This is a genomic window from Rhodococcus sp. NPDC019647 (genome assembly GCF_044389235.1).
GTDB classification, from domain to species: domain Bacteria; phylum Actinomycetota; class Actinomycetes; order Mycobacteriales; family Mycobacteriaceae; genus Rhodococcus_F; species Rhodococcus_F oxybenzonivorans.
Genome location: NZ_JBIRXS010000007.1, coordinates 173,014 through 230,193, shown reverse-complemented (window position 1 = coordinate 230,193; position 57,180 = coordinate 173,014). Strand labels below are relative to the sequence as shown.

At 66.0% G+C, this 57,180-nt stretch carries 56 protein-coding genes, 2 tRNA genes and 2 pseudogenes (2 of these 60 cut by a window edge); 19 read left to right on the top strand and 41 right to left on the bottom strand.

Annotation, left to right across the window (positions count from 1 at the left end; genetic code table 11):
* Positions 1–2,321 carry the beginning of an SDR family NAD(P)-dependent oxidoreductase gene (locus ACH49N_RS16865; RefSeq protein ID WP_358278215.1) on the bottom strand. The gene continues 8,296 nt to the left of window position 1, outside the view, so 2,321 of the gene's 10,617 nt are visible here — the first part of the coding sequence; it begins with the start codon at positions 2,319–2,321; its stop codon lies beyond the left edge, outside the window.
* Between the two features lie 150 nt (positions 2,322–2,471).
* A tRNA-Ile gene (locus tag ACH49N_RS16860) sits at positions 2,472–2,545 on the bottom strand.
* A gap of 215 nt (positions 2,546–2,760) precedes the next feature.
* On the opposite strand from ACH49N_RS16860, the gene ACH49N_RS16855 reads away from it, so the two are divergent.
* Entirely contained in the window at positions 2,761–3,018 is a 258-nt protein-coding gene (locus tag ACH49N_RS16855) for a DUF6480 family protein (RefSeq protein ID WP_284708058.1), read from the top strand.
* Here the strand turns inward: ACH49N_RS16855 and ACH49N_RS16850 are convergent.
* Positions 2,959–4,176, bottom strand: a complete 1,218-nt coding sequence (locus ACH49N_RS16850) for an AI-2E family transporter (RefSeq protein ID WP_358278213.1) — start codon at positions 4,174–4,176, stop codon at positions 2,959–2,961. The genes ACH49N_RS16855 and ACH49N_RS16850 overlap by 60 nt on opposite strands.
* A gap of 126 nt (positions 4,177–4,302) precedes the next feature.
* Positions 4,303–4,375: transfer RNA gene (locus tag ACH49N_RS16845), tRNA-Asn, on the bottom strand.
* 137 nt (positions 4,376–4,512) lie between these two features.
* Here ACH49N_RS16845 and ACH49N_RS16840 point away from each other — a divergent pair.
* Positions 4,513–4,761, top strand: a complete 249-nt coding sequence (locus ACH49N_RS16840; RefSeq protein ID WP_109335012.1) for a hypothetical protein — start codon at positions 4,513–4,515, stop codon at positions 4,759–4,761.
* A 13-nt stretch (positions 4,762–4,774) separates the two neighbouring features.
* Here the strand turns inward: ACH49N_RS16840 and dnaG are convergent, their stop codons facing one another.
* The 4 genes from dnaG to ACH49N_RS16820 form a co-directional block, all read right to left on the bottom strand.
* Complete coding sequence (dnaG, locus tag ACH49N_RS16835) at positions 4,775–6,706, bottom strand: DNA primase (protein WP_358278211.1); 1,932 nt, start codon at positions 6,704–6,706, stop codon at positions 4,775–4,777.
* Between the two features lie 48 nt (positions 6,707–6,754).
* Entirely contained in the window at positions 6,755–7,960 is a 1,206-nt protein-coding gene (locus ACH49N_RS16830; protein ID WP_201453558.1) for a lipase family protein, read from the bottom strand.
* A gap of 78 nt (positions 7,961–8,038) precedes the next feature.
* Positions 8,039–9,313, bottom strand: coding sequence for a deoxyguanosinetriphosphate triphosphohydrolase (locus tag ACH49N_RS16825; RefSeq protein WP_358278228.1), 1,275 nt, complete (start codon positions 9,311–9,313; stop codon positions 8,039–8,041).
* Positions 9,313–10,005 carry a YdcF family protein gene (locus ACH49N_RS16820; RefSeq protein WP_159921493.1) on the bottom strand — a complete coding sequence of 231 codons (693 nt, stop codon included), beginning with the start codon at positions 10,003–10,005 and terminating at the stop codon, positions 9,313–9,315. The genes ACH49N_RS16825 and ACH49N_RS16820 overlap by 1 nt, the downstream gene beginning before the upstream one ends.
* Before the next feature lie 69 nt (positions 10,006–10,074).
* On the opposite strand from ACH49N_RS16820, the gene ACH49N_RS16815 reads away from it, so the two are divergent.
* Positions 10,075–12,165, top strand: a complete 2,091-nt coding sequence (locus ACH49N_RS16815) for a TPM domain-containing protein (RefSeq protein ID WP_358278208.1) — start codon at positions 10,075–10,077, stop codon at positions 12,163–12,165.
* A 225-nt stretch (positions 12,166–12,390) separates the two neighbouring features.
* Here the strand turns inward: ACH49N_RS16815 and ACH49N_RS16810 are convergent, their stop codons facing one another.
* Positions 12,391–13,782, bottom strand: a complete 1,392-nt coding sequence (locus ACH49N_RS16810) for a glycine--tRNA ligase (protein WP_109329028.1) — start codon at positions 13,780–13,782, stop codon at positions 12,391–12,393.
* Positions 13,783–14,001: 219 nt separating this feature from the next.
* On the opposite strand from ACH49N_RS16810, the gene ACH49N_RS16805 reads away from it, so the two are divergent.
* Entirely contained in the window at positions 14,002–14,346 is a 345-nt protein-coding gene (locus ACH49N_RS16805) for a helix-turn-helix transcriptional regulator (protein ID WP_159921489.1), read from the top strand.
* Positions 14,347–14,348: 2 nt separating this feature from the next.
* Complete coding sequence (locus ACH49N_RS16800) at positions 14,349–14,777, top strand: Fur family transcriptional regulator (protein WP_159921487.1); 429 nt, start codon at positions 14,349–14,351, stop codon at positions 14,775–14,777.
* A 3-nt stretch (positions 14,778–14,780) separates the two neighbouring features.
* On the opposite strand, the gene ACH49N_RS16795 is transcribed toward ACH49N_RS16800, so the two are convergent.
* The 12 genes from ACH49N_RS16795 to hrcA form a co-directional block, all read right to left on the bottom strand.
* Positions 14,781–15,182 carry a hypothetical protein gene (locus ACH49N_RS16795; protein WP_109329022.1) on the bottom strand — a complete coding sequence of 134 codons (402 nt, stop codon included), beginning with the start codon at positions 15,180–15,182 and terminating at the stop codon, positions 14,781–14,783.
* Positions 15,179–15,988 (bottom strand): isoprenyl transferase, encoded by an 810-nt coding sequence (locus ACH49N_RS16790; protein ID WP_109329020.1) that lies wholly within the window; start codon positions 15,986–15,988, stop codon positions 15,179–15,181. Before ACH49N_RS16790 ends, ACH49N_RS16795 begins: the two co-directional genes overlap by 4 nt.
* Positions 15,954–16,769, bottom strand: a complete 816-nt coding sequence (gene recO / locus ACH49N_RS16785; protein ID WP_358278204.1) for a DNA repair protein RecO — start codon at positions 16,767–16,769, stop codon at positions 15,954–15,956. The genes ACH49N_RS16790 and recO overlap by 35 nt, the downstream gene beginning before the upstream one ends.
* A gap of 90 nt (positions 16,770–16,859) precedes the next feature.
* On the bottom strand, positions 16,860–17,777 hold the full coding sequence (gene era / locus ACH49N_RS16780) for a GTPase Era (RefSeq protein ID WP_109329016.1): 918 nt from the start codon (positions 17,775–17,777) through the stop codon (positions 16,860–16,862).
* Positions 17,770–18,102, bottom strand: coding sequence for a cytidine deaminase (locus tag ACH49N_RS16775; protein WP_109329015.1), 333 nt, complete (start codon positions 18,100–18,102; stop codon positions 17,770–17,772). The genes era and ACH49N_RS16775 overlap by 8 nt, the downstream gene beginning before the upstream one ends.
* On the bottom strand, positions 18,095–19,414 hold the full coding sequence (locus ACH49N_RS16770; protein WP_159921483.1) for a hemolysin family protein: 1,320 nt from the start codon (positions 19,412–19,414) through the stop codon (positions 18,095–18,097). The genes ACH49N_RS16775 and ACH49N_RS16770 overlap by 8 nt, the downstream gene beginning before the upstream one ends.
* 21 nt (positions 19,415–19,435) lie before the next feature.
* Complete coding sequence (gene ybeY, locus ACH49N_RS16765) at positions 19,436–19,978, bottom strand: rRNA maturation RNase YbeY (protein ID WP_109329011.1); 543 nt, start codon at positions 19,976–19,978, stop codon at positions 19,436–19,438.
* 36 nt (positions 19,979–20,014) lie between these two features.
* A complete protein-coding gene (locus tag ACH49N_RS16760; RefSeq protein WP_358274429.1) occupies positions 20,015–21,088 on the bottom strand; it encodes a PhoH family protein in 1,074 nt (357 codons plus the stop codon).
* Positions 21,089–21,225: 137 nt separating this feature from the next.
* Positions 21,226–21,987, bottom strand: a complete 762-nt coding sequence (locus tag ACH49N_RS16755; protein ID WP_358274431.1) for a prolyl oligopeptidase family serine peptidase — start codon at positions 21,985–21,987, stop codon at positions 21,226–21,228.
* Between the two features lie 35 nt (positions 21,988–22,022).
* On the bottom strand, positions 22,023–22,784 hold the full coding sequence (locus ACH49N_RS16750) for a 16S rRNA (uracil(1498)-N(3))-methyltransferase (protein ID WP_159921477.1): 762 nt from the start codon (positions 22,782–22,784) through the stop codon (positions 22,023–22,025).
* A 2-nt stretch (positions 22,785–22,786) separates the two neighbouring features.
* The gene (dnaJ, locus tag ACH49N_RS16745; RefSeq protein WP_358274432.1) at positions 22,787–23,935 is read right to left on the bottom strand and encodes a molecular chaperone DnaJ; all 1,149 of its coding nucleotides are present in this window, start codon (positions 23,933–23,935) and stop codon (positions 22,787–22,789) included.
* Positions 23,936–24,024: 89 nt separating this feature from the next.
* Entirely contained in the window at positions 24,025–25,068 is a 1,044-nt protein-coding gene (gene hrcA, locus ACH49N_RS16740) for a heat-inducible transcriptional repressor HrcA (protein WP_109335011.1), read from the bottom strand.
* A gap of 246 nt (positions 25,069–25,314) precedes the next feature.
* On the opposite strand from hrcA, the gene ACH49N_RS16735 reads away from it, so the two are divergent.
* Entirely contained in the window at positions 25,315–25,632 is a 318-nt protein-coding gene (locus ACH49N_RS16735) for a type II toxin-antitoxin system VapB family antitoxin (RefSeq protein WP_005261240.1), read from the top strand.
* Positions 25,633–25,643: 11 nt separating this feature from the next.
* Here ACH49N_RS16735 and hemW read toward each other — a convergent pair whose 3' ends face one another.
* Positions 25,644–26,852 carry a radical SAM family heme chaperone HemW gene (hemW, locus tag ACH49N_RS16730; RefSeq protein WP_397504731.1) on the bottom strand — a complete coding sequence of 403 codons (1,209 nt, stop codon included), beginning with the start codon at positions 26,850–26,852 and terminating at the stop codon, positions 25,644–25,646.
* A 150-nt stretch (positions 26,853–27,002) separates the two neighbouring features.
* Here hemW and ACH49N_RS16725 point away from each other — a divergent pair, with 150 nt between their 5' ends.
* From ACH49N_RS16725 to ACH49N_RS16695, 7 genes are all read left to right on the top strand, one after another.
* On the top strand, positions 27,003–27,104 hold the full coding sequence (locus tag ACH49N_RS16725) for an Ms4527A family Cys-rich leader peptide (protein ID WP_374433888.1): 102 nt from the start codon (positions 27,003–27,005) through the stop codon (positions 27,102–27,104).
* A gap of 120 nt (positions 27,105–27,224) precedes the next feature.
* Positions 27,225–28,952, top strand: coding sequence for a nitrite/sulfite reductase (locus ACH49N_RS16720; protein WP_358274435.1), 1,728 nt, complete (start codon positions 27,225–27,227; stop codon positions 28,950–28,952).
* Entirely contained in the window at positions 28,949–29,686 is a 738-nt protein-coding gene (locus ACH49N_RS16715) for a phosphoadenylyl-sulfate reductase (protein ID WP_358274437.1), read from the top strand. Before ACH49N_RS16720 ends, ACH49N_RS16715 begins: the two co-directional genes overlap by 4 nt.
* Complete coding sequence (gene cysD / locus ACH49N_RS16710) at positions 29,683–30,636, top strand: sulfate adenylyltransferase subunit CysD (protein WP_358274439.1); 954 nt, start codon at positions 29,683–29,685, stop codon at positions 30,634–30,636. Before ACH49N_RS16715 ends, cysD begins: the two co-directional genes overlap by 4 nt.
* Positions 30,637–30,638: 2 nt before the next feature.
* The gene (locus ACH49N_RS16705; protein WP_358274441.1) at positions 30,639–31,955 is read left to right on the top strand and encodes a GTP-binding protein; all 1,317 of its coding nucleotides are present in this window, start codon (positions 30,639–30,641) and stop codon (positions 31,953–31,955) included.
* Between the two features lie 5 nt (positions 31,956–31,960).
* Positions 31,961–32,716, top strand: a complete 756-nt coding sequence (locus ACH49N_RS16700) for a sirohydrochlorin chelatase (protein ID WP_358274442.1) — start codon at positions 31,961–31,963, stop codon at positions 32,714–32,716.
* A 113-nt stretch (positions 32,717–32,829) separates the two neighbouring features.
* On the top strand, positions 32,830–33,720 hold the full coding sequence (locus ACH49N_RS16695) for a universal stress protein (RefSeq protein ID WP_358274443.1): 891 nt from the start codon (positions 32,830–32,832) through the stop codon (positions 33,718–33,720).
* Positions 33,721–33,781: 61 nt separating this feature from the next.
* On the opposite strand, the gene ACH49N_RS16690 is transcribed toward ACH49N_RS16695, so the two are convergent.
* From ACH49N_RS16690 to ACH49N_RS16680, 3 genes are all read right to left on the bottom strand, one after another.
* Positions 33,782–34,384, bottom strand: coding sequence for a TetR/AcrR family transcriptional regulator (locus tag ACH49N_RS16690; protein ID WP_358274444.1), 603 nt, complete (start codon positions 34,382–34,384; stop codon positions 33,782–33,784).
* 96 nt (positions 34,385–34,480) lie between these two features.
* Positions 34,481–35,338, bottom strand: a complete 858-nt coding sequence (locus ACH49N_RS16685) for an alpha/beta hydrolase (RefSeq protein ID WP_358274445.1) — start codon at positions 35,336–35,338, stop codon at positions 34,481–34,483.
* Between the two features lie 87 nt (positions 35,339–35,425).
* On the bottom strand, positions 35,426–36,421 hold the full coding sequence (locus ACH49N_RS16680) for an NADP-dependent oxidoreductase (RefSeq protein WP_358274447.1): 996 nt from the start codon (positions 36,419–36,421) through the stop codon (positions 35,426–35,428).
* 308 nt (positions 36,422–36,729) lie between these two features.
* Here ACH49N_RS16680 and ACH49N_RS16675 point away from each other — a divergent pair.
* Positions 36,730–37,194: pseudogene (locus ACH49N_RS16675) on the top strand (NADH:flavin oxidoreductase); the annotation flags it as partial.
* Positions 37,195–37,281: 87 nt separating this feature from the next.
* Here the strand turns inward: ACH49N_RS16675 and ACH49N_RS16670 are convergent.
* On the bottom strand, positions 37,282–37,953 hold the full coding sequence (locus tag ACH49N_RS16670) for a helix-turn-helix domain-containing protein (RefSeq protein ID WP_358274448.1): 672 nt from the start codon (positions 37,951–37,953) through the stop codon (positions 37,282–37,284).
* A 179-nt stretch (positions 37,954–38,132) separates the two neighbouring features.
* Entirely contained in the window at positions 38,133–39,221 is a 1,089-nt protein-coding gene (locus ACH49N_RS16665; protein ID WP_358274449.1) for an alkene reductase, read from the bottom strand.
* A gap of 293 nt (positions 39,222–39,514) precedes the next feature.
* Here ACH49N_RS16665 and ACH49N_RS16660 point away from each other — a divergent pair, with 293 nt between their 5' ends.
* From ACH49N_RS16660 to ACH49N_RS16650, 3 genes and pseudogenes are all read left to right on the top strand, one after another.
* Complete coding sequence (locus tag ACH49N_RS16660) at positions 39,515–40,402, top strand: SDR family NAD(P)-dependent oxidoreductase (RefSeq protein WP_358274450.1); 888 nt, start codon at positions 39,515–39,517, stop codon at positions 40,400–40,402.
* Positions 40,403–40,586: 184 nt separating this feature from the next.
* On the top strand, positions 40,587–40,997 hold the full coding sequence (locus tag ACH49N_RS16655) for a DUF4345 domain-containing protein (RefSeq protein WP_358274451.1): 411 nt from the start codon (positions 40,587–40,589) through the stop codon (positions 40,995–40,997).
* Positions 40,994–41,111 (top strand): annotated as a pseudogene (locus tag ACH49N_RS16650) (adenylyl-sulfate kinase); the annotation flags it as partial. The gene ACH49N_RS16655 and the pseudogene ACH49N_RS16650, both read left to right, overlap by 4 nt.
* Before the next feature lie 27 nt (positions 41,112–41,138).
* On the opposite strand, the gene ACH49N_RS16645 reads toward ACH49N_RS16650, so the two are convergent.
* From ACH49N_RS16645 to ACH49N_RS16610, 8 genes are all read right to left on the bottom strand, one after another.
* Complete coding sequence (locus ACH49N_RS16645) at positions 41,139–42,629, bottom strand: UDP-N-acetylmuramoyl-L-alanyl-D-glutamate--2,6-diaminopimelate ligase (RefSeq protein ID WP_358274452.1); 1,491 nt, start codon at positions 42,627–42,629, stop codon at positions 41,139–41,141.
* Positions 42,630–42,692: 63 nt separating this feature from the next.
* The gene (locus ACH49N_RS16640; RefSeq protein WP_397504730.1) at positions 42,693–44,075 is read right to left on the bottom strand and encodes a sulfatase; all 1,383 of its coding nucleotides are present in this window, start codon (positions 44,073–44,075) and stop codon (positions 42,693–42,695) included.
* 56 nt (positions 44,076–44,131) lie between these two features.
* Positions 44,132–45,145, bottom strand: coding sequence for a sulfate ABC transporter ATP-binding protein (locus ACH49N_RS16635; RefSeq protein WP_358274453.1), 1,014 nt, complete (start codon positions 45,143–45,145; stop codon positions 44,132–44,134).
* Positions 45,142–45,948 (bottom strand): sulfate ABC transporter permease subunit CysW, encoded by an 807-nt coding sequence (gene cysW / locus ACH49N_RS16630; protein ID WP_109328983.1) that lies wholly within the window; start codon positions 45,946–45,948, stop codon positions 45,142–45,144. Before cysW ends, ACH49N_RS16635 begins: the two co-directional genes overlap by 4 nt.
* Positions 45,945–46,829, bottom strand: coding sequence for a sulfate ABC transporter permease subunit CysT (gene cysT, locus ACH49N_RS16625; RefSeq protein ID WP_358274455.1), 885 nt, complete (start codon positions 46,827–46,829; stop codon positions 45,945–45,947). The genes cysW and cysT overlap by 4 nt, the downstream gene beginning before the upstream one ends.
* A gap of 7 nt (positions 46,830–46,836) precedes the next feature.
* Positions 46,837–47,868 (bottom strand): sulfate ABC transporter substrate-binding protein, encoded by a 1,032-nt coding sequence (locus tag ACH49N_RS16620; RefSeq protein ID WP_358274456.1) that lies wholly within the window; start codon positions 47,866–47,868, stop codon positions 46,837–46,839.
* Positions 47,869–48,028: 160 nt separating this feature from the next.
* A complete protein-coding gene (locus tag ACH49N_RS16615; protein WP_317746273.1) occupies positions 48,029–48,118 on the bottom strand; it encodes an Ms4533A family Cys-rich leader peptide in 90 nt (29 codons plus the stop codon).
* Positions 48,119–48,243: 125 nt separating this feature from the next.
* Positions 48,244–48,426 (bottom strand): hypothetical protein, encoded by a 183-nt coding sequence (locus tag ACH49N_RS16610; protein ID WP_284708046.1) that lies wholly within the window; start codon positions 48,424–48,426, stop codon positions 48,244–48,246.
* Between the two features lie 86 nt (positions 48,427–48,512).
* On the opposite strand from ACH49N_RS16610, the gene ACH49N_RS16605 reads away from it, so the two are divergent.
* Positions 48,513–50,489, top strand: coding sequence for a glycoside hydrolase family 15 protein (locus ACH49N_RS16605; RefSeq protein WP_358274618.1), 1,977 nt, complete (start codon positions 48,513–48,515; stop codon positions 50,487–50,489).
* Here ACH49N_RS16605 and ACH49N_RS16600 read toward each other — a convergent pair whose 3' ends face one another.
* The 3 genes from ACH49N_RS16600 to lepA all read right to left on the bottom strand — a co-directional run bounded on the left by ACH49N_RS16600 (position 50,490) and on the right by lepA (position 54,435).
* Positions 50,490–51,473 (bottom strand): ABC transporter substrate-binding protein, encoded by a 984-nt coding sequence (locus ACH49N_RS16600; protein WP_358274458.1) that lies wholly within the window; start codon positions 51,471–51,473, stop codon positions 50,490–50,492.
* Between the two features lie 72 nt (positions 51,474–51,545).
* Positions 51,546–52,484 carry a nitronate monooxygenase family protein gene (locus ACH49N_RS16595; RefSeq protein ID WP_159921445.1) on the bottom strand — a complete coding sequence of 313 codons (939 nt, stop codon included), beginning with the start codon at positions 52,482–52,484 and terminating at the stop codon, positions 51,546–51,548.
* A 58-nt stretch (positions 52,485–52,542) separates the two neighbouring features.
* Positions 52,543–54,435, bottom strand: a complete 1,893-nt coding sequence (gene lepA, locus ACH49N_RS16590) for a translation elongation factor 4 (protein WP_109328974.1) — start codon at positions 54,433–54,435, stop codon at positions 52,543–52,545.
* 65 nt (positions 54,436–54,500) lie between these two features.
* Here lepA and ACH49N_RS16585 point away from each other — a divergent pair, with 65 nt between their 5' ends.
* On the top strand, positions 54,501–55,064 hold the full coding sequence (locus ACH49N_RS16585) for a type II toxin-antitoxin system PemK/MazF family toxin (protein WP_159921443.1): 564 nt from the start codon (positions 54,501–54,503) through the stop codon (positions 55,062–55,064).
* A gap of 76 nt (positions 55,065–55,140) precedes the next feature.
* On the opposite strand, the gene ACH49N_RS16580 is transcribed toward ACH49N_RS16585, so the two are convergent.
* The 3 genes from ACH49N_RS16580 to ACH49N_RS16570 form a co-directional block, all read right to left on the bottom strand.
* The gene (locus ACH49N_RS16580; RefSeq protein WP_109328969.1) at positions 55,141–55,914 is read right to left on the bottom strand and encodes an aquaporin; all 774 of its coding nucleotides are present in this window, start codon (positions 55,912–55,914) and stop codon (positions 55,141–55,143) included.
* A gap of 61 nt (positions 55,915–55,975) precedes the next feature.
* Positions 55,976–56,806: a transglutaminase family protein gene (locus ACH49N_RS16575; protein WP_358274619.1), complete on the bottom strand. Its 831-nt coding sequence runs from the start codon at positions 56,804–56,806 to the stop codon at positions 55,976–55,978.
* Positions 56,807–56,814: 8 nt separating this feature from the next.
* On the bottom strand, positions 56,815–57,180 hold the 3' portion of the coding sequence (locus tag ACH49N_RS16570) for an alpha-E domain-containing protein (protein WP_159921439.1). It continues 606 nt past the right edge of the window; the window shows 366 of its 972 coding nt (coding positions 607–972); the start codon falls outside the window, past its right edge; it ends in the stop codon at positions 56,815–56,817.

Below are 57,180 nucleotides of genomic sequence, written 5' to 3'. Positions count from 1 at the left end.
TCGAGAATCGGTTGGCGCAGCACCGAAACGTCGGCGCAATGGGAGGCGTATTCCACCGCGATCCGCCTTGCTTGGACGCCGTCGCCCTGCACCTGCCCGACGAGGATGTCGAGGGCATCGACGGGACCTGAGACCACCGTCGCGGTCGGGCCGTTGATCGCCGCCACCTCGATGGCACCGGACCAGGATTGGATCTTCTCCCGCACGCTGTCGTGCGGCAATGCCAGCGAGGCCATCCCACCGCCACGCCGGGCCGATGCGGCGATCACCTTGCTGCGCGCCGCGACGACCAACGCCGCGTCGGACAGGCTCAGTGCGCCGGCGACGTAGGCGGCCGCGATCTCGCCCTGCGAGTGACCGACCACCGCCGCCGGGTCGACGCCGTGTGCACGCCACAACTGCGCGAGACCGACCATCATCGCGAACAGCGCCGGCTGCACGATATCGACCCGGTCCAGTGAGGCCGGATCTCGATCCCGCAGTACCTCGAGCAGTGAGAAGTCCGTGAAGGGGGCAAGTGCGTCGGCACACTCCTGCACACTGTCGGCGAAGACCGGCGAAGAATCCAGTAGCTCTGTGGCCATCCCCACCCATTGCGAGCCCTGCCCGGGAAAGACGAACACCGGCCGGTCGCCGGCTTCCAAGGCCACGCCACTGACCACGTGAGGGCTGGGCACACCTCGGCTCAGCGCGTCGAGGCCGGCCAGCAGCACCTGCGGCTCCGCCCCGATCACCGCGGCCCGGTAGTCGAAGGTGGCACGTGAGCCGAGCAGTGCGCCGGCTACCGCGGCAGGCGTCAGTTCGGGATGGTCTGCGGCGTATTCGCGCAACTTCGCGGCCTGGGTGCGCAGCACGGGTTCGGTGTGCCCGGACACACACCACGCCACGACTTCCTCTGCGGGAGAAGGTGATCCGCTGTTCACCGGCTCAATCGTCGGGGGCTGCTCGAGAATGACATGGGCGTTGGTGCCGCTGATGCCGAACGACGACACCGCTGCCCGGCGGGGCCGATCGACCTCGGGCCACTTCCGTTGCTCGGTGAGCAGCGACACTGCACCGGCCGACCAGTCGACGTGCGGGGTCGGCCGGTCGACGTGCAGCGTCTGCGGGAGAACCCCGTGCTGCATCGCCATGATCATTTTGATCACGCCGGCAACGCCGGCGGCGGCCTGGGTGTGTCCGAGATTGGACTTCACCGAGCCCAGCCACAGCGGCTGGTCGACGGGACGATTCCGGCCGTAGCCGGCCAGCAGGGCCGATGCCTCGATCGGATCGCCCAGCTTGGTGCCGGTTCCGTGCGCTTCGACCGCGTCGACGTCCGCCGGTCCCAGCCCCGCGTTGGACAGTGCCTGCCCTATCACCCGCTCCTGGGCCTGCCGGTTCGGAGCGGTCAGGCCGTTGCTCGCGCCATCCTGGTTCACTGCACTGCCGCGGATGACGGCCAGGATCCGGCGACCATTGCGCTCTGCGTCGGAAAGACGTTCCAACGCCACTATCCCCGCGCCTTCACCCCACGCCGTGCCGTCTGCCGCGGCGGAGAACGCCTTGCACCGCCCGTCGCGGGCCAGTCCGCGCTGGCGACTGAACTCGACGAACACCGCGGGGGTCGACATCACGGTCGCGCCGCCCGCCAGAGCCAGTTCGCACTCACCGCTGCGCAGCGCTTGCATGGCGAGGTGGATGGAGACCAGCGACGAAGAGCAGGCGGTGTCGACCGTGATCGCCGGTCCGCTGAGGCCGAAGCTGTACGCCACCCGGCCGGAGGCAACGCTCATGGCGTTGCCGGTGATGAAGTACCCCTCGAGGTCCTCGGGCGGCATGCCGCCCGCCCGCGCCGCATAGTCGATTCCCGACAACCCGGTGAAGACGCCGACCTGGCGACCATGCATGGACCGCGGATCGATGCCGGCATGTTCGAACGTTTCCCAGCTCGTTTCGAGAAGAAGTCGCTGCTGCGGGTCCATGGCCAGCGCTTCGCGGGGCGAGATGCCGAAGACCTCCGGGTCGAAGCCCGCGGGATCGTCGAGGAAGCTGCCCTGCACCGTGTACGTCTTGCCGGCCTGCTCGGCTTTCGGATCGTAGAGATCCGCCAGCTCCCAGCCGCGGTCCTCGGGGAACTCGGTGACGGTATCGGAACCCGATTCCACCAGGCGCCACAAATCCTGCGGTGACCGCACCCCGCCAGGGAACCGGCAGCCCATTCCGATGACGGCGATCGGTTCGCGACTGACCCCCTCGGCCTCGCGCAACTTCGCCCGCGCCTGATAAAGCTCTGCGGTGACCCGCTTCAAATAGTCGAGGAGTTTCGCCTGATCGGCCATCCGAGATCAGCTCCAATCCGAGAGCCCCCCCGGTCCAGCGCAGAAACCCGATTCTATCCGCGACCACGGCTCGGACGCAGGCGATCGGCTCATCGCTGTGGCAGGGAATTCCGGGCGCCGGTCACGAATTCCGCGCCACAGTGAAAGGGGTGGGGCGGGCGGGGCTCGAACCCGCGACCAATGGATTATGAGTCCACGGCTCTAACCGACTGAGCTACCGCCCCATCGCCGCGGCATGTCCGGACTGCGGCGAGCCGATGTTACCGTGCCGCCGCCGTGAGGTGGCAGGCGGGATGCGGCGCGAATTTCGGGTGTCCCGCGGCGTCGCGTCCTTGTCGCCTTGGGCTTTCGAGTCGCCCCGCTTCGGCTGCCGGTCGTGGCGCTCGGTGTGTGGGATGACTCGGTCGCGGGTACCTCTGCTGTCAGCCGTCGTCGCTACATGATCGCGGTTCGTGAAGGGAGCAAGGTGAGCACTCAGAATCCAGGACCGGACCCGGATGATGCACCCGCACTCGACGAGGGCGGTGGCGTTCCCGCTGGGGATACACCACCCGACGCGGGGCAGACCTCTGGCTTGTCTCATCCTCAACCGATGCCGGGACGCAGTTTGCCGGTGCTCACTTTCGTGCTGGTCGGCCTACTCGTCCTGGGGATCGCGGCCTTTTTCGTCGCGCGCGTGTTCGCGCTGTTCGACTGAGGTGACTGTCGACTGTCCTTGGTCGGTCTGCCCTTCGTCGGACTGCCCTGGGTCGATCGGTCTCTCGTCGGCGACGAGTTCGTAACGTCGCCCGTAGGTTTCGACCAGCGCTTGGATCGCCGCCACCACGGGAACGGAGATCAGTGCCCCGACCGCGCCGAACAGCGACGCGCCGACGATGACCGATCCGAATGCGACCGCAGGGTGGATCGACACCGTCCGCGAGGTGATCCGCGGGTGAAGGATGTAGTTCTCGACTTGCTGATAGACCGTTCCGAACACCACTACCCACACGCCGTCGATCGGCTGGGCCGCCGCCGCGATGATCGCCGGCAGGGCAATGGCGAGATATGTGCCCAGGGTGGGGACGAACTGCGAGACGACCCCGGTCCACAGCGCGAGCGGCAGCCAATAGGGGACGCCGATGATCACGAGGAAGATTCCGGTGGCGACTGCACTCACCGCGGCGAGGATCAGTCGCGACACCATGTATCCGCCGGTCTTCTCGACGGAGATCTCCCAGACCGTGGAGATGACGCGCTGTTGCCGTGCCGGGAACCAGCTCGACATCGTCCGGCGGAGGGTGGGGCCCTGCGCCGACATGTAGAACACGAACAACAGCAGCGTCAGCATCTGGAACACGACGCCGAGTAGCGAGGACAAGACGCCCAGAACCCCTGGGGTGAAACGCTGCGCAAGGTCGCGGATGGTGTCGGGGGTGAGATGAATCAAGTCGTCGCCAGTCGCGAAATCGGTGTCGAGAACACGATTGGACCATTCGGTGACCGAGGAGAGCGCGCCGGGCAGTGCCTTCAGCAGCTGGGCCAATTGCTGAGCGAGCAGCGTTCCGAACAGGGCCAGGAAGGCGATGGCCGCGACGAACAGTGCGAACAGAACCAGTCCGGTGGCGGCGCCCCGGCGGACACCCCGAGAGGCCATCCAATCGACGACCGGCTCGATGGTGATGCTGAACAACCACGCGAGGAACAGCAGTCCCAGGAAGCCTCGCAGGTTGTGGAACAGCCAGCCCGACATCTGGTAGGCGGCGACGGCGAGGAGCACGTAGAAGACGGCCGGTCGCAGCCAGCGTGGGGCGTCGCGCGGACCGATGCCTCCGGCTGACCGGGTCCGCTCCGATTGGCCGCCGTCCTCGCTCATCGCACACCCCGCGGTCGTTTGCTGCCGATACAGCGGGAATGTACTCGCCTGGCACGCACACCGATCGGGATTGGCCCGGGACAGCAGAAACCCCCGCCCGGGAAGATCCGGGCGGGGGTTTCGTTGCTCCCCCGGCTGGACTCGAACCAGCAACCGTCCGATTAACAGTCGGAAGCTCTGCCAATTGAGCTACAGGGGATTATTCTGCTGTGCTTCGCCGTTCCCGGCGACGCCTGAGAAACTGTAGCGCATAGCCCTACCCCAGTACCAAATCGGCTGCCTGTCGACGTATCAGGCAGGATGGGGACGGTCGATGTGCACCGGGAGGAAGCGGGAATGATGCGGTTGTTGATCGGTATCGCGGCGGGGTACGTGCTGGGTACGCGGGCGGGACGTGCACGCTACGAACAGATCAGCCGGGCGACGAGGGCTGTGGCCACCAGTCCGGCCACCAAGAAGGTGTTGCAGGTGTCGCGTCAGAAGCTGTCCGATTCGCTGAACACGCAGCCCAAACTCGAGCCGATGAAGCCGATCGACGAGGACACCACGGTGTTCGTCCCCCACGAGCAGTTGAAGAACCGGTGAGCGCCGCAGGCGGTCAGCCGACCATCCCGTCTCTGGTGGTGTCGCCGATCGCCTGATCGAGGAGGCTGCGGCGGTACTGCTCCAACGCGACGAGGTCGCCGAGGAGCGAGTGGAATTCGTCCGATTCGGTGGCCGGGGAGATGCGCTGGAGCTTGGACTTGAGCTCGGCCACCTGTTCACCGACCCACACCTCTTGCAGGCGTGCGAGCACGCCCGAAATGTATCGGGGCACTCGATCTTCTTCGACGGGGAGCGGCTCGACGGCGAGCTCGGAGACGAGCGACGCCGCTGTGATGTCTCCCACTCCCCGGCTGACGGCGTCGACCCATTCGCCGCCGCCGAGGCCGGCACTGGTTCCACCGGCTGAGATCATCGACTCGCGGATCATCACGTACGCCGGATGGGTGAAGGTCTCGACGGGCAGTGAGTCGAACACCGTGCCGGCGATCGACGGGTGCTGCAGCGCGCTCTTCAGCGCCTCCCGCTGCGCCCACAGCGTGGGGTCGTTGGGCCGGGGACGGGACAGGCCCACCGGAAGCTGCGGCGCATCGCTGTCGTCCCTGCCCGCTTTGCGGCGCGGCGGAGCAGGCACCGAACCCCGCGTCGACGCCCGCTTGCGCGCCTCGTCGCGCACCCGCTGACGAACGGCGGCGATATCGTCCCAGCCCACCCAGCCGGACAGCTGGACGGCGTAACTGTCACGCAGCGTCGCTTCTTTGATCTGAGCCACCACCGGCACCGTGCGGCGCAGCGCCTCCACACGCCCCTCAGCGGTCTCGAGGTCGTGCTCGGTGAGGATCGACTTGACCACGAATTCGAACATCGGTGTCCGGCGCGCCACCAGATCGCGGACAGCCGCGTCACCGGACTTCTGCCGCAGTTCGCACGGGTCCATACCATCGGGGGCGACGGCCACGAAGGTTTGCCCGGCCATCTTCTGATCGCCTTCGAAAGCCTTCATCGCCGCGGCCTGCCCGGCTGCGTCGCCGTCGAACGTGTAGATGATCTCGCCGCGAAAATAGCTGTCGTCCATCAAAAGACGACGCAGCATGGCGAGGTGGTCCTCACCGAACGCGGTTCCGCAGGCGGCAACGGCCGTCTTCACCCCGGCGAGGTGCATCGCCATCACATCGGTGTAGCCCTCGACCACGACCGCCTGATGCCCTTTGGCGATGTCGCGCTTGGCGAGATCCAGACCGAAGAGCACCTGAGACTTCTTGTACAGCATGGTTTCCGGGGTGTTCACATACTTCCCCGGCATCGTGTCGTCATCGAAGAGTTTGCGCGCACCGAAGCCGATGACGTCGCCCGACAGGTTGCGGATCGGCCAGAGCAGGCGGCGATGGAAGCGATCGATGTGACCGCGGCGGCCGGCCTTCGACAGCCCCGCCGCCTCGAGCTCCTTGACGTCGAAACCCTTGCCCAGCAGATGCTTCGTGAGTACGTCCCAGCCGTCGGGCGCGTAGCCGCAACCGAACTGCTGCGCGGCGTGCGCGTCGAAGTTGCGCTCCGTCAGGTAGTCGCGGGCCGCCTGCGCGTCCGGTTCCTGCAGACGCGCTGCATAAAATTCCTGGGCGGCCGCATTGGCCGCCACCAGCCGCGCACGAGTGCCGCGGTCGCGTTGGACGGACGTGCCGCCACCCTCGTACGAGATCGAGTAGTTCAGGCGATCAGCCAGCTGCTCGACAGCCTCGACGAAACTGATGTGGTCGATCTTCTGCAGGAACGAGTAGACGTCGCCGCCCTCACCACAGCCGAAGCAATGATAGTGCCCGTGATTGGGCCGAACATGGAACGACGGCGACTTCTCGTCGTGGAACGGGCACAGGCCCTTCATCGAGTCACCGCCGGCACGCTTGAGGGACACGTACTCCCCCACGATGTCCTCGATGCGGGTGCGCTCGCGAATGGCCGCAACGTCTCGATCAGGGATTCTGCCAGCCACGGCTCACAGTCTAGGCGCTCCGCCGGGGCCGCAATTTCCGACTCGGAATCAGCAGTTCGACGGCGCCGGAATCCCCGCGAACCGGTCACCGAGGTAGCTGAACGCCGGCCCCACGCCGAGCACGGTGGCGGTGCCGTGGTCGGCGCCCGGGATCACGTCGAACTGAACCCTCGCGCCCTGCGCGCAGTACTTGTCGACGGTCTCGCGTACCGGCCCGATGTTCACCAGCGGATCCGCACTGCCGTGCCAGACGTACATCGGCGTTCTCGGCACGCCCGGGTACAGCTGCACACTGTTCTCATCCATGACCGACCGTCCCGAGGGATCGGTGAGGATGCTCGGACCGTCGGTGAGTTCGGCCAGCGACCTGCCGGCACCGGCAGCCAGGATCGAATCGGTACACAGGTTGCTCATCCGGTCGCGGAGCTCGAGACCCTCGTCGTTGAGGCCGTTTCCCAGGGGCGAGCGCGTCGGGTACTCGCGTTCGAGTCCGATGGCGGCCGCAAAACCCAGACCGAAGGCGTCCGAGGGGGCGCCGCCCAACCGGTCGGCCAATTCGCCGATGTTCACCGGCGTACCGCCCTGGGCTGCGCCCACGATGTTCAGCTCGGGCGAGTAGGTCGGCGCGAGTGCCGCCGCCCAGTTCGTTGCCATGGCACCACCGGAGTAGCCCGCCAATCCGACCGGGCCGGCGCCCAGACCGGTCTGCGGCAGCCGCTGCGCTGCCCGGATCCCGTCGAGGACCAGCCGTCCGCCCAGCTTCGCCGCACCGTATGCGCTGGACGGCCCGAGATGATCGGGCACCGCGACAGCCCATCCGCGCGCGAGGAGAGCGTTGAGGGCCGGTGTCTCCTGCAGTCCGCCGACGAACAGTTGATGCGACGGCGCGCACTGCAATCCGAGCGAATTGACGAACGGCTGGTATGAGACGAGGGGCCGGTTCGCGGGAGCGCCGCGGGGCACGAGCACCGTGGTGACGGCGGCGATCGGGACGCCGGCCGAGTTGGTGGATTTGTACTGGATCTGCCAGGCCTCGGCCGTCGGGAAACCGGTCGCGGCGACGGACCTGCCGGCCAGTACGTCACCGTCGGCACGTGTACCGACATCGGCGGGCGCGTTGTAGAACGGGTCGGGGTCGGCGAACGGATACGCCGGGGCGGCGTGCCCGTTCGGAGCGGCAAGCACAGCGGCGCCGACCGCAACCGCCAGGGCAGCGGACGTCGAGCCGATGATCTTGCGCAGTACAGACTTCATCCGGGCTCCCTGCAGGTGGTGTGAGCGCTCTCGCACCGTATTCGTAGCACCGGAGCAAGCGGATTGGTCCGTTTCTCGTCAGCCCCAGCTCGCTTGCGCTCCCAGGCTGGCCTTGTCGACGCGTTCGAGCCTGCTCTCGGTGTACGAGGCGATCTGGTCGACGATCACCCGGACCCGCGCGGAATCGTCGCCGGCCTTGTCCCATGCCGGCAACAGCAGGGGGTCGAGTCCCGCCGGAGCGGTGGCCAGGAGCCATTCGGCCACTCGGTGAATGCGGTCGCGCTGCCGCTCCTGACGCGCCTTGTGACCGGAGTCGGACATCACGTAATACAGCGCAACGGTTTTCAGAAGGGCCACTTCGGAGGCCACCACCGGGGGGATCACCAGGTCCGCGTCGTACCGGGCCAGCGGCTCGTCCCCGTTGACCTTCCGCGTGCCGCTGATTGCGGCGGTGGCGAAACGGCCGACCAACTCGCTGGTCAGATTCTTCAACGCGACGGCGCTGGTCAGCGTTCCGTCGTAGCTGCCCACCTCCACCACCACAGGCAACAGGCTGAGCCGATGCGCCGCCTCGACGAGATCGTCGACGATCAGCCCAGGGAACTCGGAAACACCCAATTCCGCCAGCGCCCGCTGTTCCACCGGGTCGGCGAGGGCACGCAGATCGATGCGCCCGGCGATCACCCCGTCCTCGACGTCGTGAACCGAATACGCCACGTCGTCGGCCCAGTCCATCACCTGCGCCTCGAGGCACCGACGATTCTCCGGTGCGCCCTCGCGCACCCAGATCAGCACTTCGGCGTCGTCGTCGTAGGCCCCGAATTTGGCACCCGGCCGAGGCCTCGTCCACGGATACTTGATTGCCGCATCCAGTGCCGCGCGCGTGAGGTTGAGTCCGGCGCTGGCGCCCGAGGGATCGAGGACCTTGGGTTCGAGGCTGGTCAGGATTCGCAGATTCTGGGCGTTACCTTCGAAACCACCGCAGCTCGCCGCCACCTCGTCGAGCGCCTTCTCACCATTGTGTCCGTAGGGCGGGTGGCCGATGTCGTGCGCGAGCCCCGCGAGATCCACCAGATCGGGGTCACATCCAAGTCCGTCCGCAATTCCCCGCCCGATCTGCGCGACCTCGATCGAATGAGTCAACCGGGTACGGGGTGTGTCACCGTCCCTCGGTCCCACCACCTGTGTCTTGTCCGCGAGCCGGCGTAACGCCGCGGAGTGCTGCACGCGGGCGCGGTCCCGGGAGAAATCGGAGCGGTGCTGGGCCGCGGCGATTTGGCTCCCCGGCAGACCGGCCCGTTTGGGCGGCTCGGAGACGCGCCGTGCGACGTCGGGAGTCGAGTATCCGGCCATCATTGTCCTGCCGTGTAGGGGAAGTCCGCGGAGAAGTGAGTGAGCTGGTACCAGATCAGGGCCCCGGTTTCACGCGCAATCCCGTGTAGCTGCGATTCGCGCGTGAAGACGGCGGGGCCCTGCCGGGTGGGCGCAGTCCAGGCATCGAGTCCGGCGTCGCGCGCCATCGTGCGGGTGCGCAGTGAATGCCAGGGGTCGCTGACCAGGACCGCCGAGTTGATGCCCTGCTCCCCCATGGTTTCGCTGACGGCCTCGATGCTCAGCAACGTGTCGGACCCCTCCTCCACCGCGGTGATGCTGTCGGCCGGGACCCCGCGCGAGATCAGGTAGTTCTTACCCGATGCCGCCTCCGTGTACTCGTCACCCTCCTGCTTCCCGCCGACGGTGATGACCTCGGGAGCCACGCCTTGTTCGTACAGCTTGTAGGCCTGTTCGAGTCGGGCCTCGAATACCGATGACGGGGTCCCCGAGTACTGCGCGGCTCCCAGGACGACGATGGCGTCGGCGCTCGAGCTGTCGTCGATTCGCGCCACCTGCCACACGCGCACTGCCGTGCCGAACACGAGGGCGACGGCGATCAGGACCACTCCGACGATCACCCGGCGGGTCCACCGCGCGAACGTGCCGACGAAACCCAGACGCGCCTCGGCGCGCGGCAGGTCGTGGCGTTCACGGCTCGGTGCAGTATTCACTCCCCGATTCTGCCAGCTGCCGTCGAAGTGTCCCGCTGACGACTCGCCACACCGGATAGATTTGCTGCCATGCCAGTCGCATCGCCACTCGAGCAGTTGCCGTCGTCCCGCCGACGATTCCTCGCTCCACCCGCTCGACGGTTTTCGGTCCTGGGTGCGGTCGCGGCCGTCCTCGGTGTGGTGACGATCCTGTGGGGACCGGCGGTCGCGTCCGCCGATGCACCCTTCCGGTTACCCACTCAGGTGACGGACAACGTGGGCGCGCTGGACGAGGATCAGCGAACCGAGGTCGAGGCCGCGATCGATCAGCTCTACGACGAGCACAAGGTGCGGTTGTGGGTGGTCTATGTCGCCGACTTCGACGGTCTCGGCGCAGGACCGTGGGCCGATCGCACCGCGCAGGCCTCCTCGCTCGCCGACCGGGACGCACTGTTGGCTGTCGCCACCGTCGACCGCGAATACGCTCTCATCGCCTCGGACAGCCTCGAGGACATCACCTCCGATGAAGCGGAGAGCATCCGGGTCGACGCCGTCGAACCCGCTCTACGCGAGGATGACTGGGCGGGTGGCGCCATCGCCGCGGCAGGCGGTCTCGGCGATGCGATGAGCGCGAGCGGCGGAATGTCGGTGCGCACACTGCTCATCGGCGGCGGCGTGGTGGCGGCGGGCGTCGGCGGAATTGTCCTGTACTCCCGCAAGAAGAAGAACGACCGGGCCGCGGACGCCGTCGCGGCCGCGAGGAACATCGACCCCGAGGACACCGACGCACTTGCCGCCCTGCCGCTGCCCACGCTGGACGAGCGGGCCAGAGAAATTCTGGTCGACACGGACAACGCGTTGCGCACCAGCCGCGAAGAACTCGACCTCGCCCGGGGCGAGTTCGGGGAGCAGTCGACCGCGTCGTTCACCACGGCGTTCGAGAAGGCGCAGGCGGCGCTGGCCGCCGCGTTCACCGTCCGTCAACGACTCGACGACGCGATTCCCGAGACTCCCCAGCAGCAGCGAGAGATGCTGATCGACATCAGCTCCTCCTGCGGCCGGGCAGACCGGGAACTCGACGAACGGGTTCAGGAATTCGACGGTCTGCGAAATCTCCTGATCAACGCACCAGAGCGACTCGACGCGCTGACCCGCGACATCGTCGCGGCAAGCGTCCGCATTCCGGAGTCCACCCGCACGCTCGAGGCACTGCAGACCCAGTTCCCGGCCGAGACGCTGGCGTCCATTGCGGCCAATGTGACGATGGCGCAGGAACGGCTGGCGTTCGCGGAGCAGGCAGTGAGCGAGGCGCGGGACACCATCGCCCTGCCGCCGGGAAAGCAGGGGCCGGCCGTGTCGGCGATCCGCCGTGCCGAGGGCGCACTCGAGCAGGCCCGGACGTTGCTCGACGCCGTCGATCACGCAGCCGACAACATTCGCCACGCGATCGCCGCCCTGCCCGCGGCGATCACCGACCTCGAGAACGGGGTGGCCACTGCCGCCCAGTTCACCGAGCAGGGTGGACCCCCGCTCGAATCGGCGCGGGGCGCAGCCCAGGCAGCGCTCGCATCGGCACGCACCTCGAAAGATGCCGACCCGCTCGGCACCTTCACCGCGATCGTCAAGGCAGACGCCGAACTCGACGCCGTCCTGGCAGCAGCCCAGGAATCCCGCCGACAGACCGAACGCGCGCAGCAGCATCTCGACCAGAATCTGGTGGCAGCGCAGTCACAGGTGACCGCGGCCTCGGATTTCATCGGCACCCGGCGCGGTGCAATCGGTGCGGAGGCCAGGACCCGGCTCACCGAGGCACAGCGTCATCTCGCCGCCGCGCGTCAGCTCCGCGAGACCGATGTCTCCGGCGCCCTGCAGCATGCGCAGGCCGCGTCGACTCTCGCCGTCGACGCCCTGAGTTCTGCCCGAAACGACGTGCAGGACTGGGAACTTCATCAAGGCGCCGGACCCGGTGCCGGCGGGAACCTCGCCGGCGCGGTCCTCGGCGGAATCCTGATCGACAGCGTCATGCGGGGCGGATTCAGCGGCCGCGGCAGCTGGGGAGGCCGAGGCTCCCGTGGCGGTTTCGGTAGTGGCGGATTCGGCGGTGGCGGATTCGGGGGTGGACCGGGCTCCTTCGGTGGTCCGCGCAGTTCGGGCCGAATCAGCGGAGGCGGCCGCTTCTGACCTTCCGAGGGCCTACTCGACGTCGCTGCACGAGCGGGTACCAGCCGACCCGAACAGGGCGACCGCCAGTCCCAGAAAACCTGCGCTCCCGATCAGCAGCGCACCGCATACCAGCACATCACTCATCAATGCCCCCGTTTCGTCTGAGGCAATTACAACAGATCCCCGGTTGCGGTCGGGAATCGGCCGCAACCGGGGAACTGCTCACCCTGCTCGTCTTCCGGATCAGCAGCCCAGAAGGCGCTGGGCCAGGTAGCCCTCCACCTGATCGAGCGCGACACGCTCCTGAGCCATCGAGTCACGCTCACGGACGGTGACCGCATGATCCTCGAGGGTGTCGAAGTCGACGGTGATGCAGAACGGCGTACCGATCTCGTCCTGACGACGGTAACGGCGTCCGATGGCGCCGGCGTCGTCGAACTCGACGTTCCAGTTCTGACGAAGCGTCGCGGCCAGATCCTTGGCCTTGGGCGTCAGATCGGCGTTGCGGGACAGCGGCAGCACCGCGGCCTTCACCGGCGCGAGGCGACGGTCCAGTCGCAGCACCGTGCGCTTGTCGACGCCACCCTTCGCGTTGGGTGCCTCGTCCTCGGTGTAGGAGTCGACGAGGAAGGCCATCAGCGACCGGGTGAGGCCGGCAGCGGGCTCGATGACGTATGGGGTGTACCGGTCACCACTGGCCTGGTCGTAGTAGCTGAGGTCGGTGCCCGAGTGCGTCGAGTGCGTCGACAGATCGAAGTCGGTGCGGTTGGCCACACCCTCGAGCTCGCCCCACTCGCTGCCCTGGAAGTGGAACCGGTACTCGATGTCCACGGTCCGCTTGGAGTAGTGCGACAGCTTGTCCGCGGCGTGCTCGTACAGGCGCAGGTTGTCCTTGTTGATACCCAGGCCCGTGTACCAGTCCATGCGGTAGTCGATCCAGTACTGGTGCCACTCCTCGTCCTCACCGGGCTTGACGAAGAACTCCATCTCCATCTGCTCGAACTCGCGGGTGCGGAAGATGAAGTTGCCGGGGGTGATCTCGTTACGGAAGCTCTTACCGATCTGGCCGATGCCGAAGGGCGGCTTCTTACGCGACGTGGTGAGCACGTTCGCGAAGTTGACGAAAATGCCCTGCGCAGTCTCGGGGCGCAGGTAGTGCATTCCCTCTTCGCTCTCGACCGGGCCGAGATACGTCTTGAGCATCATGTTGAAGTCGCGGGGCTCGGTCCAACGCCCCACCGTGCCGCAGTCGGGGCAGGCAATGACGTCCATGGTGACGTCGTCGGGGTTATCGAGACCCTTCTTCTCCGCGTACGCCTCCTGCAGGTGGTCCTGACGGTGGCGTTTGTGGCAGTTGAGACACTCGACCAACGGGTCGTTGAACACGCCGACGTGGCCGGACGCCACCCATACCTCACGCGGCAGAATCACCGACGAGTCGAGACCGACGACGTCTTCGCGGCTGGTGACCATGTTGCGCCACCACTGCTTCTTGATGTTGTCCTTGAGTTCGACACCCAAGGGGCCGTAATCCCAGGCCGACTTCGTGCCTCCGTAGATCTCACCGCACGGATAGACGAGGCCACGACGCTTGGCCAGGTTGACGACGGTTTCGACTTTGGATTTCGGTGCCACTCGAGTGCTCTCCATCTGGGTAATAGATGCATGGTTTACGTGCAGTTTTCGGCTCCTAGCCTATCTGCCCGTTTCCGCCCGGTTCACCCGCCTGGTTGACATGCGAATTCATGCATATCAAAATGGAATCGATTTGCAATAAGATGGGCGACGAGCTGACCGAAGGTGCTCCCCGACCATTCTGTCGCTTCGTGTCCGGCATACCGAAGGAGATCCGCTGTGAGCGTGACCGATACCGGCGATCTTCATCCGTTCGACACCGCGCCGCCCGCGCCTGTGCCGTCGAAGGAGACGTTGGCTGCGGCAGGTGACATTCTGCGCGCGCTCGCTGCACCGGTCCGAATCGCCATCGTGCTGCAACTCCGCGAATCGGAGCGCTGCGTGCACGAACTCGTCGGGGCGCTGGGAGTCACCCAGCCGCTGATCAGCCAGCACCTTCGCGTCTTGAAAGCTGCCGGGGTGGTGCGCGGCGAACGCACCGGGCGCGAGGTGCTCTACCGGCTCGTCGACGACCATCTCGCACACATCGTCGTGGACGCCGTCGCGCACGCCGAGGAAGGATGAGAATGCCGACCCAGAACGCCGAGCATCGCAAACCTGTGGTCGTCGGAGTGCGCGCCACCAAACAGCGCAGTGCGATCTCCGCCCTCCTCGACGACATCGAGGAATTCCGCTCAGCACAAGAACTCCACGACGAACTCCGCAAGCGTGGAGAAGGCATCGGTCTCACCACCGTCTACCGCACGCTGCAGACGCTGGCCGATGCCGGGACGGTCGACGTCCTGCGAACGGACACGGGTGAATCGGTGTACCGCAGGTGCTCGTCGGGGCACCACCATCACCTCGTGTGCCGCAGTTGCGGCTACACCGTCGAGGTCGAAGGACCCACCGTGGAACAGTGGTCGCAGTCGATCGCCGACGATCACGGATTCTCCGACGTCAGCCACACCATCGAGATCTTCGGCGTCTGCAAGGACTGCAACGCGCCGCGGTGAGCGTCAGGGAATCAGTCCCTGACGAGCCGTGTCCGCCCCGGACAGGGCCAGCAGCAGCATCGTGGTCAGGGCCTCGTCCTCGAGGCCGGCGGCGGGGAACGTGTAGCGCAGGATGACGTCGGCGAGTCTGCCGTGTCCGAACACGGCGATCGAGCCGAACTGGAGGGCGCTGTTTCGTTCGGCCACCTTCTTGTGCAGTGACGCACTGACGGGGCGATCCCAGGCGAGGACACAGGTCATCGACAACACGTCCAGTCCCTCGGTCAGGGTCATCGCACTGATCGAGCACAGCGCTCCGGCGTACTCGAAACTGAGCGAGCCGTCGTCCGCCCTGTCGACCGTGGCGAAATGAGCGAGTGCATTCTCGGCGCGCGCCAGAAGTGCCGGCGCTCCGTCGGCCGTCACTTGACGCCACCGAATCTGCGGTCCCGAGAGGCGTATTCGACGCAGGCCGCCCACAAATCGCGCCGGTCGAAGTCGGGAAACAGCTTCTCCTGATAGACCATTTCCGCGTACGCGGACTGCCAGATCAAGAAATTGGACGTTCGTTGCTCACCGGACGGCCGCAGGAACAGATCGACATCCGGCATGTCCGGCTCGTCGAGGTACCGGGCCACCGTCGCCTCGGTGATCTTCTCCGGATCGAGTTGTCCCGCCGCAACCCTGCGTGCGATTTCCTTCGTCGCATCGGCGATCTCGGCGCGACCACCGTAGTTGACGCACATCGTCAGGTTCATCACCGTGTTGTGCTTCGTCAACTCCTCGGCGATCTCGAGTTCCTTGATCACGCTGCGCCACAACCGTGGTCGGCGTCCCGCCCAGCGCACGCGCACACCCATCTCGTGCATTTCGTCGCGGCGCCTGCGGATCACGTCCCGGTTGAAGCCCATCAAGAAGCGGACTTCTTCGGGACTGCGTTTCCAGTTCTCCGTCGAGAAGGCATACGCCGACAGCCATTCGACACCCATCTCGATACAGCCGCAGACCGCGTCCATCAGCACGGCTTCGCCGCGTTCATGGCCGGCAGTCCGCGGCAGTCCCCGTTCCTGCGCCCAACGGCCGTTCCCGTCCATGACCAGTGCGATGTGCCGAGGTATCAGTTCGGTCTGCAGGCCCGGCGGCCGAGCCCCCGACGGATGCGGGTCGGGCGGCCGAATGTGCCGTTCGGCCGCACCGTCAAGCGGAGTTCGAGGTTCGCGTCGTCGAATCACGGTCCCCATCCTGCCTGACCGAATTCTCCGGCCCGACGGCCGGATGCGGACGGGACCGTTCGATCAGGGGAAGGGTGCGCAGCTGTCGTTCGAGATGCCACTGCAGGTGCGCGGCGACGAGTCCGCTGGCCTGACTGCGCAGCGGCGCCGCCACATTCTCCGTTTCCGCCCAGTTCCCACGGAACAGCGCGTCCATCAGCGCGAGCACCCCGGGAGACGGGGTGGCCGCACCGGGTGGGCGGCAGTGGGTACACACCGCGCCCCCAGCGGACACGTGGAATGCCCGGTGGGGTCCGGGCGCGCTGCACCGCGCACACTCGTCGAGTGCAGGTGCCCATCCTGCGTAACCCATGGCCCTCAGAAGGAAAGCATCGAGAATCAGCTCACACGGCCGATGGTGTTCGGCGACCGCGCGCAGCGCACCCACCGTCAGGCGGTGCAGCTGCGGCGCGGGAGCGCGCTCTTCACCGGCCAGTCGCTCGGCGGTTTCGAGGATCGCACACGCCGTGGTGTACCGGGAGTAGTCGTCGACGATGTCGGTGGCGAACGCATCGACAGTTTGCACCTGGGTGACGATGTCGAGGTTGCGGCCCGGATACAACTGCACGTCGATGTGCGCGAACGGCTCGAGCCTAGCGCCGAACTTGGACTTCGTGCGGCGCACCCCCTTGGCCACCGCGCGTACCAGACCGTGCTGCCGGGTGAGGAGTGTGACGATACGGTCGGCCTCGCCCAGCTTGTGCTGGCGCAACACCACCGCATTGTCTCGATACAGCCTCACCGGTCCAGTGTCCCATGTCGGAAGGCGCTCCGCGCCCGTGCGCCTTTTTGGTAGCTCCCGCTACCAAAAAGGCGCACGAGGCCGAAGGCCCTAGAAGCCCAGGCGGCCCAATTGCTTCGGATCGCGCTGCCAGTCCTTGGCGACTTTGACGTGCAGCTCGAGGAAGATCCGGGTGCCCAGCAACTTCTCGATCTGCAGGCGCGCCTTGGTCCCGACCTCCCGGAGCCGGGCGCCGCCCTTCCCGATGACGATGCCCTTCTGGCTCGGGCGTTCGACGTAGAGCAGGGCGTGCACGTCGAGCATTTCGCCCTGCTTTTCGGTGCGCCCCTCACGGGGGATCACTTCCTCGATGACCACCGCAAGGGAGTGCGGCAGTTCGTCGCCGAGGCCCTCGAGAGCCGCCTCACGGATGAGTTCCGCCATCAACGTTTCTTCGGGTTCGTCGGTGAGCTCGCCGTCCGGGTAGAACGCGGGCCCTTCCTCCATCTTGGAGGCGAGGACATCCACCAGGACCTCCACCTGCTCACCCGACGCGGCGGAGACCGGCACGACGTCGGATTCCGGTCCGAGCATCTGGGACACGGCCAGCAGCTGCTGCCCGACCTTGTCCTTGGTGACCTTGTCGATCTTCGTCACAATGCCGATGAGCGTCGTCTTAGGCGCGATCTGGCGAACCTGCTGCACGATCCACCGGTCGCCGGGGCCGATCTTCTCGTCCGCGGGAATGCACAGGCAGATCACGTCGACCTCGGAGTAGGTGTCGCGAACGAGGTCGTTGAGGCGCTGACCGAGGAGCGTCCGGGGCCGGTGCAGCCCCGGGGTGTCGACGAGGATCAACTGCGCGTGCTCGCGGTGCACGATGCCGCGAATCGTATGCCGGGTCGTCTGCGGACGCGAGGACGTGATCGCAATCTTGCTGCCCACCAACGCGTTGGTGAGCGTGGACTTGCCCGTGTTGGGCCGCCCGACGAAACAGACGAATCCGGAACGGAATTCGGGTTTACTCATGCTTCTCCTCGATCACGGATCCATCGGTTCGCGCGAAGACGATCGCCGCCTGCGCACTGACTTCGTGTAATGCGGCGATGCCGGGGTCGTCCGGGGCTGCGCCGATCAGGACAGCCGCTTCGAACCCTTCGGCGCCGCTCGACACCGCCGCGGCGACGGCCGCCTGCAGAGCCGTCAGCGACAACGCGGCCAAGGTGACGGCGCCTGCGGCGTAGGTGCGGCCGTCGAGGTCGCGGACGGCAGCGCCCTGCCCGCTTCCGCTGCGGCCCAGGGCTCCCCGCGCAAGCACGATCAGCTTGGCGTCCTCGGTATCGAGTTCAGGCATCGTCGCTCTCCCGTTCGCGGTCGTCGTCGTGCTCGTCTTCCGAGATGGGGGCGCGTTGCACGAAGACCGTGCTGATCCGCACCCGGCCCCGCACATCGGGTGAGCCCTCGCCGCGCAGGATCAGCCCCTCCGACACGACCTCGGAACCGGGAAGGGGCACCCTGCCGAGTTCGTATCCGATCAACCCGCCGACGGTCTCCACCTCATCGTTTTCGAGTTCGAGTCCGAACAGTTCGCCGAGATCCTCGATGGGCAGCCGCGCCGACACCCGGTACATACCGTCACCGAGGTCCTCGATCGGCGGTGTCTCGTCCTGGTCGTACTCGTCGGCGATTTCCCCGACGATTTCCTCGATGACGTCTTCAATGGTGACGAGCCCGGCGACTCCGCCGTATTCGTCCACCAGCACCGCCATGTGGTTGCGGTCGCGCTGCATTTCGGCGAGCAGGCTGTCCAGTGGTTTGGAATCCGGCACGAACACGGCCGGGCGCATCACGTCGCGGACGCGGACACTGCGCCCACCGTCACGCGAGTGGTACGTCTGCTGGACCAGGTCCTTGAGGTAGACCACCCCGAGGACGTCATCGACGTTGTCGCCGATCACCGGGATCCGCGAGTGACCGCTGCGGACCGCGAGAGATGTCGCCTGTCCGGCGCTCTTGTCGCTCTCGATCCACACCATCTCGGTGCGCGGGACCATCACTTCACGGGCCGAGGTGTCGCCGAGTTCGAACACCGACTGAATCATGCGCCGCTCCTCGTCGGCCACCACGCCACGCTCCTGCGCCATGTCGACGAGTTCCCGAAGCTCGATCTCGGAGGCGAAGGGGCCGTTGCGGAAACCACGGCCCGGCGTGATCGCGTTACCGATGAGGATCAACAGGCGACTGATCGGGCCGAGGAGGGTACCGATGACCTGCAGGGGGAACGACGCGATGAGCGCTATCGAGTAGGCGTGCTGACGGCCGAGTGTGCGCGGGCCGACGCCGATCACCACATAGTCGACGAGCACCATGACGATGGCGGTGACCGTGAGGGCCCACACCGGTTCGAGGAGGTCGGTCAGCCCGCCGACGAGCACCACCGTGGCGGTGATTTCGCACAGGATGCGAAGCAGCACCATGAGATTCACGTAGCGTGGGCGATCCGACAGGATGCGGAGGACCCGGTGAGCGCCGGCCCGATCCTCCTTGGCCATCTCCTCGACGCGCGCCGACGAGATGGTGTTGAGCGCGGAGTCGACGGCGGCGAACACACCGCCGAGGGGGACGAGAACGATCGCGAGGACGATCAGCGCGATGGCGCTAGTCACAAAGAACCCTTCACGTCGCGGTTACTGATCCGGCGAGTCGAAGAACCCGGCCTTGCCGAGCAACTTCTGATCGCGGGCAGCGAGTGCCGCGTCCCGTTCGGCGCGGCGAAGGTCCTCGTACCACTCTTCGAGGAGCTGGTTCTGCAGGCCGAACATTTCTTTCTCTTCCTCGGGCTCCGCGTGGTCGTAGCCGAGAAGGTGCAGCACTCCGTGGACGGTGAGCAGCGCGAGTTCGTGGGCCAGCGGGTGACCGGCCTTGTCGGCCTGATCCGCTGCGAAGGACGGGCACAGCACGATGTCGCCGAGCATCGACGGTCCGGGGTCCGGCGCATCCGGCCGCCCACCCGGCTCGAGCTCGTCCATCGGGAAGGACATCACGTCGGTGGGGCCCGGCAGGTCCATCCACCGCATGTGCAGGTCCGCCATGGTGGCCGAGTCCACGAGGACCATCGACAACTCGGCCGCGGGATGGACATCCATCCGCGCGATCACGAAGCGGGCAACGCTGATCAGCTCCTCTTCGGAGACGTCCATGCCCGATTCGTTCGAGACTTCGATGCTCATGTGTGTCGCTTCCTCCTGGTTCCGGCGACACTCACCCTACCGTCGCGGAGAACGCGAGTGCGCCGCTCTCCGCTGTGCGCGGTTTCCGAGCTCCACCTTGCCGTCGCGATCCGCCTCGAAACGCTCGTAGGCGTCGACGATGTCGGATACCAGCCGGTGCCGGACCACGTCGCTGCTGTTCAGCTCGGCAAAGTGGATGTCGTCGATGTCGCCGAGGATCTCGCTGGCGGCCCGCAGGCCCGATCGCGCGCCTCCCGGCAGGTCCACCTGGGTGACGTCACCGGTGACGACCACCTTGGAACCGAAGCCCAGCCGGGTGAGGAACATCTTCATCTGCTCGGCGGTGGTGTTCTGTGCCTCGTCGAGAATGATGAAGGCGTCGTTCAGCGTGCGACCTCGCATGTACGCCAGCGGCGCGACCTCGATGATGCCCGACTGCATCAGTTTCGGGATTGCCTCGGGGTCCATCATGTCGTGCAGCGCGTCGTGCAGTGGCCGCAGGTAGGGGTCGATTTTCTCGTGCAGCGTGCCGGGCAGGAATCCGAGCCGCTCGCCCGCCTCGACCGCGGGTCTGGTGAGGATGATCCGCGACACCTGTTTGGTCTGCAGCGATTGCACGGCCTTCGCCATCGCCAGGTACGTCTTGCCCGTGCCGGCGGGGCCGACGCCGAAGACGATCGTGTTGGCGTCGATCGCGTCCACGTACCGCTTCTGATTGAGCGTCTTGGGTCTGATGGTCTTGCCGCGCCGCGACAGGATGTCGAGAGTGAGTACCTCGGCGGGGGACTCGCTCAACCCCTGGGTCAACATCCCGACGGTGCGCCGCACCGCATCGGGTGCGAGCGGCTGTCCCCGGCCCACGATGGCGGCGAGCTCGGTGATTACGCGCTCGGCCAGGGCAACGTCCCCGGGCTTCCCGGTGAATGTGACCGCATTGCCGCGTACGTGGATGTCTGCATCCAGGACCCGCTCGAGAGCTCGCAGATTCTCGTCGGCAGAACCGAGGAGGGGCGGGACCGTTTCGGGTGGGAGATCGATACTCGAACGCACGGTGCGTTCCGCCGGGCGCGTGGCGCCGAACGTCTCGCCATTCTGGTCTTGTTCGCTCACGTGAGGTATATGGCCTACTTCCGGTTCCCGGCGATTCACGGCGGTCGCCGTGCTCTCCGCAGTCTATCGCTCGCAGGTCAGCGCGCCCACCCGATTACGTGACAACACCGGCATGATCGGCGACGGCTGCGGAAGCGTCACCCGTCGGCCGGACCGGTCAAGAGCGCATGCCGCGAGATCTTCCAACAGTCGGTCTCGGGATTCAGGAAGGCGTAGTGGTCTTCACCCTCGACGACATGCAGCGCGATCGGGTCCCCGGACGCCCGCGCGGCCTCGCTGTACCGCACACTCACCTTCGCAGGCACTTGCACGTCCTCCGTGCCGTGCACGCAGACGACCGGTACGCCGATCGGAATCCGGTGGTAAGGAGACGCCGAGCGGTAGCGCTCGGGATCGTCGCCGAAGGGAACGCCGAGCAGGTCCTCGATGTACCCGATACGCCGCCCGCGCTCCCCCGCCGACGCCAGGTCGAGCGCCCCGGCCTGTGCCACGACCATGTCGGGCCGCACCGCGGTGTGCGATTGGCCGGCGAGCCACACGGCCAGCTGTCCCCCGGCCGAGTGCCCGACCACCCGAACGCGAGACAGGTCGAAGGCAACCGGCGACTGCTCGGCGACCGGACCGGCGATTGCCTCCAGCGCGGCGACGACGTCGGCGGACATCTCGTCCCACGCCCCACCCGCACCCAACCTGCGGTACTCGATGTTCCACACCGCGACTCCGTGTCGCGCCAGATCGACCGAGAAGCTCGTTCCCAGGTTGAGGTGGTACTTGCCGCTCCAGAATCCGCCGTGCACGACCATCACCACGGGGACGGGACCCTCGACCGGCTCCTCGGGGGCGTAGAAGTGCCCGAACTGCTGCGGTTCGGTGCCGTAGGCGATACGAATGCGGTCCACGGGCAGTCAGATTAATCGCCGACGAAGACGCAGCGTCAGGCGATGGGGGCGGTTCCCCAGCGGTCCGTGAGCACGCCGAGGGCTCCGAGGGCGACCGCGGCCGCCGTGGAGGTCCGCAAGACGTGCGGTCCCAGCAGTACGGGGACGGCGCCCGCCTCCGTCAACGAGGCGACCTCGTCGTCGGCGAGGCCGCCCTCGGGTCCGACGACGAGCACGATCTCTGCGGCGGAACGCAGTGGCAGTTCGGCGAGTCCCTGTGTGGCCGCTTCGTGCAGGACCGCGACGACTCCGCCGCGGCCCACCACCTCACGCACGACGGCGAGTATCCCGGCGGTGCGGTGCAGCTCCGACACCTCGGGCACGATCGCCCGCCGCGACTGCTTGGCGGCGGCCACTGCGGCGCTACGCCAGCGAGCGACGCCCTTCGCCACCTTGGGACCCTCCCACTTGGCCACGCACCGCGACGACTGCCAGGGAATGATCGCATCGACACCGGCCTCGGTGGCGAGTTCGACGGCCAGCTCCGAGCGGTCCGCCTTCGGCAGTGCCTGGATCACCGTGACCGTGGGCGACGCTGCAGATACCTGACGACGCTCGTGGACGGTGAGTTCGAGCCGGTCCTTTCCGGCTGCGGTGACTTCGGTGTCCGCGAGGCCTCCCCGCCCGTCGGCGAGGACGATCCGCTCACCGACACCGATTCGGCGCACGGTGGCCGCGTGCCTGCCCTCGGGGCCGTCGAGTACCGCGGTCTGCCCGACCTCGGGTAGGGGGTCGAGGAAGAAGACGGTGGCCGCCACCGTCAGCGGCCGCTGAACGCTTCGCGCAGACGGGAGAACAGTCCGCCGCTGTGTTGCGACTGGGTGGAGACGACCTCGGCGACGTCCCGGTCACGCAGATCGCGCAGCTCGCGGAGAAGCTTGGCTTCCTTGTGGTCGAGGCGCGAGGGCACGACGACCTCGAGGTGCGCGTGCACGTCGCCGCGTACACCGGAGCGCAGCTTCGGCATGCCGTGTCCGCGAAGGACCGTCACCGAGCCGGGCTGGGTGCCGGGCTCGATGACGATGTCCTTGGGGCCGTCGATGATGGTGTCGATGGTGACCGTGGTTCCGAGCGCGGCGTCGACCATCGGCACCCGAACGGTGCAGTGCAGATCTTCACCGTCGCGGACGAATACCTCGTGTGCCTGCTCGACGACCTCGACGTACAGGTCACCGGCCGGACCACCGCCGGGGCCGACCTCGCCCTGCGCGGCGAGCCGGATACGCATACCTCCGGCGACGCCGGCAGGGACCTTGACGGTGATGTCGCGGCGGGCGCGCACGCGGCCGTCGCCGCCGCACTTGTGGCAGGGATCCGGAATGGTTTCGCCCGCGCCGCGGCACGTCGGACACGGACGGGAGGTCATCACCTGACCGAGGAACGAACGCTGGACCGACTGGACCTCACCGGCACCGCCACACGTCTCACAGCGCACGGGCTTGGAGTTTCCGTTGGTGCCGGAGCCGGTGCAGCTGTCGCACAGGATCGCCGTCTCGACCGCGACCTGCTTGCTCACGCCGGTCGCGCATTCGGCCAGAGTCAGACGGGTGCGCAGGAGGGAGTCCGCTCCGGGCTGCACCCGGCCGCGGGGACCGCGTCCCGCGCCACCTCCGCCACCGAAGAACGCTTCGAACACGTCGCCGAGGCCGCCACCGAAACCGCCTCCGAAGCCGGCACTCGCACCACCACCGGAGGACAGCGGGTCGCCACCGAGATCGACGATGCGCCGCTTCTCCGGGTCGGACAGCACCTCGTAGGCCGTCGAGATCTCCCGGAACCGAGCCTGCGCCGACTCGTCGGGGTTCACGTCGGGATGCAGTTCCCTCGCAAGCTTGCGGTAGGCGCGCTTGAGCTCCTGGTCGGTCGCCTTCTGGTCGACGCCGAGCGTTGCGTAGTAATCCCGTGCCACGTTGAGTCTCTCGTCCTTCTCTACTTCGTCATCTCGCTATTGATCCGTCTTCGCGTCCCCGGCTCCCGTCGAGCTCACGGGTCCGGCGGTTACCGCTCGGCGAGTACCTGGCCGATGTATCTGGCAACGGCTGCCACCGACGCGATTGTTCCCGGATAGTCCATTCGGGTGGGTCCGAGCACTCCCATGCCGCCGAGCACGGTGCCGGCGGCGCCGTAGCCGGTGGAAATGACCGAGGTGCCGCGCATCTGCTCCACCTGTGTTTCTTCGCCGATCCGCACGGTGACGGTGCCGGCATCCTGGGTGGCGGCCAGCAGTTTCAGGACCACCACCTGCTCCTCGAGCGCCTCGAGGACGGCCCGCAACGAACCGGGCAGCCCGCTGATACCGGTGAAATCGGCGGCGTTGCGGGTGAGGTTCGCCGTGCCGCCGAGCACCAGCCGCTCCTCGGGGTGTTCGACGAGCGTTTCCACGAGCACGGTGGCCGAACGGACCACGGCGTCGCGGAGGTCTTCGGGAGCCTCTTCGGCGAGTTCCGACACGGCGATCGACGCCGCCGCCAGCCGCTTGCCTTCGAGAGCGCCGCCGAGGAGCCTGCGCAGACGTGCGAGGTCTTCGTCGTCGAGGACGTCACCGAGTTCGACGATGCGTTGATCGACGCGGCCGGAGTCGGTGATCAGCACCAGCAGCAGCCGGGCGGGTGTCAGGGCGACCACCTCGAGATGACGAACGCTCGACGCCGAAAGTGTGGGATATTGCACAACCGCGACCTGCCGCGTCAGTTGCGCGAGGAGCCGCACGCCCCGCCGGAGCACGTCGTCCAGGTCGACACCCGACTCGAGGAACTCCAGGATGGCCCGCCGCTCCGCGGTCGACAGTGGCTTCACTTCGGCGATGCGATCCACGAACTGCCGGTAACCCTTGTCCGTGGGCACGCGGCCGGAACTCGTGTGCGGCTGGGCGATGTATCCCTCGTTCTCGAGGAAGGCCATGTCATTGCGCACGGTGGCGCTGGAAACCCCCAGGTTGTGCCGCTCGACCAGCGCTTTGGACCCCACGGGCTCCTGTGTGGAGACGTAGTCGGCGACGATCGCACGTAGAACCTCGAAACGTCTGTCGTCAGTACTCGACACCGCCATCCACCTCCAGTTCTCGATCATCACGAATACGGCCCTCACCGAACCGGGTTCGGTGAGGCCCTCACGTCCCCTGAGCTCCGTGCGTAGGCACGTGCATCGCGGCTCGATCCAGTCTAATCGTCCGGACGCCCGCACCCGTCGAGGCCTTACTGTGGTGACCGGAAGTCGCGCATCGGTGACCAGCTGGATATTCGGGCGTCGATGAGCGCACGGCACGACTACGGGCGGAATGACGAGGCGATGATTTTCAAAGGTGTCATGGACGGCAAGCCCTACCCGGACCACGGTTTGTCGCTGCGCGACTGGTCCAAGATCCCGCCGCGGCAGGTTCGACTCGACGAAATCGTCACCACGACCAAGGTTCTGGAACTCGACCGGCTGCTGTCCGAGGATTCGACGTTCTACGGCGACCTCTTTCCGCACGCCGTGCAGTGGCATGGGGTGCTGTACCTCGAGGACGGACTACACCGGGCGGTGCGGTCGGCCCTGCGGAACCGGGTGGTGCTGCACGCGCGGGTGTTCGACTACGACGAGATGCCCGGGATCGTGACCGCCTGATCGCGGTCCGGCTACCGGAGAACGGTCCTGACCACGGCATCGGCGAGGAGCCGTCCCCGATCGGTCAGCACCAGGTGGTCGCCGTCTCGCAGCAGAAGCCCGTCCTTCACTACTGCGTCGGCGGAGCGGCGTTCCCCGGCGTCGAGCTCGGCTACCGGCAGGCCCGTCCGCAACCGTGCGGTCAGCATCACCCGTTCGAGGTGGCGATCCTCGTCGGTGAGGTGTTCACTTCCGCCGACCGGTAGCGATCCGGCCGCGAGCTGCTCGGCATAGCGGGCCGGGTGTTTGACATTCCACCAGCGCACGCCCCCGACGTGACTGTGGGCGCCCGGGCCGGCTCCCCACCAGTCTCCGCCGTCCCAGTACCCGAGGTTGTGCCGGCATTCCGCTCCGCTCACAGCCCAGTTCGACACCTCGTACCAGGTCAGGCCGGCGTCGGCGAGGCGGGCGTCGATACGTTCGTAGCGCGATGCCAGCACGTCGTCGTCCGGTGCGGGCAGTTCACCTCGACGGACTTTCCTGGCCAGCGCGGTACCGTCCTCGACGATCAGCGCGTAGGCCGAGACGTGGTCGACCCCCGCCGAGAGCACCGCATCCAGCGAGAGGGCGAGGTCCTCGTCGCGTTCGCCCGGTGTGCCGTAGATGAGGTCGAGGTTGACGTGCTCGAACCCGGCGGCCCGCGCTTCGAGGGCGGCGGCGACCGCCCGACCGGGAGTGTGCGTCCGATCGAGCACTTTCAGGACGTGCTGGGCTGCGGACTGCATGCCCAGCGAGACGCGGGTGTACCCGCCTGCGCGGAGCCGGTCGAAGAACTCCGGCGATGTCGACTCGGGGTTCGATTCCGTGGTGACCTCGGCGCCATCGGCCAGCCCGAAGCTCGCGCGGACGGCGCCGAGGACGTCGGCCAAACCGTCACCGCCCAGCAGTGAAGGGGTACCGCCGCCCACGAACACCGTGTCGACGGCCGGCGCCCCGGTCAGCTCCGCTGCCCCGTCGAGTTCGCGGCGCAATCCCTCCATCCACGACTGCGGGGACGCCGACGTGCCGAGTTCACCGGCCGTGTAGGTGTTGAAATCGCAGTAACCGCAGCGTGTGGCGCAGAACGGAACGTGGATGTAGATGCCGAACGGACGACTCCCTACACCGGCGAGAGACCGTTCCGGCAGCACGAAGGGGTCCGCCTCGCGCAGACTGCCGGGGGTCGTACTCGTTCCGCTCACTCCTCCAGTGTCCACGGTGTTGCGTCGCGGCGATTCCACGGGCCGTGTCACCTCCTGACCGACCGGAAGAAATGCACGCAAGCGTGATATTTCCCGCAAAAATGGTGGAAATCGGTCCCCGGCTCGGAGTCAGCGATCTGACGTGGCACAATGGACCGCATGACCGGACCCGGAGTGCGACTGGTGGCACGTCGCCACGTCGATCTCAAGCGTGTCTGCAGCTGTTGTTGTCTGCCCTGCTGCGCGCAGTAAATCAGCCTGTCAGCCCGTTCATCATTCTTCTCGACTTCCGGCCGGATTCGTACGCCCCGAGCGAGGAACAGCGTTCCTCCTCGGCCTCAGCCGGTGCACCGTGAGACACAGGAGTGCTCCATGACGTCGACCACCGACGCCTCCCCCGCTGCCACCGACGCAGCTCCCGCGCCCACTCGCACCCGCACGGCGAAGCCGACCCGCCGACGGGCCGAGGGACAATGGGCCCTCGGCTACCGCGAGCCGCTCAACGCCAACGAGCAGGCGAAGAAGGACGACAACCCGCTCAACGTCCGGGCACGCATCGAGAACATCTACTCGAAGCAAGGTTTCGACAGCATCGACAAGAGCGACCTGCGTGGCCGCATGCGCTGGTGGGGTCTTTACACCCAGCGCGAGCAGGGTTACGACGGCACCTTCACCGGTGACGAGAACATCGACCTGCTCGAGGCCCGGCACTTCATGATGCGGGTGCGGTGCGACGCCGGCGCACTCAACGTCGAACAGCTCCGCACCATCGCCGGTATCTCCACGGAGTTCGCCCGCGACACCGCCGACCTCTCGGACCGCGAGAACGTCCAGTACCACTGGGTCGAGGTCGAGAACGTCCCGGAGATCTGGAAGCGCCTCGAAGGTGTCGGTCTCAAAACCACCGAAGCGTGCGGCGACTGCCCGCGCGTGGTGCTGGGTTCGCCTCTCGCCGGCGAGTCGCTGACCGAGGTCCTCGATCCCACGCCCGCGATCGACGAAATCGTCCGCCGCTACATCGGCAAGCCCGAGTACTCCAACCTGCCGCGCAAGTTCAAGACCGCCATCTCGGGTCAGCAGGACGTGGTCCACGAGATCAACGATGTCGCGTTCATCGGTGTCAACCATCCCGAGCACGGTCCCGGCCTCGACCTCTGGGTCGGCGGCGGACTGTCCACCAACCCCATGCTCGCGCAGCGCGTGGGCGTGTGGGTGCCGCTCGACGAGGTCGCCGACGTCTGGGAAGCCGTTGTCTCGATCTTCCGTGACTACGGCTACCGCCGGCTGCGCGCCAAGGCCCGGCTCAAGTTCCTCGTGAAGGACTGGGGTATCGAGAAGTTCCGTGAGGTGCTCGAGACCGAGTACCTCGAGCGCAAGCTGATCGACGGCCCGGCGCCGGAGAAGCCGCTGCGTCCCATCGATCACGTCGGCGTGCAGAAGACCCGCAACGGCCTCAATGCCGTCGGGGTCGCGCCCATCGCCGGCCGTGTGTCGGGCACCATTCTCGCGAAGGTCGCCGACGCTGCCGAACGGGCCGGCAGCGACAAGATCCGCTTCACGCCCTACCAGAAGCTGATCATCCTCGACGTCGCCGACGACAAGCTCGACCAGCTGATCGCCGACCTGGACGAGGTGGGTCTGCCCGCTCGTCCGTCGCACTGGCGCAAGAACCTGATGGCTTGCTCGGGCATCGAGTTCTGCAAGCTGTCGTTCGCGGAGACGCGCAAGCGCTCGCAGGTGCTGGTTCCCGAACTCGAGCAGCGGCTGGCCGACATCAACGCGCAGCTCGATGTGCCGATCACGATCAACATCAACGGCTGCCCCAACTCGTGCGCCCGTTCCCAGGTCGCCGACATCGGATTCAAGGGAATGCTCGTCGACGACGGCGAAGGCAACCAGGTGGAGGGCTTCCAGGTTCACCTCGGTGGCAGCCTCGGTTTCGATGCAGCTTTCGGCCGGAAGCTCCGGCAGCACAAGGTCACCAGCACCGAACTCGGTGACTACATCGATCGCGTCGTCCGCCAGTTCGTAAAGCATCGCAACGAAGGTGAGCGCTTCGCGGAATGGGTCGTTCGAGCTGACGAAGGAGACTTGCGGTGAATCTCGCCACAGCCACACACGACGATCTCCGGCTCCTAGCCGAGCGCGGAGCATCAAATCTCGAAGGTGCCACCGCGCACGAGCTGCTGCAGTGGACCGAAGAGACGTTCGGGGACGGCGCGAGCGAAGCGACGGGGTATCGGAACAGCTACATCGTCGCGTCGAACATGCAGGACGGTGTTCTGGTCCACCTCGCCGCCCAGGTTCATCCCGGCGTGGACGTGCTGTTCCTCGACACCGGCTATCACTTCGCGGAGACCATCGGCACCCGCGATGCCGTGGAGCAGGTGTACGGGGTCAACATCATCAACGCCCGCGCCGAGGCCAGCGTGGCCGAGCAGGACGTGGCGGAGGGCAAGGATCTGTTCGCCCGTGAGCCCAACCGGTGCTGCGCACTGCGCAAGGTCGCGCCGCTGAAGAAGACTCTCGCCGGTTACAAGGCCTGGGTCACCGGCATCCGGCGGGTCGAGGCCCCCACGCGGGCCAACGCGCCGCTGATCTCGTTCGACGAGGCGTTCGGTCTGGTGAAGATCAACCCGATCGCCGCGTGGTCCGACGAAGACATGCAGGCCTACATCGACGAGCACTCGATTCTTGTGAATCCGCTTGTCGACGAAGGTTATCCGTCCATCGGGTGCGCTCCGTGCACCAGCAAGCCAGCCCCCGGCAGCGATCCGCGCAGCGGCCGCTGGGCCGGTCAGGCCAAGACAGAATGCGGGTTGCACGCCTCATGAGCATCGATTTCTCCACCTCCGTTGCCGACACGGGCGTTCGCCCGCAGTTGAACGGCACTCAGTTCGACACACTCGACGCACTCGAGTCGGAAGCGATCCACATCTTACGTGAGGTCGCCGGCGAGTTCGAACGCCCGGTCATCCTCTTCTCGGGTGGCAAGGACTCGACGGTGCTGCTGCATCTGGCCATCAAGGCGTTTTGGCCTGCACCGCTGCCCTTCGCCCTGCTGCACGTCGACACCGGCCACAACCTGCAGGAGGTGCTGGACTTCCGCGACCACGTGGTCTCGAAGTACAACCTGCGCCTGCACGTCGCGAAGGTCGAGGACTACCTGGCTGACGGTCGCCTCACCGAACGTCCCGACGGGATCCGCAACCCTCTTCAGACTGTGCCGTTGCTCGACGCGATTGCCGAGAACCGTTTCGACGCCGTCTTCGGTGGCGCTCGCCGCGACGAGGAACGCGCCCGGGCAAAGGAGCGCATCTTCTCGCTGCGCAATGCGTTCGGCCAGTGGGACCCGAAGAAGCAGCGCCCAGAACTGTGGAACCTGTACAACGGCAAACACTCCCCCGGTGAGCAGGTCCGTGTGTTCCCGCTCAGCAACTTCACGGAACTCGACATCTGGCGTTACATCGCCCGCGACAATGTCGAACTCGCCAGCATCTACTACGCCCATCAGCGTGCGGTGTACCAGCGCGACGGCATGTGGATGACCCCGGGCGTGTGGGGCGGTCCGACCGAAGGCGAGGAACTGCAGACCTTGTCGGTGCGGTACCGCACTGTCGGTGATGGATCGACCACCGGCGCAGTCCTTTCCGACGCCGCCGACAACGAGGCGATCCTCGCCGAGGTCGCGGCATCCCGATTGACCGAGCGCGGCGCGACACGCGGCGACGACCGAGTTTCCGAAGCGGCCATGGAAGACCGCAAGCGAGAGGGCTACTTCTGATCATGAGCGACCTCCACGTGGGTAGCCCCCGAAGCACCCAATTACTTCGGCTCGCCACCGCCGGCAGTGTGGACGACGGCAAGTCCACTCTCGTGGGCCGACTGTTGTACGACACGAAGTCGGTACTCGCCGACCAGATCGATGCCGTCACCCGGGCCTCGGTCGACAAGGGTCTGTCCACCCCCGACCTGTCGCTGCTGGTGGATGGTCTGCGCGCTGAACGCGAGCAGGGCATCACCATCGACGTCGCCTACCGGTACTTCGCCACCCCACGCCGGTCCTTCGTGCTGGCCGACACCCCCGGGCATGTGCAGTACACCCGCAACACCGTGTCGGGAGCGTCCACCGCGCAGCTGGTGATTCTGCTGGTCGACGCCCGTAAGGGTGTGATCTCGCAGACCCGTAAGCACGCTGCAGTTCTGGCTCTGCTCGGGGTTCCCAAGCTGGTGCTGGCGGTCAACAAGATCGACCTCGTCGAGGATCCGGCCAGTGTGTTCGCCGAGATCTCGGCCGAGTTCAACTCGCTCACCAGTTCACTCGGCTGGGCGTCCGAGGACGTCCTCGAGATCCCCGTGTCAGCACTGCACGGCGACAACGTCGCGGTCCGATCGGACCACACGCCGTACTACGACGGTCCCACCCTGATCGAGCACCTCGAGTCCGTGCCGGTGGACGCCGAACCGCACCGGGTCGGCCTCCGCTTCCCGGTCCAGTACGTGATCCGACCCCGTACCCCCGAATTCCCGGATTACCGCGGATACGCCGGGCAGGTCGCGGCAGGTGCGGTGGAGCCAGGGGACGAAGTGGTGATCCTGCCGTCCGGTGTGCGCACCACGGTGACCCGGATCGATACCGCGGACGGTGAACTCGACAGCGCACACGCAGGCCGAAGCGTCACCCTGGTGCTCGCCGATGACGTCGACGTCTCGCGTGGCGACGTCATCGCCTCGCCCGCAGATGCGCCGGAACCGCTCGGTGAGTTCGATGCCACCGTGTGCTGGTTGGCCGAGAAACCGCTGCGTCCCGGGGCGCGCCTGCTCCTCAAGCACGGCACCCGCACCACCCAGGCTATCGTCGGCACCCTGGTCGAGCGTCTCAACGAGCAGGAACTCACCTCCGAGCCCAGCCCGGAGTCGTTGGAGCTCAACGAGATCGGGAAGATCTCGGTGCGTGTCGCCGAACCGATCGTCGCGGACGACTACACGGTGAACCGCCACACCGGCAGCTTCCTGCTGATCGATCCGGCCGGCGGCAACACGCTCGCCGCAGGACTCGTCGGAGACGCCATCGCCTCGGTGGAGCTCGGCGAGCGCGTCTGAGTGCAGTGACGCCGCTGATCGCTGTCGCACACGGCAGTCGCGACCCCCGCAGCGCGCAGGTGGTGGCGGCTGCCGTGTCGGCGCTGCGCGAGAGGCGTCCGGACCTCGATGTCCGCCTGTGCTTCCTCGACCTCACTGCGCCGTCGGTCGATCAGGTGATCGACGCGGTGGCCGCGGAGGGCCATGACTCGGTGGTGGTCGTGCCGATGTTGCTGGGCGCTGCCTTCCACGCCCGGGTCGACCTACCCGCACTTCTCGACGCCGCCCGGCGACGGCACCCCCGGCTCGAGGTCCGTCAAGCCGACGTACTCGGGCATGATCCCCGGCTCCTCGACGCCGTCCGTGACCGGGTCGTCGAGGCCGGCGGCTCCACCGGCGAGTCCGGTCTCGGGGTGGTCCTCGCGGCGGTCGGCTCCTCGGACCCGGCAGCGAACGACCGAACCCGGAGGCTGGCCGACGCACTTCTCGCCGGCACCCTGTGGTCCGGCGCTGTCACCTGTTTCGCCACTTCAGCCGAACCGACGGTGCAGCAGGCGATCGCGCATCTTCACGCGGCAGGCGCGTCACGCATCGTGATCGCGCCGTGGTTCCTCGCCCCCGGACTGCTCACCGACCGGCTGAGCCGTGCAGCCGAGTCCTGCGCAGGCGACATCACCTACTCCGCCACCATCGGACCGCACTCCCGGTTGCTCGACGTCATGCTCGATCGGTATGCGGACACGCGCACCGAGTCGCGGACGCGCACTGTCTTGTCCGCCTGAGCACCCGCCGGCCGGCACCGAAAACGGAATCAACCCCTCGCGTCACATTCCTTCGCCCCTGGCGCACCGCCGTCGTTCTGGATCAAACTGAAACAGAGGCGAGGGAGTCCACCATGGCTACTGAGACCATCCGGCACGGAATCGTGGCAGGCATCGACGGATCGGACGGCGCAGTGGAGGCGGCGCAGTGGGCCGCCTCCGCAGCGGAGCGCTTCGAGGAGCCGCTGCGCCTGGTCCACGTGCTGCCCAAGCATCCCGAGTCACGCGGCCGGGCCCCCGCGGGCGAGCCCCGGCACGACTTCCGCGCCGAGGCAGAGGCGCTCCTCGCGGCAGCGGAACGCGCGTTGCGTGACGGCCGTGCCGACGTGGAGATCGAGCGGAGCATCATCGACGGACCCCCGGCACGCGTGTTGATCGATCTGTCCCGTACCGCGCGGATGATCGTCCTCGGACCTGCGGCCACCAGTGAAATGAAATCGGTGTATGCCGGTTCCGACGTCGTGCGGGTGTCGAACCACGCCGAATGCCCGGTCGTCGTGTGGCGTGGGATCCAGGGCCACGAGGTCAGCGGCAATCGCCCGATCGTGGTGGGTGTGGACGGCAGTGAACTGAGCGACATGGCGGTATCCCACGCCTTCGAGTTCGCCTCCTTCTTCGGCGCCCCACTGGTCGCCGTGCACACCTGGGCGGAGCACTCCACGTTCGGGGCGTGGTACTCGGAGGCGCGGCGATTCATGGACTGGACCGACCTCGTTCAGCATGAGGAGGCCTGGCTCGCAGAGAGCCTTGCCGGATGGTGCGAGCAGTACCCCGACGTGGAGGTCACGCGGTGCCTCGAGCGGGGCGGGCCGATGAAGGTACTCCTCGAGTACTCGTTCGGGGCGCAGTTGATCGCCGTCGGCAGTCACGGGCGCAGCCCCTTCACCGCGTCGTTCATCGGCTCTACCAGTCAGAGCCTGATTCACCACGCACGGTGCCCGGTGCTGGTCTGCCGTAAAGGCTGAGCGCACTGATGTGAAACCTCGATAGGCGGGGCGAAATCCGATGTGCTGTGGTGCACCAGCATCAACGACGCAGAAGTGCGCGAACTTGGTGTTCGACGTCCTGCACGATGTCATCCACGGTTTTCTCGACGTTGCCCGTTGCCGCCATGCTGAGGAACATGATCGCGGAAACGATATGCGCCAAGGTGGCGGCCTCGGGTGCAGGGACGCTCTCGTCGCGCTGAAATACGGCAGCGATCGCTTCCTCGGTCTGCACGGTCAGGGCAAGAGCGTCACGGTGATGGGGTTCTTCAGGGTCACCGAACACAATCTCCCGCAGGTAGGTTCGTCCGTTATCGATCTGGGCTCGGTTGCATTCGACGACCGGACGGACGATCGCGATCACCGCATCGAGGAGATCGGTGGTGTTCTCAGCTGCCGTCCTGCCCCTGGTGAGCGCGTCGGCGTAGTTCGAGTTCTGCACCAGCAGGAGAAGCTCGCTCTTCGTCTTCGCATAGAGAAACAGCGTCCCGGTACCGATGTCGGCCTTGTCCGCGATCTGCTGGGTGGTGACCTCGTCGACACCATGCTCGGTGAAGAGCTCGCGTGCGGCCGCAGTAATCCGGTCGAGCTTTTCCTGCTTGTTCCGCTCACGCCGACCTACCGACTGTGATGTAACTGGCATGACGGGCATCCTCACGCAATAGATTCTGACTAAGCTCGATCCTGAGTATAGTCACCCAAGTTGGGCGTCGCCTCCGACTGTTCTTCGCTCTGTTGTTCAGAGACTGAGGAATTCGAGCGCTGCCGGGCCGAATTTGTCGTGGTATTGGAAGATGCCGCCGTGACCGGAATCGGGGTAGATGATCAGTTCGGAGCCCTTGATCCGAAGGTGGAGATCCTCTGACAGGGCTGAGGGCACCATGCGGTCGTTGTCGCCGTTAGCGATCAAGGTCGGCTGGGTGAACGCCGACAGGTCCGCCGGCGCGGAACGGCCGAACTTCTTGATCGCCCCGAGTTGGGTTCGGAAGGCCCGGATGGAGATCGGCTTGTCACGGTCGACGGTGCGCTCTTCCAATCGCCCCACGAACTCTTTCGCGGCGGCCTTGCCGGTGGCATTGCGGTTGAAGAAGAGAAACTCCTTGGGATCCGACCGAGTGAGAGTCGCGCGGAGGATGTCCCAGTAGGTGGTGCGAGCGACCTTCTCGATGTCTTTACCGCCGCGTGGTCCGGTGCCGGTGAGCACGAGCTTGCGGACGAGATCAGGATGTTTGACGACGAGGTCCTGGGCGACGAACCCGCCGAGGGAGAAGGAGAAGATATCGATCGTGTCGAACCCGAGGGCGCTGATGAAGGTATAGGCGTCGTCGGCCATCGCCTCGATACTGTTGGGGACGGTGCCGGAAGAGGCGCCGACGCCACGATTATCGAAGGCGATGACGTGGCGCTTCTCGGCGATGGGGTCGACGATGCGCGGGTCCCAATTGTCCAGCGTCGCACCGAGGTGGACAAGGAAGATGACCGGAATGCCTCCCCTCGGTCCTAGTTCTCGATAGGCATAGGTGACGCCGTCCGCGGTGACGGTGCGGGCCGGGGCTTTCGCGTATGAGGTGATGACGGGTTCACTGCTGGTGCTCATAATGGTCGTTCTCCTTGCGTGTCGTCGATGACGCCGGTGACGATGTCCGTGATCGCACCGACGCGAGCATGATGATCGCTGGTCGGATCAGGGGTTGCTGATGACGGCTTTGCCACGGACGCCGCCTTTGTCCAGCGCCTCGAGCGCCTCGACGGTCTGGTCGAATCCGATGACCTTTCCCACGACTGGGCGCAGTGCGCCCTGGTCGACGAGCGTGGCGATCATTCGCAGCTGATCACCGTCGGCGCGCATGAACAGAAACTCGTAGTGCACGCCCAGCTTGCGCGCGCGACGGCGAATACGGCTACTCAGAGCGGTAATCGCGAGCCGCAGAATCGGATTCAGACCAGCCTGACGCGCGAAAGCTGGATCCGGCGGTCCGGCGATCCCGATTGCCGTGCCACCTGGTTTCAGCACGCGCAGGGACTTTTCGAGGTTCTTCCCGCCCAGGCTGTCCAACACGAGGTCGTATCCGTGCAGGTTCTGCTCGAAGTCCTGGGTGCGGTAGTCGATGACCGTGTCGGCACCGAGCTCACGCACGAAGTCCGCATTGGAGCCGCTTGCGGTGGTGGCAACATTCGCGCCGAGGTACTTGGCGAGCTGGATCGCGATCGACCCGACCCCACCCGCACCAGCGTGAATGAGGACCTTCTGACCGGGCTGGACGTTGCCGCGCTCGACCAGAGCCTGCCACGCGGTCAACGCCACCAACGGCAGCGAACCCGCCTCGTGCATGCTGATCGACGTCGGTTTCAGGGCCACGTCGGCCTCGGCGACGGCGATCCGTTCGGCGAACGTCCCGATGCGGTCCTTGTCGGGCTTGGAGTAGACCTCGTCTCCGGGCTTGAAACCCCGAACGCTCGCGCCGACACCGATGACGGTGCCGGCGACGTCGTTGCCCAGAGTCAACGGCAGCGTGTACGGCAGAATCCGTTTGAATTCTCCCGTCCGAATCTTTTCGTCGAGCTGGTTGAGCCCGGCAGCCTGCACGCGGATCAGCACATCACGCTCCCCGACCACCGGCTCGGGAACCTCTCGCTCCTGCAGCGGACCGTTGTACTTGTCGATAACAAAAGCTTTCACTGGTGTGATGCTCCTTCTCTCGTGAATTCGAGCTTGGGGAGGACGTGGTTGATAAAGGAAATCCCCACCACGGCAATAATTTTGCGATGGTCACGGGAGGCGGCGCCGCGCCCGAAATACAGGGGACGAAATTCGTGGGCGGCCACCAGATGTCAAGCCAAACGGATGCCGATCACTTCACGTTCCGCTTCGAGCACCATGGCTGTCTCCTGAAACGTCGGTGAAACGAGTATGCTCAATTATGAGTGCGCTCATCATAATTGTCAAGGGACTCATAATTGTCAAGGGACTGCCGCCTCGACGAGTGCTTCACCGAGGAGGAGTCCCGCGGCGTTCTCGCCGCACTGGCCCAGGAGGGCATCGACCTCATCGAGGTCAGCGGAGGCAGCTACGAATCTCCGGCGATGATGGGCACTGCAGCGGCATCGACACGGGCACGCTTGGCCTACTTCCTCGAGTACGCCCGCACCGTCCACGCACTGGTAGGTGACATCGTCGTCGGCATCGGTCGCCCCACGGTCACGACTCCGGATGCGGCAGAAGTCATCCTTACCGGACGCGCCCCGGCCCTCGTCGCCCATCAGCTACGCCTCGGCATGCGCCGGGTGCTCGGCAAGATCGCCGACGTCAAGGCACTGGACGGCTTGCTCGACCTCAACTGGCACACGGACCAGTTGCACCGCCTCGGCGCCGGACTTGCACCAGATCCGAACCGCGGACGCCTCACTACCGCCGTCGCGATGGTGCGGCGCAACGGCCCAACGTCTTCCGGCCCCAGCGCGGCTGAGCGTCATAGTGCTTGCCGCGGGCAGCCCGTAAGTGCCGCCGGTGCCTCGCGGCACTTACGGGGCGTGCCGAGATCAGCTCGTCGACGCCCCGACCCCGCCCAGGGGGTATACGCGAAGGAACTCGTCCATATCTTCGTCGCTCGCTTCGACGACGAGCGCGCCGCTCTTCAGAGCGTCATCCAGGGTAATCACGTTGTTCGCCAAGTCGACCAGTGTCGTAATATCAGCTGCGACATGTACTTTCGGAGTCGTGGGAGGCACGCCCGGCCTGAGCACGACGCCGTTCGCTGACGGCCCGATCCACGAAGATTCGTCGCCCACATCGAACTGGACTACACCACCGAACCGACTCGCGGCGTCCGCGTCGGCACGTGCAAACATGCCCTGGATGACCCACTCTGCGCGAGTCATGTCCGCGTCATCGAACCCCGCACCGTGCCGGAGTCCCCACGCGGCTAGTTGCGCCAACACTGGACGCAGTTCTTCGCCGGCACTGGTGAGTGCGTATGCCGCCACCGACGCCGGAGGAGGTAGCACGACGCGTTCGATCATGCCGGCCTCCTCCAGGCTCTTGAGACGGCTCGCGAGCAGGTTGGTGCCGATCCCCGGCAGTCCCGACGCCAGATCCTTGTACCGGCGAGGGCCCATTCCGAGGTCGCGCATGATGAGCAGGGTCCACCGCTCGCCGAGGAGGTCGAGTGCGCGAGCAAGCCCACAATTTTGACCGTACGTTCGACCGCTCATAGCCATAGTGTAGTCACTACTTTATTTTCATGTTGTCGCTGCTTGCTCTTAAAAAGAACGCTCGGGCGCTGACATAGGAACGGGCCGGATGATCGCCTGCGGCACGACGCTGCCGACAACCATCCGAGCCAGACCTCGCCCAGCCTCAACGCGCCGTCAAACTCGAAGAAACGTTCACGTCAGGAGGTTTCGGCCAGGGCCGGGTAGTCGGTGTAGCCGTGCGCATCGCCGCCGTAGAGGGTGCCGAAGTCGATCTCGTTGAGTTCGGCACCGGTGCGCCACCGTTCCACGAGGTCCGGGTTGGCCAAGAATCCCCGCCCCACGACGACAGCGTCGGCAAGTCCCTCGTCGAGGAGCTTCTCGACCGTCTCCAGCGAGGTCGCTTCCGGCGCAGCGAGATTGAGTAACACCGAGCCGCCGAATCGCTGGCGCAGATCACGAACGAGCGGTTCGAGAGTCTCGAACGGGCTGGCGAGGATGCTCAGGTACGCCAGACCCAGAGGAGCGATTCCGTCGACGACAGCCTGGTAGGTGGCGGTCAGGTCCTCACCGGGAACCTCACCCATACCATTCAACTGGTGGCCCGGCGAAATTCGTACACCGACACGGTCAGCACCGACGGCATCGGCCACCGCGGTCACGACATCGACGACGAAACGGGCCCGCCGCTCCGGGGTGCCGCCGAACTCGTCGTCGCGCAGGTTGACCGTCGGGTCGAGAAACTGGTGCAGCAGGTAGCCATTGGCCCCGTGAATCTCGACCCCGTCGAGCCCTGCCCTGATTGCATTTCGTGCCGCGTCAACGAATTCCGCGATCACGGTATCGATTTCGTCGGCCTCGAGCGCTCGCGGGACGTCGTGGTCAACCATGCCCGAGAACGTGAACATCTGCCCGGGGGCCTGAACCGCGCTGGGTGCGACTGTGTCGGTTCCGCCTTTGTTGCTCGCATGAGCGATTCGGCCGACGTGCATCAACTGCGCGACCAGCGTTCCGCCCGCCTCGTGCACGCTGTCGGCGACCAGCCTCCAGCCGGCGATCTGCTGATCGGTATACAGGCCGGGCACCGCTGGATAGCCCTGACCCACCGCGCTGGGCGCGGTGCCCTCGGTGACGATGAGGCCCGCCCCGGCACGCTGGGCGTAATACTCGGCGTTCAGCGCGGTCGGCGCGTTGCCCTCACCCGCGCGGCTGCGGGTCAGCGGCGCCATGACGAACGACTGCGGCAGATCCCAGGATCCGATCCGTACCGGCTTGAATGCGACAGACATGCGGGGTTCCTCCTGAAGGTTGACGGTCCGGGTCCTCAAACCCTGACTCGGTTACTTTAAATCAATATAGCAGCAACTACTCAAGCATATTTTTCTCACTATACATTCCAAGCGATGAACTGTAGTCTGCGTCACATGCCTCGAGCATTGACGTTCCGCCACCCATCACCCAGCTCCGCAAGCAATGCCTTATCGCGCGCAACGCGGGTTCGATATTGCAGTCCCCCAGAGTTTTTACGCTTTTCGCCGCCTGGTTCAATCCCGTTCCGCTCGACTCGTCAAGGAGTGCTGACATGACGCCCTATTCGCTTTCCGACAAAGTCGTTTTCATCACCGGAGCCGGTCGTGGATTGGGTGCCGCCACCGCTACCGCCCTAGCTGAGCGTGGGGCACGAGTGGTGCTGGCGGACATCGATCTGCCCGCAGCGCAACGGGCTGCAGCCACACTGCCGTCGGGTCGATCCTTGGCGTTGCACTGCGATGTGACGCAACTCGATTCCGTCCAGGAAGCCGCACGCCGCGCGCATGAGGAATTCGGGCGCATCGACGTCGTGATCGCCAATGCCGGGATCCTCGGGCATGGCGGCACGTTTCGCACGCTCGCGCATGGTCAAGTAGGCAACGTCATGTCCGTCAATGTCGATGGAGTCGTCAACACCGTGTCGGCCACACTCGAATCAGTGATCGAGAGCCGGGGACAGATCGTGCTGGTGAGTTCAGTATTCGCCTACGTCAACGGGGCGGGCGCCATCCCCTATGCGATGAGCAAGGCTGCCGTCGAGCAGCTCGGCCGGGGTTTGCACGTCGAGCTCGCACGCCACGGTGCATCGACAATGACGGCGTATTTCTCGCTCATCGAAACCGACATGATCCGTCACGGCGTGGACGCGGATCCCCATGTATCCGCCCTGCTCTCGGCAATGCCCAAATTCATCATCGAGCGAATTGAGCCGCAGACTGCCGCAACGGCGATCGCCGACGGGTTGCAGCGCCGCCAGCGCGTCCTCACGGTCCCCGGACGCTGGCGGCCCATTGCATCGCTTCGAGGTATCCTCGGACCGATCATCGACGCGAAACTCGCGCGCGATGTCAACGTGCAGCGAGCTCTTGCCCAGCTCGAGAACCCGAACGTAATCAACGGACTTACGCAATCGACGCCATCCTTGCCGTCGGTGCTGTAACGAAGTTACACTTGCCACGCAACTCGACCCTCCGCGAGGACGGCTGGTTTCCTCCCAGGCGACGACGTGGGTGGAACCGGGGCAGGAGACGGCGCCACAGCAACGCGTTCTCGAGCGAGATGCCCCAGGACTGACCCCAGAAGCACCGCTAGAGAACATTTACGGTCAACGGAAGGAATGCAAGATGGCACGGTTGGCAACCCACCGAGGGGGTAGTTTCACTCGACGAAAATTGCAGTGGGCCCTCGCGGCACTGGCGCTTCTACCCACGGCGAGCGCAGTCGGGGAAATCGTGCGCGGACCTCAGGGAGTGCCGGGCGGATCACCGGATGTGACACCGACGGTGGACAGCGCTCTCCGATATGCCAGCGTGTACAAGTTCGCGGTGGGGCCCGTCATCTGGTCTCAGCTCGCACGCGTCGAGCGCTCGCCGGCCGTGACATTCGCCCTGTCGACAGTGTTTGTCGGCGGTGTGGCTCGCCTGAGGTCATGGCAACAGATCGGGCGACCGCATCCTGTCATCGTGGCAGCGATCGTGCTGGAAACAGTCGGAACGCCGATGGCGATTGCCTGGCAGAGGCGCGTTTCTGTGTGAGCACGCCGGTGGAGGAACGCGAACGACGAGATCCGAAAGGGCCTCTACGCTCGTGCGCGGGCCGGCGAGCTGCGTGGCCTCACAGGTGTGGACGCGCCTTATGAGGAGCCGGACGTCGTCGAGGCCTGAGGCCGGGTCTGCTCACGCCCGCGCGAACCGGAGTACGGCGTCGTAAAGGGCGACGCGATCATCGAAAGGTCGCCGGACCCGGCCGAAATCCTGCACGGCGTCGGAACCGCGACCCGCTACGACGACGACGTCACCGGGTGCGGCCAGCGTGACCGCGGTCGCGATGGCCTCGCCGCGTTCCGGGACGACGAGCACCTCAGCGGTCTTCACCCTCCGCGCCGCTCCTGCGACGTCGTCCCGCAGCACCTCGGCATCTTCCGAGAACGGGCTTTCGTCTGTGACGACGACGATGTCGGCGAGCTCGGCCGCCGTCGTCCCCAGCGGGGCGCGCTTACCCGGATCACGATTGCCCGTCGCCCCGATGACAACGATGACCTTGCCCCGGGTCAGGGAGCGAAGATACGGGAACAACCGCCGCTGACCTCCCGTGTTGTGCATGTAGTCGACGAAGGCCAGGAAGGGCTGGCCGGCGTCGATCGCTTCGAGACGACCCGGCACGGTGTCGAGGCCCTCGATTCCGGCGATCGCGCCGTCGAGGTCGACCCCGCGCACAGTCAGAGCCGTGACGGCGGCAAGTGCGTTGTCCACCTGATGTGCTCCCAGGAGCCGCAGTCGAATCGTGGTCGTCCCCGACGGGCCGTGCAACCTGAACGAAGTTCCACCCTCGTCGGCGTGCACGTCGTCGCCGTAAATATCTGCCGCCACAGACCTCGAGGAAAAGGTCAGACGAGGCACGGACACAGTGGCGGCAAGGCGGCGACCGAATTCGTCATCTATGCCGATTGCCGCTGTCGCACAACGCTCGGCGCTGAACAGCCTCGCCTTCGCGGCAAAATAAGAATCCATATCTTTGTGGAAATCGAGATGGTCCCGTGCCAGATTGGTGAATACGGCTACACCGAACGACGTTCCGTCGACGCGATGCAGCGCGAGCCCGTGGCTGGACACCTCCATGGCCACCGCGGAGACCCCCTGGTCTTTGAAAGCGGCGAGAGTGTGGTGGAGTTCGGAGGCCTCGGGAGTAGTCCGGACAGCGTCCCGCGAACCGCGGCGTCCCCGCACCGTGATGCCGGTAATCCGTCCGGCGGCAATTCCGGCGCCGCACAAACCTGCCTCGAGGAGATATGCGGTGCTGGTCTTTCCGTTCGTTCCCGTCACGCCGTAGACATCGAGTGCGCCGGAGGGATTTCCGTAGAGTGCGGAAGCGAGCGGCCCCACAGCACACCGCGGATCGTCCACGACGATGGTCGGCAGGAGTTCCGACGGGTGGTCACTCAGCATCGCGACCGCACCACGCGAGACGGCTTCGGCGGCGAACGCGGCGCCGTGCCAGCGCTGGCCGGGCAGCGCCGCATAGAGGTCGCCCGGCCGGACGAGACGCGAGTCCTGACTGATACCCGTCACGACTTCCTCCCCGGTCCCGAAGAGCACTGCCGCCGCGCCGAGGCGGCGCAGCACCTCGCGCAGAGGTGTGGGCGGACGGGACGGGCAGTCGATGCTCACGCTCTCAGTGCACCACTGCCACGGGGCGTGCGAGGGCTGAACCGGATCTTCGATTTCGGCCGGTCAGGTGTCGGTGTTGTTCCGCGGTTCGTCGAGGATGCCGCGCTCCGCGCTGTACGCCGACCGCACATCGGGCGTGCGGTCCAGTTTGGCGAGATACTTCTCCATTGCGGTTCGGGCGTAGGCGGTGCCCTCCTCATCGCTCGGAATGGCGTCGCCGGTGGCCCGTCGCCACGCGTGAAGCTCGAGCGACAACTCGGCCTGAATGCCGGCGAAGGATTCGGTGTCTGCGACGTTCACGCGTTCGTCGGGATCGGCAGCGAGGTCGTAGAGCTCCCTGCTCGGGCGTGGCGCGAGGTGCTCGGTACCCATCGCGTCACCGGACAGGCTGTTCTGGATGTCGAGCGGAAGGTCGAGAACGGGCCGGGGCGCATAGTTCTCGATGTAGCTGTACTGCTTCGATCGCACAGCGCGGATCGGGTCGAACGTGTCGTGGAAGGTCTTCTCGGTGAACACCACCTCGCGCGCCTGGTCGTTCGACGCACCCAGTAGCTGTTCGGCGTGGGAGACGCCCTCCACCTCCGCGGGCACCGGCACACCGAGCAGGTCGAGAAGGGTGGGCACCAGATCCACACCACTGAACAATCCGTCGTAGACACGGGGCACCGCGCGCAACCGGCGCGGTGGGCGGATGATCGTCGCGATCCCGGTGCCCGGCGCATACAAGGTCGACTTGGCCCGGGGGAACGCTTCGCCATGGTCGGTGAAGAACACGACCCACGTGCTGTCGTCGAGTCCCTCGGCCTCCAGCGTGTGCAGCAGCCGTCCAACGGCCGCGTCCGCCACCTCGATCGAACCGTGAAACCCGGCCAGGTCTTCGCGCACCTGCGGCCGGTCCGGCAGGTACGACGGCACCGCGAAGCTCTCCGGGTCGGCCGGCCGGTAGCGGTCCGCCGGGTACGGGCGGTGCGTCTCGAAGAATCCAGCCGTCAACAGGAACGGCTGTGGCGGGAATCGGGACAACCACCCGGACGCACGATCGGTGACGTAGTCGCAGTACGAGTTCGTCACGTCGTACTCGTGGTAGCCGAGCCGCTTCGGGTATGCCGTCTCGTGCTGCATGCCGAACAGGGCCGTGTACCACCCGGCGTTCGACAGAAGAGACGGCAACGTCTGCACGTCGTCGTGATACTGCCATCCGTGATGGGCGAGTCCGACGAGACCGTTGCTGTGCGGGTACCGGCCAGAAAACAGTGCGCCCCGCGACGGGGAGCACAGGGGTGCCACCGCGTGCGCGTCGGTCAGCCGCACTCCCTCCGCGGCGAGCCGGTCGAGGTTCGGACTTCGCACACCGGACGCACCGCAACAACCCAGATGTCTGCCGAGGTCGTGCCAGTGCACGATCAGCACGTTGTCGCGGGTTGCGGGCACTGCCGGAGTTGTCACAATCGCCTCCTCGTCGGCTCGGGATTACAGAGACACCGGGCTATAGAGACACCGGGCTATAAAGACACCGGGATTTCCGCCTCGGGAAGCTCCGGTGCCCGGGTGGCCCGCGCGTACACCGTTTCACCCTCCCGCAGATGCAGCGCCGCGCTGTCACCCCGCGTCACCTGGGCCGAGAAACGCTCGCCGGTCGCCTCGTTGCGCAGATCGACCCGCACCTCGAACCCGAGATGCACCACCCGTTCCACAGTGGCCCGTGTCACCCCGAGCGACTCCGCGGTTCCCGCCTTCTGGGCAAGTGCCATGTCGGGGTCGCGGCCGAGCCGGATGTCGTGAGGACGGACCAGCTGGCCGTTGAGTTTGGCCACCGAACCGAGGAACGACATCACGAAATCGTTGGCCGGACGATCGTAGAGGTCTGCCGGTTCACCGATCTGCTCGATGCGGCCCCTGTTGAGGACGGCGATCCGGTCGGCGACATCGAGTGCCTCCTCCTGATCGTGGGTGACGAGGACGGTGGTCACGTGCACCTCGTCGTGGAGCCGGCGCAGCCAGGTGCGCAGGTCGGTCCGCACCTTGGCGTCGAGGGCACCGAACGGCTCGTCGAGGAGCAGCACCTGGGGATCGACAGCCAATGCCCGGGCGAGCGCCATGCGCTGTCGCTGCCCGCCGGACAACTGAGCCGGGTATCGGTGCTGGAACCCGTCGAGCCCCACGATTCCGAGGAGCTCGTTGACCTTCTTGTCGATCTCCGGCTTCGGCCTCTTTCGAATCTTGAGTCCGAACGCGACGTTGTCGCGCACCGTCATGTGCTTGAACGCCGCATAATGCTGGAACACGAATCCGATGTCACGTTTCTGCGGCGAGACGTTCGTGACATCTTTCCCGCCGATCACCACCGTGCCGGAGTCGAGTGCCTCCAGGCCGGCGATGGAGCGCAGCAGTGTCGACTTGCCGGAACCACTCGGACCGAGGAGCGCAGTGAGCGAACCCGAGGGGATGTCGATGGTCACGTCGTCGAGGGCAGCGAACGATCCGTAGTTCTTGCGCGCGCCGGTCACGGTAATCATGTGGTGCTCCTCTTACGGTCGAGCAGAGTCATCAGAAGCAGGCTGAGTACGGCAATGCCCATCAGCAGGGTGGCCGCCGAATATGCCCCGAAGGTGTTGTGGTCGTCGATGTACCGCGAATGCACCAGCAGTGTCAGGGTCTGCGAGACTCCGGGGAACCCGGACGACACCATGATGACGGCGCCGAACTCGCCCAACGAGCGGGCGATGGTGAGAATCACCCCGTACGTCAGACCCCACCGGATGGCGGGGAGGGTGATCAACCAGAAGGTCTGCCACTTGTTTGCCCCGAGCGTCGCGGCCGCCTGCTCCTGTTCTTCCCCGATCTCGTGCAGCACGGGCTCCACCTCGCGCACCACGAACGGAAGCGTCACGAACAACGTGGCGATCACCATTCCCGGCAGGCCGAAGATGACCTTGAACCCGAGCGATTCCACTCCCCCGAACCAGCCGTTGGTACCCCACAGCAGGATCAGCGACACACCCACGACGATCGGGGACACGGCGAACGGCAGATCCACCACGGCTTGCACCAGACCACGACCCGGGAATCGTCCCCGTACGAGAGCGAGGGCGGTCACGATTCCGAACACCACGTTGATCGGTACGACGATGGCGACGATCAGCATCGACAGGTTGAGCGCCGAGATTGCCGCCGGGGTCGAGATGGAGTCGATGAACGCACCGATGCCACGCTCGAACGTTCGGTAGAGAATGACCGCGATCGGCACGACGAGAAGGCCGAACAGGTAGAGCAGCGCGACGGTGCGCAGAGTGATGCGGGTGGGTCCCGACAGTTTCATTCCGCCTGCTCCTCACGACGCTGGCCACGACTCGCGAGAAGCCGCAGAACGAACAACGTCACGAACGCGATGGCCAGAAGTGCCACCGACACGGCCGCCGCAGCGGCAGGCCGATCGATTTCGATCTGTTGTTGAATGTACTGCGATGCCATCTGGGTCTCACGCGGAATGTTTCCGCCGATGAGGACCACCGACCCGTATTCGCCGATCGCACGGGCGAACGCCAGCCCTGCACCGCTGATGATCGCAGGCATGAGGGTCGGGACGACGACTCGCCGGAAGATCGTCACATTGTCTGCACCGAGCGAGGCCGCAGCTTCTTCCACTTCCCGGTCCACCTCGATGAGTACCGGCTGCACCGAACGCACCACGAAGGGCAGCGTCACGAATGCGAGTGCCACGATCAGTCCGGGTTGCGTCGCGTTGAGGTAGATGTGAATGGGACTTTCCGGCCCGTAGAGGGCCAGCAGGACGATGCTGGCCACGATCGTCGGGAGTGCGAACGGGAGATCGATCAGCGCATTGACGATCCGTTTGCCCGGAAACTCGTCGCGGACGAGCACCCACGCGATCAGCGTGCCCATCACCACGTTGATCACCGCCACCACGACCGACACCATGATGGTGACCCGCAGGGAGGCCAACGCGACCGGACTGGTGACGGCGTCGACGAAGCCGCTGATGCCGTCACCGAACGATGCCACGGTCAGGGCGGCGAGGGGAAGCACCACGATGATGCTCAGCCACAGGGTAGCGACACCGATACCCAACGGTCCGACCGCGCCGGTGACCTGAACGAGTTTCTTACGGGTGCGGCGATCGGGCGGGGACGGCACCGTGGTGCCGGTGCCGACCGCCGTCGTCGTTGGTGCGTCGCTCATGTCGGTGTTACCTGGTTGCGTTGTCGTAGATCACGGCGATCGACCCGGTGTCCTTGGCGAACAACTCGGGGTCGACCTTCGACCAGCCGCCGAGGTCGGCGATGGTCCACAACTTCGCCGGCTGGGGGAACTTGTCGGCGAACTCCGTCGCCACGGCCGGGTCGACCGGACGGAACCCGGCCTCCGCCCACAGCTTCTGCCCCTCGGGGGTGTAGAGGAAGTCCTTGAACGCGTTGGCCTTGTCGAGGTGCTTGCTGTTGGACAGCACGGCGACCGGATTTTCGATCTTGAAGGTGGTCGGCGGGGTCACATGCTCGACCGGATCACCGTTGCTCTCCATGAACAGCGCCTCGTTCTCGTAGCTCAGCAGCACGTCACCGGTGCCCTGCAGGAACGCCTCCGACGCCTCACGGCCCGACTTCGGCTGAATCCTCACGTGGTCGTTGACCAGCGAGGTGATGTAGGCGAGACCGGCGTTCGGATCCTGGCCGCCGTTGCTCTTCGCGGCATACGGTGCGAGCAGATTCCACTTCGCCGATCCGGAGCTGAACGGGTTGGGCGTGACCACCTCGACGTCGGGGCTCAGAAGGTCGTCCCAGTCCCGAATGTTCTTCGGGTTGCCCTCACGCACGACGATCGTGACCACCGAACCGAAGGGGATTCCGTTGTAAGCATCCTGGTTCCACGTCTTGTCGACCAGTCCCGCGTCGACGAGACGAGTGACGTCGGGCTCGACCGAGAAATTGACGAAATCGGCCTCGGCACCGTCCTTGACCTTGCGGGACTGGTCACCGGACGCGCCATACGACGGCTGGAACGCGACGTTCTTGCCTTCTTCGGTGGCGTTGAAGGCGGGCATCAGCTTGTCGTAGCCGGGCTTGGGCACCGCGTACGCGAAGAGGTTGATGGTGCCGGCACTGCCGTCTGCACCCACCGCGTCGCTGCCGACGGTGTCGCTCGCGCCGCCGCTGCACGCGGTCAGCGCCACAGCTCCGAGTGTCACGAGGGCCGTGAGAAGACTACGAGAACGGCGTTTCATGGAGAAACCTTCCTGGGAAATATTCACAGAGGAGTAGTACGAAACGAAAGAGGGGACGCGCCCGTCGGCACCTGCAGGAACGCAACGGAAAGAGCGATGCGCCATCGGCGGCGGAACTGCTCGATGCGGGAAATGCCGACTGCTGGGTGCGAGGTGAGAATCAACAACAGTCGATGTCGGCGACTGCAAGCATGCCGACAGCGATCAACGCCAATTCATGGCGGACCTGGTGTACAGCGGCTTCAGACACGCCGTGGACTGTAGCAGAGGCTGAACCAGCCTCTCGAATCGAACTGAGCTATCGGGTGAGCAGCCAGGCGACGACAACGAGGACGATGAGCGCGAGCAAGGCAAGTGTGACGCGGGAGCGCGGCATCAGGGTTCCTCCACTGTGGGAACATCCCGCCTGAGCAGGACGAAGACTGCGGCCAGTGCTCGATCGAGCAGCCACGCGACGCCGCGGCACACCGGCACCATGACCAGCAGCACTAGAGCGACTTGAGGAACGAAGGGAAGGCCGGCGATCCACAGCTCGAAGCCGTCCCACCAACCCGCCATCAATTCCACCGCACCACCCTATCGCCCGCCGATGCCGGGAGGCCGCACAGGTGGACGGCGCGACGCAGGCGGTCGATGATGTCCAGATGGTGTCCACCGAGAACCAGAAGCTTCCGTTCGGGCCGACGACCCCTGGTAAGACCGCATCCGGCGGGCATCATCGGCACGACACGTTTCCGCCGATCGACGACTACGCGTTCCTCTCGGACTGTGAAACCACGTGCCTGATCGCCCGCAACGGGGCCGTCGAATGGATGTGCATCCCACGTCCCGACTCCCCCAGCGTCTTCGGCGCGATCCTCGACCGCAGCGCCGGCCACTTCCGCATCGGTCCGTACGGGCAGAACGTGCCGGCGACCCGCCGCTACTTGCCCGGCGGGCTCATCGTCGAGACCACCTGGCAAACCGAGACGGGGTGGCTGATCGTGCGTGACGCGCTGGTGCTCGGCCCGTGGCACAACACCGAGCAACGCTCCCGTTCGCATCGGCGCACACCCACCGACTGGGACGCCGAGCATGTTCTGCTGCGAACGGTCAAGTGCGTCAACGGAACGGTCGAATTCGAGATGAGCTGCGAACCTGCCTTCGACTATCACCGTGGCACAGCGCACTGGGAGTACACGGGCAAGGTGTACGAGGAGGCCACGGCCACCTGCAACGCGAGCGGCCCGGGCGATCATCCGGTGCTGCGGCTCACCACCAATCTGAAGATCGGCCTCGAGGGCCGCGAGGCCAGGGCCCGAACCCGCATGGTCGAGGGGGACAACGTGTTCGTCGCGCTGTCCTGGTCTCACCTGCCCGCACCCCAGACGTTCGACGAGGCCGCCCAGAAGATGTGGCACACCGCGAAGTGCTGGCGCGAATGGATCACCATCGGCCGTTTCCCCGACCACAAGTGGCGCGGTTACCTTCAGCGCAGTGCGCTCGCACTGAAGGGTTTGACGTACGCGCCCACGGGTGCCCTTCTGGCCGCGTCCACGACCTCCTTGCCGGAAACACCTGGCGGCGAGCGCAACTGGGACTATCGCTACGCGTGGGTTCGCGATTCGACCTTCGCGTTGTGGGGTCTGTACAGTCTCGGGCTCGACCGTGAAGCCAACGATTTCTTCTCGTTCATCTATGACGTTTCTGCCTCCGAGGACGGCCACCATCATCCGCTCCAGGTCATGTACGGCGTCGGGGGCGAGCAGACCCTCGAAGAGGCCGAACTGCATCACCTGTCCGGGTACGGCGGGGCGAAGCCGGTGCGCATCGGCAACGGTGCATACAACCAGAACCAGCACGACATCTGGGGAACGATCCTCGACTCGGTGTATCTGCACGTGAAGTCGCGGGAGCGAGTTCCCGAAACGTTGTGGCCGATGCTCAAACGTCAGGTCGAGGAAGCGGTCAAGCATTGGCGGCACCCGGACCGCGGCATCTGGGAGGTGCGCGGCGAACCACAGCACTTCACCTCGTCGAAGATCATGTGCTGGGTAGCCCTCGACCGCGGCGCCAAACTCGCCGAGCAGCAGGGTGAGGCGAGTTATGCCCAGCAGTGGTCGGACCTGGCCGACGAGATCAAGGAAGACATCCTCGAGCACGGGGTGGATCGTCGCGGTGTCTTCACTCAGCGCTACGGCAGCGACGACCTTGACGCCTCACTGCTCCTTGCCCCGCTACTGCGGTTCCTTCCAGCGGACGATCCGCGTATCCGCGCCACGGTCCTCGCCATCGCCGACGAACTGACCGAGGGCGGCCTGGTCCTGCGCTATCAGGTCGAGACCACCGACGACGGACTCGAGGGCAAGGAGGGCACGTTCACGATCTGTTCCTTCTGGCTGGTCTCGGCGCTCGTCGAGATCGGTGAGCTCGACCGCGCCAAGGATTTGTGCAACCGGCTGCTGGGCTTCGCGAGTCCTCTGAAGTTGTACGCGGAGGAAATCGATCCGGCGTCGGGACGACATCTGGGCAACTTCCCGCAGGCGTTCACCCACCTGGCGTTGATCAACGCAGTGGTCCACGTCATCCGCGCCGAAGAGGCCGCCGCGGGCGGCTTCCAACCTGCGCATCAGACCGTCTGATCAGGTGGCCACTGCCTCGAGCTGGGGCATGATCCGGTTCAGGGAATACACGAGTGAGCGGCTCGACGGCGTGTTGAATCCCACCACGGTCGCGTAGTCCTGGGCCGCGAGCCCACCGCCACGCACCGACGGAAGCTCGGCGAATCCTGGCAGTGCCATCAGGTCCTCGCGGGTGCCGCCGTTGGGCAACATGACGACGAGATCGGCGTCCAGGGCGTCGACCCTCTCCGGGCTCAGCATCAGCCGACCGCCCGTGGCACCCGCCTCCTCGACGAGATCCGGCGGCAATGTCAGTCCCAGCCGGCGAAAGACGGCACTCGCGCCGTCGTCCGGATCGGCCACCACCACCAATTGATCGGTGGCGAACATGAATTGGGAGAGGACAGCCGTCTTGCCCGCGAGGCCGGGCAGGCGCTCGGTCAGGCCGTTCACGAATCCGTCGGTCTTCGCGACGATCTCGGCTGCCTGCCCCTCCTTACCGAGCAGTCGACCGAGCGTCTCGACTTGCAATTCCCACGGGTCGACCTGTTCATCGCCGATCGCCGCAACGGTAGGTGCGATGCCGGAGATTCGATCGAAGTCGTCTTGATCCGTGATGGCGAACGAACCGAGGATCAGGTCGGGATTCATGGCGGCGATTTCTTCGGCAGGCAACGGCGCACCCGACTGAGTCACCGACGCTCGGTCCAGTTCGACCGCCGCCTCGGCAACATCGGATTCCCAGGGATAAAGTCCCCGCTCGTCCCCCATCGGACCAGCTGAGAGATACCCCACCGGCTGGACGCCGAATTCCAACAACGCGTCGAGCCATTGGCTGCTCGTCGCGACGATCCGGGTCGGTGTGCCCGCCACGGTCGTCGTGCCGAAGCGATGTTCGACCGTGATCTGCCGCTCGGCTGCCTCGTCGGAACGAGCGTCGACGCTGCAGCCGGCACCGGCGAACATCACCGACAACACGAGCGCGATGACCAGACCTCCACGCACAGCGCACCCCTCTCGATAAGCCAAGGCTAACCTTGGCATATCGGACAACTCGGCGCTACACCTTCGTTGCCGTCACTTCGCGAAACGCGTCAGCAATCGCTCCGCGTCGGCGGCGATCCGGCGGACCACCGCTCCCGCCGGCTGCTCGGAAGTGACCAACCCGGCCGCTTCGCCCGCGTACACGACCCCGAGGTCAGGATTCGCGGGGTCGTACGCCGTGGCGAGTTCGCTCTCTGCGGCGCCGGCGTCGTGCCACTTGCCGGTGAAGTCGTTGCGCAGCGCCCGGCCACCCCACCGCGAAGGCCACGGCTGGCTGCGTGCCTGGTCGAACACCGAGGTGTAGACGGTGTCGGCGCTGCCCGCGGCGATCAGTTTGCTCCGCGCATACTCCGGGCCGATGGTCTCCGGGCTCGCGAGCAGGACGGTCCCGATCATCGCGCCCTCGGCGCCGGCGGCAATCACCGCGGCAAGGCCGCGGCCGGTCGCGATTCCTCCTGCGGCGAGCACGGGCAACGACGTGGCCTCGAGGATCTCCTGCAGCAGGGGCAGCGTCCCGATTCGACCGGTGTGACCACCGGCTTCACCGCCCTGGGCGATGACGACGTCCACGCCGGCAGCTTCCACCACGCGAAGGTCCTCGACGGTGTTGACCTGCGACACCACGAGCGCACCGATGTCGTGGACGCGATCCACATACGGTGCGGGGTTCCCGAACGAGAGCGAGACCACCCGCGGGTTTTGAGCCAGAGCGGCGTCGAGCAGCGCGTCATCGTCGTCGAGCGCCCAGGTCATCAGGCCGATCCCGAAGGCGTCCCCGCCGATGCTGCGCGCGATCGCCACCTCGTCCGCGATCCACTCCGGGGTGGCATAGCGGGCTGCCCCGAGCAGGCCGAGCCCGCCCGCCTTCGACACCTCGCCGACGAGAGTGCCTCCTGCCCGCCCGCCCATCGGGGCTCCGAAGATCGGCACCTCGATCCCGAGAGTCCGGGTCAGCCAGGTTTCGATTGCCACGCCGCGTACCTACTTTCGTTCGGACACCCCGGAGGGGACACCTCCGGGCGGGGCTGCGTTACTTCTTCGGCTTGTCGCCGACCGCTTCGGAGGACAACGCGGCGACGAAAGCCTCCTGGGGCACTTCCACTCGCCCAATGGTCTTCATGCGCTTCTTGCCCTCCTTCTGCTTTTCGAGCAGCTTGCGCTTACGGCTGATGTCGCCGCCGTAGCACTTGGCAAGCACGTCCTTGCGGATCGCGCGGATGTTCTCACGGGAGATGATCTTCGCGCCGATGGCCGCCTGGATGGGGACCTCGAACTGCTGGCGCGGAATGAGCTCGCGCAACTTGGACGTCATCCGTCCGCCGTAGGCGCCGGCGGCAGACCGGTGCACGATCGACGAGAACGCGTCGACGGCCTCGCCCTGGAGCAGGATGTCGACCTTTACCAAATCCGCTTGCTGTTCGCCGGACTCTTCGTAGTCGAGGCTCGCATACCCCTTGGTGCGGGACTTCAGCGCGTCGAAGAAGTCGAACATGATCTCGCCCATGGGCATTTCGTAGCGCAGCTCGACTCGGGTCTCCGACAGATAATCCATGCCGCCGAGTTCACCGCGCCGGTTCTGGCACAGCTCCATGATCGCCCCGATGAATTCGCTGGGCGCGATGACGGTGCACTTCACCATCGGCTCGTATACCTCGCGGATCTTGCCCTCCGGCCAGTAGGACGGGTTGGTGACGACGTGCTCGGCGCCGTCCTCCATCACCACGCGGTACACCACGTTGGGTGACGTGGAGATGAGTTCGAGGCCGAACTCGCGCTCGAGGCGGTCGCGGGTGATCTCCATGTGCAGCAGTCCGAGGAACCCGCACCGGAAACCGAATCCGAGCGCCACCGACGTCTCCGGTTCGTAGGCCAGCGCGGCGTCGTTCAGGCGCAGCTTGTCCAGGGCATCGCGCAGCACCGGGTAGTCGGAGCCGTCGAGGGGATACAGACCCGAATAGACCATCGGCTTGGGGTCGCGGTAGCCGACGAGCGGTTCCGTGGCGCCGCCACGGGCTGCGGTGACGGTGTCGCCGACGCGCGACTGCCGCACGTCCTTCACACCGGTGATGAGGTAGCCCACCTCGCCGACACCCAGTCCGATGCTGGCCTTCGGCTCCGGCGAGATGATGCCGACCTCGATGAGGTCATGGGTGGTGCCGGTCGACATCATGGTGATCTTCTCGCGCGGGGAGATCCGCCCGTCGACCACGCGGACGTAGGTGACGACACCGCGGTAGGCGTCGTACACGGAGTCGAAGATCATCGCGCGCGCCGGTCCGTCGGCGTCGCCGACCGGCGCCGGGATCTGCTTCACGACCTCGTCGAGAAGTTCCTTGACGCCCACACCGGTCTTGCCGGACACGCGCAGCACGTCGCCCGGCTCGCAGCCGGTGATGTGCGCGATTTCCTCGGCGTAGCGGTCGGGATCGGCGGCAGGCAGATCGATCTTGTTGAGCACCGGGATGATGGTGAGGTCCTTCTCCATCGCCAGATACAGGTTGGCCAGTGTCTGCGCCTCGATGCCCTGAGCGGCGTCGACCAGCAGCACCGCGCCTTCGCACGCCTCGAGGGCGCGCGAGACCTCGTACGTGAAGTCGACGTGCCCGGGCGTGTCGATGAGGTGCATGACGAATTCCTCGTCACCTACCTTCCACGGCAACCGGACGTTCTGCGCCTTGATCGTGATGCCGCGTTCGCGCTCGATGTCCATGCGGTCGAGGTACTGGGCCCGCATCTGCCGTTCTTCGACCACGCCGGTGAGCTGAAGCATGCGGTCGGCCAGCGTCGACTTGCCGTGATCGATGTGCGCGATGATGCAGAAATTCCGGATCTGTGCGGGATCCGTGAACGTCTTGTCGGCGAAGCTGCTGATGGGGGACCCCTTACCTGGACCGGCACCGGCCCGGTTCCGGGCCACTGTCACCTGTCAGGATATCCAAGCCACCGGACTCCGGCTGCTGCGGCATACACGCACTAAGCTCGACGGCCATGGCGAGCACGTGGAGCAGCATCGGGAAGACACTGGCCAAACTGGCGCGAGACAAGGGCCCCCAGTTGCTGCAGCAGCTGCAGAAGTCCGGCGCACTCGACCGCGCAGCCGGTGTGCTGACCGGTTCGGCGACCACCGCGCCGAAGCCGAGCGCCGGCCGCCCGGTTACCGCGAACTCCGCGCCGACGGCTCACCGCGCCCGCAGGGTGCAATACTCCCCCGACCTGGACGGGCGCGCGGACCCGGGCGAGATCGTGTGGACCTGGGTGGCGTACGAGGAAGATCCGGCACAGGGCAAGGACCGGCCCGTACTGGTCGTCGGGCGGGACGGCGCGACACTCCTGGGCCTCATGTTGTCTTCGCAGAGCAAGCACGACGGTGACCGCGACTGGGTGGCGGTCGGCTCGGGTTCCTGGGACTCCGAGGGTCGCCCGAGCTGGGTCCGCCTCGACCGGGTGCTCGACGTGCCCGAGGAAGGGATCCGGCGCGAGGGCGCCGTCATGGAGCGGACGACGTTCGAGCTCGTGGCAAGGCGGTTGAGAGCCGATTTCAGCTGGCAGTGAGATTCGCCGGGACAGTAAGGCCGGGCACGCACCGATGGGTGCGCGCCCGGCGTTCGTCGAAGGGAGCCGGCTTTCGTCAGCTCTGCAGGCGGTCGTACCTGCCGAACAGCGAGCGGTAGGCCAGGGCGCCCACCGCACCGCCGATCAACGGGAAAACGAGGAACAACCACACCTGCGACAGCGCGCCGACCTGATACGGGGCCACGGCGAGACTGCGGGCGGGGTTCACCGACGTGTTGTCGATCGGAATGGACACCAGGTGGATCACCGCGAGGGTGAAGCCGATGGACACACCGGCCAGCGGTACATCCGAGATCTGGTCGGTCGAGGCCAGGACGACGAACACGAGCAGAGCGGTGAGGAGGACCTCGACGATCATCGCAGCACCGATGCCGTATCCGTTCTCCAGAATGCCGCCCAGAGGGCCTTTGATCGCCGAGGGGCTGTGCTCACCCCAGCCGTTGGCCCCGAGCCCGTCGGCCTTGCGGTCGTACGACGGCAGACTCTGCGCGATGGCGTAGATGACGAGTCCTGCGAGGAGGCCGCCGATCACCTGGGCCACGATGTACAGGCCGGCCCGGACCACCGACACTCGGCCGAGGGCCAGATGTCCGATGGTGACGGCCGGATTGACGTGACACCCGGAAATGGGACCGATGGCGTAGACGAGGAAGAGAAGCGTCAGTCCGAAAGCCAGGGCCACACCGAGATTGCCGACCTTGGCTCCGGCGAACACCGCCGTGCCCACCGCCGAGAAAACCAGCACGAAAGTGCCGATTGCCTCCGCCGAGTATTTCTTGATATCCGAGATCGGCTCGACCTCTACATATTCCTGTGCGGTTGGAGACATTGAACCCACCTTCGTCGGAATGGATCGTTAGTCCTTGCTTTCCACAGTTCTGCGCCGGACTTTACGCCAGGCGGGTGATCTCCACGACGACTTCGAGATCTGTTGCCTGCCCTCCCGAGAAGATTCCCTTGAGCGGCGGGACGTCGGCGTAGTCACGCCCGACACCCACCGACACGTGCTGCTCGTTGACGGCCACAGCGTTGGTGGGGTCGTATCCCCACCACGCGCCGGTCCATGCCTCCACCCAGGCGTGACTCTCCCCCGCAATCGTGTCGTCCAGTGCCGCATCCGCTTTCGGGTGCAGATATCCCGACACGTACCGGCTGGGAATCCCCATGCTCCGTAACAGGACGAGCGTCAGGTGGGCGTAATCCTGGCATACGCCTTCCCGTTCGGCCCAGGCCTCGACTGCCGACGTGTGCACGCCCGTGGTCCCGGGAACGTACGCCATTTCCGCGTGCACCCAGTCTGCTGCGGCCACAACGGCTTCGTCGGGCGTGCACCCCTTCCGGAGGTCGCGAGCGATCGCGTCGAGCTTCCGGTTGCGGGGCGCGTACTGGGTGTTACTGAGCTGCTCGTTGAACCGGTCCGTCACCGCCGGCCCCGCCAGTTCGTCCCAATCCACCGACTCCTCGGGAGGTGAGAACGGTTCCGTCTCCACGACCGACAGCCCTGTGACCTCGAGTTCCCGATGCGGCGCATGCAAATCGAAGGCGGTGACCGCGGTACCCCAGTAGTCGGTGTAGCGATACGAACGGGTGGCCGGGGTGGTCTCCACTCGGTTGAGAATCACCGTCTGCCTGCTGTCTCCGCGGGGAGTGAGCCGCGCCTCGTTGTATGAAGACGTCACCGGCGCGTCGTAGGCATAACCGGTGGTGTGCACCACCCTCATTCGCCAGCTCACAACTCTCCCTCCACGACGGCTTCTGCGCCGACGGCCCGTGCATCGGTCCACGCCACCCACGGCGCGGCGTGAAAATACTGCAGTGCGATCGCTTCACCGAGCTCACGGCAGGTGTCCTGCAAGCCCACCAACCGGTCCTGGAGGTCCTCGAGGAGAACGCCGGGGGGCAGGAACTCGAGTTCGCTCCGCGCCCGTCCCAGCAGACGCTGCGCCTCGGCGCGCGGTCCCACCCGGCTGTCGGGTTGATGGTCGAGTTCCGCGAGACATTGTTCCGCCTGCCGGATGGCATGGAACACCGACCGCGGGAACAAGCGGTCGAGGAGGATGAACTCGACGACGCGGTTGGCGTCGAGCGCGCCGCG

Excerpts from the sequence above, each read along its gene's own strand:
- ACH49N_RS16850 (WP_358278213.1), bottom strand. The coding sequence starts at position 4,176 with ATGAGCGAGGACGGCGGCCAATCGGAGCGGACCCGGTCAGCCGGAGGC.
- ACH49N_RS16775 (WP_109329015.1), bottom strand. The coding sequence starts at position 18,102 with ATGCCTGAACTCGATACCGAGGACGCCAAGCTGATCGTGCTTGCGCGG.
- cysD (WP_358274439.1), top strand. The coding sequence starts at position 29,683 with ATGAGCATCGATTTCTCCACCTCCGTTGCCGACACGGGCGTTCGCCCG.
- ACH49N_RS16800 (WP_159921487.1), top strand. The coding sequence starts at position 14,349 with ATGCCGACCCAGAACGCCGAGCATCGCAAACCTGTGGTCGTCGGAGTG.
- ACH49N_RS16735 (WP_005261240.1), top strand. The coding sequence starts at position 25,315 with ATGATTTTCAAAGGTGTCATGGACGGCAAGCCCTACCCGGACCACGGT.
- ACH49N_RS16725 (WP_374433888.1), top strand. The coding sequence starts at position 27,003 with ATGGACCGCATGACCGGACCCGGAGTGCGACTGGTGGCACGTCGCCAC.
- ACH49N_RS16605 (WP_358274618.1), top strand. The coding sequence starts at position 48,513 with ATGGTGTCCACCGAGAACCAGAAGCTTCCGTTCGGGCCGACGACCCCT.
- ACH49N_RS16720 (WP_358274435.1), top strand. The coding sequence starts at position 27,225 with ATGACGTCGACCACCGACGCCTCCCCCGCTGCCACCGACGCAGCTCCC.
- ACH49N_RS16585 (WP_159921443.1), top strand. The coding sequence starts at position 54,501 with ATGGCGAGCACGTGGAGCAGCATCGGGAAGACACTGGCCAAACTGGCG.
- ACH49N_RS16580 (WP_109328969.1), bottom strand. The coding sequence starts at position 55,914 with ATGTCTCCAACCGCACAGGAATATGTAGAGGTCGAGCCGATCTCGGAT.
- ACH49N_RS16620 (WP_358274456.1), bottom strand. The coding sequence starts at position 47,868 with ATGAAACGCCGTTCTCGTAGTCTTCTCACGGCCCTCGTGACACTCGGA.
- ACH49N_RS16840 (WP_109335012.1), top strand. The coding sequence starts at position 4,513 with ATGATGCGGTTGTTGATCGGTATCGCGGCGGGGTACGTGCTGGGTACG.
- ACH49N_RS16825 (WP_358278228.1), bottom strand. The coding sequence starts at position 9,313 with ATGGCCGGATACTCGACTCCCGACGTCGCACGGCGCGTCTCCGAGCCG.
- ACH49N_RS16855 (WP_284708058.1), top strand. The coding sequence starts at position 2,761 with ATGATCGCGGTTCGTGAAGGGAGCAAGGTGAGCACTCAGAATCCAGGA.
- ACH49N_RS16685 (WP_358274445.1), bottom strand. The coding sequence starts at position 35,338 with ATGAGCACCAGCAGTGAACCCGTCATCACCTCATACGCGAAAGCCCCG.
- ACH49N_RS16690 (WP_358274444.1), bottom strand. The coding sequence starts at position 34,384 with ATGCCAGTTACATCACAGTCGGTAGGTCGGCGTGAGCGGAACAAGCAG.
- cysW (WP_109328983.1), bottom strand. The coding sequence starts at position 45,948 with ATGAAACTGTCGGGACCCACCCGCATCACTCTGCGCACCGTCGCGCTG.
- ACH49N_RS16695 (WP_358274443.1), top strand. The coding sequence starts at position 32,830 with ATGGCTACTGAGACCATCCGGCACGGAATCGTGGCAGGCATCGACGGA.
- cysT (WP_358274455.1), bottom strand. The coding sequence starts at position 46,829 with ATGAGCGACGCACCAACGACGACGGCGGTCGGCACCGGCACCACGGTG.
- ACH49N_RS16815 (WP_358278208.1), top strand. The coding sequence starts at position 10,075 with ATGCCAGTCGCATCGCCACTCGAGCAGTTGCCGTCGTCCCGCCGACGA.
- ACH49N_RS16830 (WP_201453558.1), bottom strand. The coding sequence starts at position 7,960 with ATGAAGTCTGTACTGCGCAAGATCATCGGCTCGACGTCCGCTGCCCTG.
- era (WP_109329016.1), bottom strand. The coding sequence starts at position 17,777 with ATGAGTAAACCCGAATTCCGTTCCGGATTCGTCTGTTTCGTCGGGCGG.
- ACH49N_RS16705 (WP_358274441.1), top strand. The coding sequence starts at position 30,639 with ATGAGCGACCTCCACGTGGGTAGCCCCCGAAGCACCCAATTACTTCGG.
- ACH49N_RS16610 (WP_284708046.1), bottom strand. The coding sequence starts at position 48,426 with ATGGCGGGTTGGTGGGACGGCTTCGAGCTGTGGATCGCCGGCCTTCCC.
- ACH49N_RS16670 (WP_358274448.1), bottom strand. The coding sequence starts at position 37,953 with ATGAGCGGTCGAACGTACGGTCAAAATTGTGGGCTTGCTCGCGCACTC.
- ybeY (WP_109329011.1), bottom strand. The coding sequence starts at position 19,978 with ATGAGCATCGAAGTCTCGAACGAATCGGGCATGGACGTCTCCGAAGAG.
- ACH49N_RS16660 (WP_358274450.1), top strand. The coding sequence starts at position 39,515 with ATGACGCCCTATTCGCTTTCCGACAAAGTCGTTTTCATCACCGGAGCC.
- ACH49N_RS16575 (WP_358274619.1), bottom strand. The coding sequence starts at position 56,806 with ATGAGGGTGGTGCACACCACCGGTTATGCCTACGACGCGCCGGTGACG.
- ACH49N_RS16655 (WP_358274451.1), top strand. The coding sequence starts at position 40,587 with ATGGCACGGTTGGCAACCCACCGAGGGGGTAGTTTCACTCGACGAAAA.
- ACH49N_RS16665 (WP_358274449.1), bottom strand. The coding sequence starts at position 39,221 with ATGTCTGTCGCATTCAAGCCGGTACGGATCGGATCCTGGGATCTGCCG.
- ACH49N_RS16635 (WP_358274453.1), bottom strand. The coding sequence starts at position 45,145 with ATGATTACCGTGACCGGCGCGCGCAAGAACTACGGATCGTTCGCTGCC.